The sequence below is a fragment of the Metapseudomonas resinovorans genome (assembly GCF_002003485.1).
GTDB lineage: Bacteria > Pseudomonadota > Gammaproteobacteria > Pseudomonadales > Pseudomonadaceae > Metapseudomonas > Metapseudomonas resinovorans_D.
Genome location: NZ_BDMA01000023.1, coordinates 112,439 through 170,109, shown reverse-complemented (window position 1 = coordinate 170,109; position 57,671 = coordinate 112,439). Strand labels below are relative to the sequence as shown.

Below are 57,671 nucleotides of genomic sequence, written 5' to 3'. Positions count from 1 at the left end.
GCCAGGGCAATCTCTCAGGATTGGCCCGCTGCGGTGACGACCTGGTGGCGGTTTCCGATCGGTCGGACAGCCAGCTTTACCGACTCAAACCCATAGGTGGCGTACTCCAGGCCGAAGCCGAGACCTTCCATGCGCCGCCACCCCCACAGAGCAGCCTGCCCTGGGGGGTGCGCGCACGTTCCTGGGCCATCAGCCTGCTGCGGGGCAACGACCTGGATTTCGAAGGCATCAGCTGCGATGCCGCCGGCAATCGCTACCTGGTGAGCGAGGCCAATGCGGCGGTGCTGCAGCTGCCGGTGTCCGGTGAACCCAACTGGCTGCTGCTGCCGGACAATCTGATCCGTCAGGCTCGCGCCAGTGGCATGCTGCTGCACTTCAATGCTCTGCTTGAAGGCATTGCCGTCGATCCCAAGGGCGAGCGCCTCTGGCTGGCCGCTGAACGCGAGCGCCGGGGGCTGATGGTGGTCCACAAGCAGCAGTCCACCTGGAATTGCACCGGCGGTTGCGTGATCTTCAGCGAGGGGGGTACCGAACGTCCGCCGGCACCCATCGGCAGTGAGCAACAGATGCCGCGGGATTTCTCCGACGTCGCCTTCCACGAAGAGAAGCTCTTCACCCTGGAGCGCCTGGCGCATCAGGTTTGCCGGCGCAAGCTGAGCAATGGCGAAGTCGAGCGCTGCTGGTCCTTCGCCGAGGAAGCGCTGGCCGATACCCGCCGATACGGTGTGCCTTTCGGGGTGGCCGAGGGTCTGTGGATAGATGCCGAAGGGGCCTGGATCGGCCTCGACAACGGCGGCAAGGCCCGCGGCGACGGCGAACGGCGTCCCATCGTTTGGCGCTTCACCGCGCCGAAGGGCGGCTGGAGCGCGAAATGACCACGCAGACGCCGGGCAAACGTGTAGGAAGGGTCATGCTGGTGCTCGCCTGGGGCATCGGCCTGATCCTGGCCACGCGTTACTTCGGCGTCTGGGAGGACCTCCAGCACAATCCCAATCGTGCACCCGAGTCGGTGCAGGGCGACGGCTATGTGGAAGTGCGCCTGGCCAGCAGCCGCCAGGGGCATTACCTGCTCGACGGCCGTATCGACGGCCAGGGCGTGACCTTCCTGCTCGATACCGGCGCCACCCAGGTGGCCGTACCGGCTCGGCTGGCTGAACGCCTTGGGCTGAAACCCGGCGCGGCGGTCACCCTGAGCACCGCCAACGGCCGAGTCACCGGCCACCGTACCCAGCTGCAGGACCTGCGCCTGGGAGACATCCGCCTGACCCTGGTGCCGGCGATCATCGTGCCGGGCATGGACGGCGAAGAGGTGCTGCTTGGCATGAGCGCCCTCAAACAACTCGAATTCACCCAGCGCGACGGCACCCTGGTGCTGCGCCAAGTCACTTCTCCGTGAGGCACGCATGAGCGAATCCCTCGATTTGAGCCTGGAAGGCGTTGAGCGCCGCTCCCTGGCCGACTTCACCGAACAGGCCTACCTCAACTATTCCATGTACGTGATCATGGACCGCGCCCTGCCGCATATCGGCGACGGTCTGAAACCCGTACAGCGCCGCATCATCTACGCGATGAGCGAACTGGGACTGGACGCCGATTCCAAGCACAAGAAGTCCGCGCGTACCGTCGGTGACGTGCTCGGCAAGTTCCACCCCCATGGTGACTCCGCCTGCTATGAAGCAATGGTGCTGATGGCCCAGCCCTTCAGCTACCGCTATACGCTGGTCGACGGGCAGGGCAACTGGGGTGCCCCGGACGATCCCAAGTCCTTCGCCGCCATGCGTTACACCGAGGCGCGCCTGTCGCGCTATTCGGAAGTCCTGCTGTCCGAACTGGGCCAGGGCACAGTGGATTGGGTGCCGAACTTCGACGGCACCCTGAATGAGCCAGCGACCCTGCCGGCGCGTTTGCCCAACCTGCTGCTCAACGGCACCACCGGCATTGCCGTGGGCATGGCCACTGACGTACCGCCGCACAACCTGCGGGAAGTCGCCGCCGCCTGCGTGCGCCTGTTGGACGAGCCGAGCGCAACTGTCGAGCAACTCTGCGAACACATTCTCGGCCCGGACTTCCCCACCGAGGCCGAGGTGATCACGCCCCGTGCCGAACTGCTGAAGATCTACGAGTCCGGTCGTGGCTCGGTGCGCATGCGTGCCGTGTACCGCGTGGAGGACGGCGATATCGTCGTCACCGCGCTGCCGCACCAGGTTTCGGGCTCCAAGGTGCTTGAGCAGATCGCTGGCCAGATGCAGGCCAAGAAGCTGCCGATGGTGGCCGACCTGCGTGACGAATCGGACCACGAGAACCCGACCCGCATCGTCATCATCCCGCGTTCCAACCGAGTGGACGCCGATGAACTCATGCAGCACCTGTTCGCCACCACCGACCTGGAATCCAGCTATCGGGTCAACACCAACGTCATCGGTCTGGACGGCAAGCCCCAGGTCAAGGACCTGCGCACCCTGCTCAGCGAATGGCTGACCTATCGCATCGGCACGGTGCGCCGTCGCCTGCAGTTCCGTCTGGACAAGGTGGAGAAACGCCTGCACCTCTTGGACGGCTTGCTGGTTGCCTTCCTCAACCTGGACGAAGTGATTCACATCATCCGCACCGAAGACCAGCCCAAGCCGGTGCTGATGGCGCGCTTCGAGCTCAGCGAAATCCAGGCGGACTACATCCTCGACACCCGCCTGCGTCAGCTGGCGCGCCTCGAGGAAATGAAGATTCGTGGCGAGCAGGATGAATTGCTGAAAGAGCAGAAGAAGCTGCTGGCCCTGCTGGGTAGCGATGCCAAGCTGAAGAAGCTGGTGCGAGACGAGCTGATCAAGGATGCCGAAACCTACGGCGACGACCGTCGTTCGCCGATAGTTGCCCGTGCCGAGGCTCGCGCCTTGTCGGAAACTGAGCTGATGCCCACTGAGCCGGTGACGGTCGTGTTGTCCGAAAAAGGTTGGGTGCGCTGCGCCAAAGGCCACGATATCGATGCCACCGGCCTGTCCTACAAGGCGGGTGACGGCTTCAAGGCGGCCGCTCCCGGGCGCTCGAACCAATATGCGGTGTTCATCGATTCCACAGGGCGCAGCTACTCGCTGGCGGCCCATTCGCTGCCCTCGGCGCGAGGCCAGGGCGAGCCGCTCACCGGCCGCCTGACGCCGCCTCCGGGTGCCAGCTTCGACTGCGTGATGCTGCCAGAAGATGATGCCACCTACGTCATCGCCTCGGATGCCGGTTACGGCTTCGTGGTAAAAGGTGCCGACCTTCAGGCCAAGAACAAGGCCGGCAAGACCCTGCTCAGCCTGCCCAATGGGGCCAAGGTGGTCGCCCCACGGCCCGTGCAGAGCGTCGAAGAAGACTGGTTGGCAGCGGTGACCACCGAAGGTCGTCTGCTGCTGTTCAAGGTGGCCGACCTGCCCCAGCTGGCCAAGGGCAAGGGCAACAAGATCATCGGTATCCCCGGCGATCGCGTGGCCAGCCGCGAGGAATATCTTACCGACCTGGCGGTGCTGCCGGTCGGTGCAACCTTGGTCCTTCAGGCCGGAAAGCGCACCCTTTCGCTCAAGGCGGATGATCTGGAGCACTACAAGGGCGAGCGTGGACGCCGTGGCAACAAGCTGCCGCGTGGCTTCCAGCGGGTCGATGCACTGCAGGTGGAACCGCTGGCCTGACGCTGACGGCGGCGAATTGACGTGGGGCTATGGAGTCCTGCGTCACATTGACGGATGATATGTCCCCTCGCCATTCCCTGATGATGGCCAAGACGAATGAATTCGACTGCAGGCTGCCCACAAGGCGGCCGTGGGTGAGATTGATGACTTTGCGTTTCCCCGTGGCATTGATGCTGGTGAGCCTGCTTGGGCTTACCGGCTGCGTACATAGCCCCCCTATTCCGATGTTCCAGCTGGACGCGGGCACCCCGGAGGTGCCCTCCAAGAAGGCTGGGATGCAAGTTCTGCTCGGTCCGGTGACCGTGGCCGACTATCTTCAGCGCGAAACCCTCCTGCAGCGCCAGGCCGACGGCACCCTGACCGCCGCACCGGATGGTCGCTGGGCCGGCAGCCTGGCGGCGGATATCGATCAGGTGCTGCTGCGTCAGCTGTCCTGGCGCCTGGACAGCCAACGCCTGGTGCTGGCACCGGGCAATCCTGGCTTCACCCCTGAAGTGCAGGTCCTGCTGACCATCAGCCGACTGGACTCGGGCCCGCAACGCCCGGCTGTACTGGAAGCCCAATGGCGCCTGCTGGATCGTGCCGGCCAGCTGCGTGACAGCCGCCTGGTGCGTCTGGAAGAGGCCCATGCCGGTACCGCTGCTGACCAGGTGCGCGCGCAGAGCAAATTGCTGCAGCAACTGGCCGAGCAACTGGCTGCTGCGGTTAAACCGCTGGAAGGCCAGCCGGTTGTCGTCGAGGCGCCGCGCAAGCCTGCAACTGCGGCCCCGGCCAAGGCCAAGGATCCTCAGCCGCCGAAGATTCCCATGGCGGCTCCGGTGCGCACGGATGTGGAAGTCTTCCGCTTCTGATCGCTGAATTGTGAAAAAGCCCGCTTGATGCGGGCTTTTTCATGCGTGTTCGCCGGGAGTTCTTATTATTCGTCGTCCCCGGGGCTGAAGCCAAGCGGGTAGGGTGCGCCGTGCGCACCAGCGCGGTCTTACGGAGTGTCGAAGCGGATTCCTGAAGTCGGTGCGCACAGCGCACCCTACGCTCCTGGGCGTCGCAGGCAAGAAAAAGCCCGCATCAAGCGGGCTTTTTCGTCTTTCGTGCATTCAATGCGCACGGGCTTCATGCATGCGCGCCAGTTGGCGCTCAAGCAGCGAGGGATAAGGTTCCAGCAGGCGTTCGACGCAGCAGGCACCTTCCGGGCTGGTGATGGAGCGGATACGTGCGCGCTGACGAACCAGTTCGTCGTCGGCGATGGCGCGCTCCACCAGCAGCAGGTTGCGGCTGTGCTGGCTCAGTGCCAGAGCGTTCTGGGTGGTGTCATTGAGCAGGAGATCGCCCTGGCCGAGGTTGGAAAGGTCATCGCCCAGGGTAAGGCCCAGTTGCAGTTGCAGGGTGATGCCGCTGTCGGCGACCTCGATCTGCAGGGCGTGGCCAAGGGCACGCATGAGCTCGCCGCAGCAGAGAGCGTGGGTGAGGTAGTCCTCGCCGCCGTCCTGGCTGTGAAACAGCATCAGGCTGCTGCCGTCGTTCAGGGTCAGCAACTGGCCGTGATAAAGGCGGGCGGCGTGGTCGAGGCAGTCGCGATAGCGTTGCAGCAGGTCCATCAATCGCGTCCGCGGCAGGCGGCGCAACTGATCCTGGGCGCCCAGCTGGATGGCCAGGACGGCACTGTTCTGAGGCTCTTGCTCTGCGATCGGGGCGGGAGCCGGGGTCGGTTCGGCCGCTTCCTCGCGCAGGTCGGAGAAGGGGTCTTCGTCGTCCGGGGTGAACAGCTTGCTCGGCGTTTCGTCTTCGCCATCGAAGCTTTCATCACGCAGGTCGCGGACTTCGAAGTGATCCTGCTCGTCCTGTTCCTCGTCCGGATAGTCTTCGTCGGCCTCGGCGAAGTCCATTTCGGGGATGGGCTCCAGCTCCAGCTCCGGCTCGGGTTCCGGTTTCTCCGGTACGAGGCGGGATTGCAGCTGGCGGGCGAGATCGCCGATTTCGTCCTGGCGTCCGGCCCCCGGGGCGGGGTCGTCGGGGTCGCGCAGCCATACGCGCAGTTGCAGCAGCGGCGTGGAGATATGGCGGCCGAGGCGCAGGCTCAAGGACAGGGTCAACGCCAGCAGGATCAGGCTGAGCAGCCCCATACTCTGCAGGCTGATGGTCATGGGCTGCTGGAACTGGTCCATGTCCAGGCTCAGGCGCAGGTGGCCGGCAATCACTTCCTGGAAGGTGATGGGTGTGGAATACAAGCCCTCGGTCTCGCCCAGCAGGCCCTGCTTTGGACGCGAACCGGCTTCGGCGAGGATGCGGTTGTCCACGCTGTAGATGGCAGCGTGGGCCACCAGCGGATTCTTCACCAGGTTGTTGAGCAGCACGTTGAGGCTGAGGATGTCGTTGGACACCAGCAGCTCCGTGGCCGACGCGGCGGTCTGCGCCGTCAGGCTCTGGCCCAGGGCGTCGGCCTGCTGCTGCATGGCCTGCTTGAACTGCATGCCCATGACCCAGGCGTAGATCACCAGTGCCAGCGCCACCAGGAGTAGGCTGTGGCTGGCGATGCGCAGGGCGATCGGCACGCGGCGCTGGCGCAGGGCGTGGAAGATCAGCAGGAAGAAATTGTCGGGTTTGACAGGCGTGGGCCGGTTCACAGAGCGCGGCTCTTCTCGGACGAAATTGTGGCGCAGTATAGCGAGCGCCCCTTGCAGGGCAAAGCGCCGAGCATGCTGCGAGTGCTGCGAAAGTGGGTAGAATGTGCGCCTTTTCATGCGTTGAGTGAGGTGCGCCTTGCGCGAAATTGTCCTGATCAACATCACTGGCGAGGACCGCCCCGGCCTGACCGCGGCCATTACCGGTGCTCTGGCCCAGGGCGGCGTGAATATCCTGGACATCGGCCAGGCGGTAATTCACGACACCTTGTCGTTCGGCATCCTGGTGGAAATCCCGGATAACGCCGGGGCCTCCGCCGTGCTGAAGGACGTGCTGTTCACCGCCTACAAGCTGGACCAGCAGGTGCGTTTCACCCCTGTTCCCGAAGCGGATTACCAGCAGTGGGTCGATGGCCAGGGCAAGAGCCGCTACATCGTCACCTTGCTGACCCGCAAGGTGACCGCCGAGCAGCTGCAGCGGGTGAGCTCGATTACCGCCAAGTACGGCCTCAACATCGATCACATCGACCGTCTGTCGGGACGCATGCCGCTGGATACGCCAGCTGACCAAGGCAAGGGCTGCATCGAGTTCTCCGTTCGCGGCGAACCGGCGGACCCCGTGGCCCTGCGCGCCGAATTCCTCAGCGTGGCCCAGGAGCTGAACGTCGACATCGCCTTCCAGCGCGACTCCTTGTTCCGCCGCAACCGCCGCCTGGCAGTGTTCGACATGGATTCGACCCTGATCGAAGCCGAGGTGATCGACGAGCTCGCCAAGGCCGCTGGCGTGGGCGAGCAGGTCGCCGAGATTACCGAGCGTGCCATGCGTGGCGAGCTGGACTTCCGCGCCAGCTTCAAGGAACGCCTGGGGCTGCTCAAGGGACTGTCCGAGGATGTGCTGGAAGAAATAGGCGCATCCCTGCGATTGACCGAAGGGGCAGAAACCCTGTTCGCCGAGCTCAAGCGCTTGGGCTACAAGACTGCGATCCTCTCCGGTGGCTTCAGCTACTTCGCCAAGCAACTGCAGGCAAAGCTGGGCATTGACTATGTATTCGCCAACGAGCTGGAGATCGTCGACGGCAAGCTGACCGGCGTGGCCATCGAGCCTATCGTCGACGCCCAGCGCAAGGCCGATCTGCTGCGCGAGCTGGCGCAGAAGGAAGGCTTGCGTCTGGAACAGACGATCGCCGTCGGCGATGGCGCCAACGACCTGCCGATGCTGGGGCTGGCGGGGCTGGGCGTGGCCTTCCGTGCCAAGCCGCTGGTCAAGCAATCGGCCAAACAGGCCATCTCCACCCTCGGCCTGGACGGCATCCTTTATCTGCTCGGTTTCCGCGACCGCGACGGCAAGGACTGATCGTCGAGCCGGACATGAAAAAGCCGCCTTCGGGCGGCTTTTTCGTTGCTGGCGGGTTACTCGTCTCCGGACGAGAAGTCGTAGTCCATCGCCTGGCTGGGCCCTTGCAGGTAATAGCCCTGGATGTAGTTGACGCCGGCCTGCCAGAGGGTCGCCAGCACGCTGGCAGTCTCGACGAAGGGCACGATGGTCAGCTTGGCCTGGGCATGCAGGCTGGCCAGCAGGGTCTTGAGGACCTCCTGGTTCTCCGCGCGGCTGAGGTCCTGGGTGAAGGAGCCGTCCACTTTCACGAAGTCGATGGAGAGATGCTTGAGGGTGTTGAACGGGTTGAGGGCACAGCCGAACTGGCTGAGCGCCACCTGGCAGTGCAGCTCGGCGAGACCTTGGGTCAGCGCCTTGGCCTGTTTCAGGTAGGCGATGGCATCCGGTTCGCTGAACTGGAAGATCAGCGCGTCGGACGGCAGTCGCGCCGCTTTCAGTGCCACGCTGAGCCAGGGCAGCAGGGTCTGGTCCTGCAGGCTGGCGCCCGAGAGATGGACGAAGAGCCGCGTGTTGTGACCCTTTGTGCGGTGTTCGGCGAGCAACTTGATGGAATTGAGGATCACCCAGCGGTCGATCTTCTCGGCGAGTCCGGCGTCCTTCGCCGCGTCGAGGAAGTCAACCGGCGGCACTTCCGCGCCTTGCGGGTTGAGCAGGCGCAGCAGCACTTCATAGTGCTCGAAACTGTCGCCGCGCAGGCTGATGATCGGCTGGAACAGCAGGCGGAAGCTGTTGTTCTCCAGGGCCTGCTGGACCATGGCCACGAGGCTGCCCCGGTTGGCCGCCGCCGCGAGTTCGTCGGCAGGGTTGTAAAGCTTGAGGCCGTTGGCGTCGTCCAGCTCGTCGGCACAGCGGTGGGCGCGGTCCACCACGTCCTGGGCCTTGGGCGTGGTTTCACTGAGGCCGGCGACACCGATGCACAGATTGAGCTGCACGGTACGGCTGCTGACGTCGAACAGATGGATGTCGATCTTCTTCAGCAGGCCCTGCAGTCCTTCTGCGGCCTGTTCCGGCGTGATTCCCTGCTGCAGGACGCTGAAGACGTCGTCGCCGTAACGGGCGAGTTGCGCATCGCCGGCGAAGTGGGCGCGCAGCAGGTTGGCGAGATCCGTGAGCAGCAGGTCGACGCCGGCGATGCCGATTTCGGCCAGCAGGCTGGAATAACGTGCGACGCGGATGTACGCGAGGCTCGATGGCTGACTCGCCTTGACCGCGCGTTCGGCAGCGGCGTCGAGCATCTCGTTGAAGTGGGAGCGGTTGAACAGGCCGGTGACCAGGTCCTGGCTGCTGATCTCGCGAAGTTTCTCTTCCAGTTCGGTGTTGTCGGTTTCGGCGCGGATCACCACCTGGATACACGGCTCGCCATCGTAGGTGGCGGGGGAGAAGTTCATGCGTGCCTGGAAGCTCTGGCCGTCGACCTTGCAGCCGCTGCAGGTGAGCTCGCCACTGCCTTCGCCTTCGCGGTAGTTCTTCAGGAAGTCCTTGAATCCGGCCTGGTCGGCGCCCGCGATCAGGTCGATCATCGGCATGCCTTCGAGTTCGTCGCCGTCGTCGTAGCCGAACATCTCCACGTAGGCGCGGTTGGCATAGATGTGCATGCCGTCGTGCACGTAGGCGATGGCGTCGACCGAGCTGTCCAGCAGCAACTGGCAGCGTTTCTCCGCTTCCCGCAGGCTGACCTCGGCTGCGCGACGGGCGCGGCGTTGCTCGAGGTTGGCCAGCTCGCGGTTGGCCACCAGCACCAGCCGTTCATCCTCGCCTTGGGGCAGGGCGTCCTGCGCACCCAGGGCCAGGGCCTCGGTGATGAGGTCGGAGTCGTTGTCCTGAACCAGCTGGATGAAGGGGATGTCCTTGGACTGGCGTCGAATGCTGCCGAGGGCTTCGCCGGGGCTCAGGTGCTCGCTGCTTGGCGCGGCTATCAGGAGGTCCCAGCTCTGCTGCAGAACTTCATTGAGATCGTCGGCGGAAACGATGCGATGGACTCGCGTCGCGCGACCGGAGTTGCGGAACAGGCTGACCAGGCGCTCGGCTTCGTTCTGCGAGTCTTCCAGGATCAGCAGACGGATCGTTTTCTTTTCGATGGCCATGGCCTGTGCTTAGCGCCGAACGAGCGCGAATAGGCGACGAATGGTGGTGAGTCCGGAATCTACAGTGACTTCCATAGTGAGTCAAAATCTTCCTCGCCACCCTGTGGCTGGGTTCCCGAACCGGTAGCCGGTTTCCCTTGTGGAGGTGTCGGCTGCTCGAAAGTCCGGTACTCGAATTGGTTGAAACTGCCCGTACTGGTGAGGCGCCGGGTCAGGACGGCACGGTGCTCGTCGCCATGCAGATTGATCTGCACCTTGTTGCCTTCCTGGAAGGGTAGTCGCGGAGTGATCAGGGTGGCGGGGCGGGAAATGGCGCCGATGGCCGGGAGCAGCAGGGCGCGCAGGTAGTGACTGTTCTGCTCGCCCTTGCGCAGCAGTAGCACGCCACAGGATTGCGCCTGGGGTGCCACCAGCTCGATGCCCATCTGCGTGCCACCACCGCGTACCTGGCGAATCCAGCGTACGGCGGCGATGCTCCAGCCCTGGCCGGGTGCGTCCTGCACACCGAGCAGTTCGCCGGCCTGCAACTGGCTGGGAACTTCCTTCGGCCAGCTCAGGCAGTAGCCGCCCGGGCTGTGGTTGACCACGGCGACATTGAACGTCGGATAGCTTTCCGGTGCGCTACTGGCCTGGGGTGGCGGGGCGCCGCTCTCAGCCGCGGGCTTGGAGTACTCGATTTCTTCCAGCGGCATGCCTGGCTGCCAGCCTTGCGCGGGCTGGGCGTCGAAAGCGTTGGCCCAGATATCTTTGGCGGTTTGTTTGGTGACCGTATCGAACACCGCCTGGCCGATCTCTTCCTGCAGCTTGAGCACTTCGCTGAAGGGGCGGCTGCCAGCGAGGAAGAAATGCAGCGCGCTCATGCCGATGCACAGGGTCAGGCTGCCCTGGCCAGGATTGCGCTGGAAGGTGCGTTCGGAAATGTCGCCCCACGCCGAACTCACATGCTGCAGGAGGTCGAGGGTCAGGCCCTCGGCCATCGGCAGACGCGACTGGCCGCGCTGCTCGGCCGGTAGCAGCAGGTATTCCTTGATGGCATCCACCAGCGGCAGCGGATCGAGGCCCAGCAGGGTCCGCGGCTCGACTTCCTGGAACAGCGACTTGTAGCGCGGCGGCCCATCGAGTTGCGGCGCCACGGCGAAGAGGCTGGAGGGCAGTTCCGCCGGCTGCAGGCGTACTAGCGCGCTCCAGGGCTCGAGGATTTCAGCCAGGCGGGCAATACCGATCTGGCGCATCTGATTGCAGCGGGCGCAACCCAGCAGCAGGGCGACCAGGTAGGTCTGCTCGACGCTCAGCCCAGCGGTATGGCGGGCGAGCGGGTCGCGCACGGTCACGCGATGGAGCTGACGGCTTTGGGCCAGTTGGTAGAGCTGGTGCAGTTCCAGCCAGAGACCTTCGGGAACCGGGCAATAGAGCTGGCTGGAGCGGATGAGGGGGCCGTTCAGGCTGTGCACTGCGCGCTGCAGGGCGATGGCGAGGAACTGGGCGCGTTCGCGGTCGCGGGTCGGGCGAGGCGACTCCTGCACGATGATCAGTTTGTAACCGATCGCCAGATGGTTCTGCAGGGCCTGGCAGAGGTTGGCGACCTTGCGCGGACGCTCATCCAGGACGATCGACTGGCCGAGGAAGTGGCGTTCCAGGTGCTGGCAGACGAAGTGCACCTCAGGGCGCATCAGTTCCAGCAGTTGCAGGCGGTTTTCGGTCGGAGTGACGAATTGGTTGAGCTCCACCAGTGCCTGATAAAGCTGGCGAGCGGTCTCGCCGAGATTGGCCTTGGGCAGGTGGGAAATCCAGCGTTTCAGCTCACGAGGGGTGGCATCGCAGAAGGACAGGCTCTGTTTGCTAGGCGCGGGTACGCGCAACAGCAGGTGAGGGCTCTGGTGCTCCATCCGGATCGGTTTCTCCGAATTCTCGTACGGGGGAAAAGGTTGAATCTCGGCACTTTATCAGCATCTTTACCCGGTCGCAGCCTATCCATGGCCGGGCTGTAGAGGCGTTGGCAGATTCCTGTGGACCTGTGCCGCATTCTTGATCCGACCCCGGCCGAACCTGGCGGTTCGACCGGGACGAGCGCCAGGTCAGGCGCTCTTCGGGGTGGCCAGGAGTTGGCCCATGCGTACCTGGCTGCCGGGCCAGGCGCTCTCGGCCCAATTCACCTGATCCGGCCCGAACAGGACGATCGCGGTGGAGCCCAGCTTGAAGCGGCCGATCTCATCACCCTTCTCTAGCGTGATGGGTGCGCGCGCGCTTTCGTCGTAGCTGAAGGTTTTCAGTTCGCGCTTGGGCGGCGTGACCAGGCCGGCCCAGGTCGTTTCGATCGAGGCGACGATCATCGCGCCCACCAGCACCACGGCCATCGGGCCGCGTTCAGTGTCGAAGATGCACACGACACGCTCGTTGCGGGCGAACAGTTCGGGCACGTTTTCGGCGGTGCTTTGGTTCACCGAGAACAGACGGCCAGGCACATAGACCATTTCCCGCAGCGTTCCACCCAGGGGCGCATGTACGCGGTGGTAGTCCTTGGGCGACAGGTACACCGTGGCGAACTCGCCGCCCATGAAGGGCGCAGCACGATCAGCGTCGCCGCCCAGCAGTTCGAGCACGCTGAAGCTGTGCCCCTTGGCCTGGAAGCAGCGGCCGTGCTCGATCGGGCCGATCTGGCTGATGGCGCCGTCGGCCGGGCAGAGGATGGCGCCGGGAGTTTCGTCCAGCGGGCGGGCGCCAGGCTTCAGCGCACGGGTGAAGAAGTCGTTGAAGTGCTGGTAGGCGGTGAGGTCCTCGACCAGCGCTTCGCCCATGTTCACCTGGTAGCGCTTGGCGAACCAGGCGGTGAAGGCATTCTTGAACCAGGGCACGCGGCACTCGGCGATGCAGCCGGCCAGGCGCGAAATCAGGTTATGCGGCAGCAGGTACTGGCTGATGATGAAGAGGCGTTCTTTCATTGGTTTTCCTTGATGGGGGGCTTCAGAGCTCGACCGGGGTGTCCGGATGGTTGCCCCACTCGGACCACGAGCCGGCGTAGCCTTTCACGCGCGGGTAGCCCAGGGCCTTGGCGACCAGGTAGGTGAAGCCCGAGCGGTGGTGCGTCTGGCAATGGGTGACGATTTCCTTGTCCGGGGTAATGCCCAGGGACTGGAGGATCTCGGCCATATCGGTGCGAATTCGCATGGCGCGTGCCGGATCCATGCCGGCGGTCCACTCGAAGTTGACCGCGCCAGGGATATGCCCGCCCTTGGCGGCCAGCACCTTGGTGCCGTTGTATTCGCCGGGGCCACGGGCGTCCCAGATGGCCAGGTCGGCGGCGCCGAGGCGGCTCTGGATGTACTCGCGAGTGGCGGTGGGCTCGTCATGCAAGGTCAGGGGGATCGGGCCGCCGACCGCAGCCGGAACGCCATCGCTGGTTTCCCGGCCTTCGGCCAGCCAGGCATGCAGGCCGCCATCCAGGTAGTGATAACGCTGGTGGCCGATGACATCGAGCAGCCAGATGAAGCGGCCGGCCCAGCCGCCGCCTTCATCGTCGTAGACCACATAGGTAGCATCGGCGCGGTGGCCCAGTTCGCCGAACAGCGCCTCGAGGTCAGCCTTGGCCGGCAGCAGGCCCGGCGCCGGCGGCTGGCCCAGTTGGGTGCGCTTCGGGTCGACGAAGCGGGCCCCGGGGATGTGGCCGGCGGCATAGCGGGCGGCGCTGGTGAGGTCGACCAGGATTAATTCACCAGCACCCAGCAGGGGCGCCAGTGCGGCGGGTTCGATCACCAGCGGCAGGTTGGAGAAGGCGGACATGGAGGCCTCCATGAATGGGCAAAGTGACAGATTGTATAGGAAAGCCTAGCGACCGCGGCTGGCGAAGCTGACGAGGGCGCGCTCGATGCACTGCGCGGTCTTGGCGAAGGCGCGCAGGCTGAGTTCGGCGAAGGGGGCTCCGTCCTGGTCGGCCACCACCAGCATGGCCACCCGGCCATTCACGGCGATAGAGCGCAGCAGGATGTGGTGGCCCGGGAACAGGCTTTTCAGCTGGCCGGGTAACAGCGCGGAGAATTGCGCCATGTTGTCAGGCCCCAGGCGCAACTGAGCGGGTTGCGCCAGCAAGCGCCGGAGCAGCTGACTCTGGCTGGGGTCCAACTGCAGGCCGTTGGCTTCTTTCGGCAACCCCGTCTGGTGCTGGGCGAGCAAGCGGCTGTGATTGCGATCAGCCAGCAACAGCAGGACGCGGCGCATGCCACCGCTTTGCAGGGCGTCCCGGGCGCATGCGGAGAGTTGCACGACGTTGGTGAAGGGGCTGGGTTCGCGGAGCAGTTCACCGCAGAACCGGCGCCAGTCTTCCAGCGCTGCGCTGTTGGGCGGCGGTGCGGCGGCCGGTTCGCGTTTCAGGCGATGCTGGTTCCAGGGCCAGAGCAGGGCTTCGGCGGGGTGCCAGAGGTCGCCACGGGCATGCAGGCGTCCGCTTTGCGCTGCGTGTTGGTGGACCTGCTGTTGCAGTTCGGCGAGCGGCACCTTCATGAACAAGCCGGTGAGACGCTGCCAGCGCAGACTGTGCCCGTCGCCCCAGCCAGCATGGGCGGATATCGCCAGGCCGTTGGCCAGCAGGACCGTGTTGCCCGGCTGGGTCAGCCAGCGAGCCAGGGTTGGGTTGCTGTCCAGTTGCTGCTGCTGCTGGTGCAGCGGATGCTCATTGTCGCGGGCGATGTGCAGGGCCTGCACCAGCAGGCGGCGATCTTCGCTCAGCAGGCGATAGCCCTGGATGATCCAGTCAGGCAGTTTCCAGTGCGTGGCCAGCGCTTGGCAGAGCCGCAGCAGCGGCACGCCGAGCAACTCGCGCTCGACCTTGCGGGCTGGCTCGCCTTCGCCCAGCACGCGTTTCTCCCAGATAGCGAGGAGTTCCGGGTGGCTGGCCAGCAACGGCCAAAGTGGAGAAAGGAACAGCAGGCTGCACCAGTGGATTTCCTGCCAGAGGCGGGCCAGGCGGGCAGCGAACAGTCCATTGGCCTGCTGGGCGGCGTGCTGGCTGATCAATTGCAGTTGTCGCAGGCCGTGGGGGATATCTTCTTCCGGCACGGCCGGCAAGCGGCCGAGCAGCACTTCCGCGCGTTTCAGGCCGATTCGGCTCAGGGCGACTTCGAGGCTTTCCGCTGGGCTGCTCAGCATATTGCCGCTGGCGTTGGCTTCTCGCAGCAGGCTGAGGGCGAGTGCGGGGCTGTTCTGGGTGAGATCGGCGATATCGCGCAGGGAGCGGCGGTTGTCGCCCAGGGCCCGGCGGACTTTCTCATGGGCGGCGGCGGGAACGGGCAGGCGAACCCCATCGAGGTGCTTGATCCAGCCTTCGAGGCTGCGTGGCATGGGCTTTGCGGTTGACATAGGGGGCCGCCAATCTGGCTTTTCGCCTGAACAGGCTATAGTCTGGCGCATATCTTCCGATAATTAGAAGGGGCTCTTTTCATAACCCTTTCTACTGACTCTTCAAGCTCCCTTCCTATGGCAAAAATCATCGGCATCATCGTCGTATTCGCCAGCGTGCTCGGTGGATACATCCTTTCCCACGGCAAGATCGCCGCGCTGATCCAGCCCTTCGAGGTAATGATCATCGGTGGTGCTGCGCTGGGTGCCTTCCTGCAGGCCAACCCCGGCAGCACGACAATGATCGTGTTCAAGAAGTCGCTGAAGATGTTCGGCTCCCGCTTCACTCACGGGTTCTACCTGGAAGTGCTGCGCCTGCTCTACGAAATCCTCAACAAGAGCCGTCGCGAAGGGATGATGGCCATCGAGGCCGACATCGAGGACGCTCCCGCCAGTCCGATCTTCAGCAAGTATCCCGGCATCCTCAAGGATGAGCGGATGACCGCCTACATCTGCGACTACTTGCGCATCATGTCCTCCGGCAACATGGCGCCCCACGAACTGGAAGGCCTGTTCGACATGGAGCTGGCCAGCCTCAAGGAGGAGCTGGAGCACCCGGCCCACGCGGTCAACCGCATCGCCGACGGCCTGCCCGGTTTCGGTATCGTCGCGGCGGTACTCGGCATCGTGGTCACCATGGCCATGTTGGGCGAGGCCGAGCAGGCAGCGCTGGGCCAGCACGTGGGTGCGGCGCTGGTGGGTACCTTCCTCGGTATTCTTGCGGCTTACGGCTTTTTCGGTCCGCTGGCGGTGTCCCTGGAGCATGACGCTCGTGAGGAATTGAACGTGTTCGAGTCCATCAAGGCCTGCCTGGTAGCCTCGGCTTCCGGCATGCCGCCGTCCCTGGCGGTGGAGTTCGGCCGCAAGACGCTGTTCCCGGCCCACCGCCCGAGCTTCAGCGAGCTGGAGCAGGCCGTACGTGGTAGCTGAAGGCTGAGTCATGGAGAACAATCAGCCGATCATCGTCAAGCGCGTCAAACGCTACGCCGCCGGGCACCACGGCGGCGCATGGAAGATTGCCTTCGCCGACTTCGCCACGGCGATGATGGCCTTCTTCCTTGTGCTGTGGCTGATGTCTTCGGCCACTCCCGAGCAGAAGAAGGCCATTTCCGGCTACTTCAAGGACCCCATCGGCTTTACCGAGAGCGCCAGCCCCTATGTCATCGACCTGGGTGGTACGCCAACGCCTGCACCTGATCGCACGCTCAATCCGGAGTTGAAGGACGCCCCCGACTCCCAGGATTCGGCGATCGATTCCACAGAAAAGGCACCGGTGGATGCCAGTCAGGTGGAAACCCTGGCCGACCAGATCGAGCGGGAACGCCTGGAATTGCTGCTGCAGGAATTGCAGAACAAGGTCGAAGAGAACCCCGAGCTGCGCAAGTTCAAGGACCAGATCCTCTTCGAGATCACCCAGGACGGCCTGCGTATCCAGATCATGGACGCGGCCAATCGGCCCATGTTCGACCTCGGCAGCGCGCGCCTGCAGCCGTACTTCGAAGACATCCTGCTGATCCTCGCCGAGACCATCAAGGCGGTGCCGAATAAGATCAGCATCAGCGGGCATACCGACGCCAAGCCCTATGCGGGTGATGGCGAGTTCGGCAACTGGGAGCTTTCCGCCGGTCGCGCCAATGCCGCGCGCCGGACCCTGATCGCCGGTGGTTATCCGGACGAGCAGGTGGCGCGGGTGGTGGGTTATGCGTCGTCGGCGTTGTTCGACCGCAAGGACCCGTTCAACCCGGTCAACCGCCGTATCGACATCATCGTCCTGACCAAGAAGGCCCAGCGTGCCATCGAGGGTGAGCAGGGCGATGCAGCCAAGCCTGAAGAACCGCCGGTGCAGCCCGAGCCACCCGCCAGCGGAGGCGCGCCGGAAGCGCCCGCGAACGAGCCGGCAGTGCCCACCCAGCCGCGTGAGCTGCGGGAGAAGCTGAATATCTTCGAGGATGGCGTGCTGAAGATGGACGAGCCCAAGGGGCAGTGATCCATCCGAGAAACTAAAAGGCCACGCAATGCGTGGCCTTTTTTATTGCGGGTCGGCTGCTGGCTCAGTACTCGTCCGTTGGCAGGCTGGAAAGGATGTGCCGGTAACTGGCCATTCGCTGCGGATGCACGCGGCCGTCTTCCAGGGCCTTCAGCAGGGCGCATCCAGGTTCGCGGTCGTGCTTGCAATCGCGGAAACGGCAGGTCCCGAGCAGCTCATTGAACTCGACGAAGCCGGCCTCGACATCGCCCCGGCTGACATGCCCCAGGCCGAACTCGCGGATACCGGGGGAGTCGATCAGCTCGCCGCCGCCCGGGAAGTGGAACAGGCGCGCCGTCGTGGTGGTGTGGGTGCCCTTGCCGGTGAGTTCGGAAAGCGCGCCTACGCGTGTGTCCACCCCCGGCAACAGGCTGTTGACCAACGACGACTTGCCCACGCCGGACTGGCCGACGAACACGCTGATGTGGCCGTCGAGCCGGGCCATCAGGTCTTCCATGCCGCCGCCTTCGCGCGCCGATACTTCCAGGAGTGGGTAGCCCAGCTGGCGATACACGCCGAGCAGGTCGTCGAGCATGGCGGCGTTTTCGTCATCCACCAGATCGGCCTTGTTCAGCAGCAGCAGCGGGTGGATGCCAGCGTGCTCGGCAGCGATCAGGTAACGGTCGATCAGGTTGGCGTGCGGATGCGGGAGCGGGGCGAAGACGATGACGATCTGGTCGACGTTGGCCGCCACCGGCTTGAGCACGCCTCGCATGTCCGGACGACACAGCTCGGAGCTGCGGGGCAGTTGGGCGACGATCACGCCGCTGCCCTGGTTGCCATGGCGCCAGACGACGCGATCGCCGGTGACCAGTGGTGGCAAGTTGGCGCGCAAGTGGCAGCGCACCACTTCGCCGGTCTGCTCGCCGTCCAGGGCTTCGACCTCCACCTGGACGCCGAAGTGGGCGATTACCAGGCCCGTCTGCTCGGGGCCGAGGTCGCCACCCTCGAGCTCTTCGAGTGCGCGCGACTCCCGCTTGGCTGCGCGGGCGGCGCGCTCCTCCTGAATCTTCTCGATGCGCCAGCTCTGCCGGCGGGTAAGTTGGCGTTTGGCCATGGTGGTTCCGCTTGGAAAAAACCGGGCGAGTTTAGCACGCAGCCCGTAGCAGCAGGCTCTAAGCTAGAATGCGCGCTTCGCCTTGGAGACCGAACATGCAGAATGCCCTGAACCTGATCTGGATCGATCTGGAAATGACCGGCCTGAACCCGGATACGGACGTCATCATCGAAATGGCCACCATCGTGACTGACAGCGAGCTGAACGTCCTGGCCGAAGGTCCGACCATTGCGATCCATCAGAGCGATGAGATGCTTGCCGGCATGGATGAGTGGAACACCCGTCAGCATGGCCAGAGCGGTCTGACCCAGCGCGTACGCGAGAGCCGTATCAGCATGGCGGAAGCCGAGGCGCAGACTCTGACTTTCCTCGAACAATGGGTGCCCAAGGGCAAGTCGCCGATCTGCGGCAACAGCATCTGCCAGGATCGCCGCTTCCTCTATCGGCACATGCCGCAGCTGGAAGCCTACTTCCACTACCGCAACCTGGACGTTTCCACCGTCAAGGAACTGGCCGCGCGCTGGTCGCCAAAAGTGCGTGACGGGGTGAAAAAGAGCAGCACCCACCTGGCATTGGACGACATCCGCGACTCGATCGCGGAGCTGCAGCACTACCGCGAGCATTTCTTCAAGATCTGATTCAGGCCCCGCTTGCCCCATGTCGGGCAAGCGCCCACTCCACATGCTCGCGAACCAGCGCCGAGGGATGCTCGCGGCGCAGGTTGAGCGCCTCCAGTACCGGGATGCTCGAAGGAGCATTGCCCAGCCCCACTGCCAGATTGCGTAGCCAGCGCTCATAGCCGGCGCGGCGCAGGGGCGAGCCTTCGGTGCGACTCAGGAATTCTTCCTCGCTCCAGCGGAACAGCTCCGCCAGTTCGGCATTGTCCAGGCCATGGCGAGGCTGGAAATCGCCCTCGCCCGACGGGCGGGCGAAACGGTTCCACGGGCAGACCATCTGGCAGTCGTCGCAGCCGAATACCCGATTGCCGATCAGCGGGCGCAGGTCTTCGGGAATGCTGCCTTTGTATTCGATGGTCAGGTAGGAGATGCAGCGCCGCGCGTCCAGCTGATAGGGGCCTGCGAACGCGGCGGTCGGGCAGATATCCATGCAGGCCGAGCAACGGCCGCAATGTTCGCTGCCGTGCGGTGCGTCGACCGGTAGCGGGGCATCGACGAACAGCTCGCCGAGGAAGAAATAGCTGCCGGCTTTGCGATTGAGAACCAGGGTGTTCTTGCCGATCCAGCCCAGGCCGGCCTTCTCCGCGATGGCTTTCTCCAGTACCGGTGCGCTGTCGACAAAAGCACGGTAGCTGAACGGACCTATCGCCTTCTCGATGCGTTCGGCCAGGTGCTGAAGGCGTTTGCGGATCAGCTTGTGATAGTCGCGGCCCAAGGCGTAGCGCGAGACATAGGCCTTTTCCGGCTGGCCCAGCACCTTGGCCATGCGCGTGTCGCCCGGCAGGTAATCCATGCGCAGGGAAATCACACGCAAGGTGCCAGGCACCAGTTCGTCAGGGTGGGAGCGCTTGCTGCCATGCGCGGCCATATAGTCCATCTCGCCCTGGTAGCCGGCGTCCAGCCATCGCTGCAAATGGTTTTCGTGTTCGCCGAGTTCCACATCGGTGATGCCCACCTGCTGAAAGCCCAGCTCTCGGCCCCATTCCTTGATGGATTGGGCGAGGGAGGCGAGATCTTGCGTGGAAAGGGTCATGCTGGAGCGGGAAACCGGTGGCGAGGTGGATATAATTCTGCCAGACCTTGCAGCCGTAACCGAATCCGATGCTTTCCTCTCGCGACGACCTGCCACTTTCACTCCATTGCGCCGCCCAGGTGCGGGACCTCGATGCCCGTCTGATTGCGGCGGGTACCCCGGGTTTCGAGCTGATGCAGCGCGCCGCCCATGCGACCTGGCGTGCCTTGCGTCGACGCTGGCCGGAGGCAGGCAGCCTCAGCGTGCTGGCCGGGCGTGGCAATAATGCCGGCGATGGTTATCTGGTCGCTGCTCTGGCCTTGCGTGCCGGCTGGCGGGTGAAGGTCCTGGCTGTGGGCGCTGCCGATGCGTTGGTTGGCGATGCCGCATTGGCACGGGACGAAGCCGTTGCCGCCGGTATCGCCATCCAGCCCTGGAGCGAATGCGCGGTACTCGAAGGCGTAATAGTCGATGCGCTGCTGGGTACCGGCCTTGCTGGCGCAGTGCGAGAACCCTACGCGCAGGCCATCCGCCTGCTCAATGCCAGCGGCCTGCCGGTGCTGGCTGTGGATATTCCGTCCGGCCTCTGTGCCGATACCGGTCGTGTGCTGGGTGTTGCGGTGCGCGCGGATCTGACGGTGACCTTTATCGGGCTCAAGCTCGGCCTTCTCACGGCGGATGCGCCAAACCAGGTCGGCGAACTGGTGTTCGATGATTTGCAGGCCGATACCGCTCTGGTCGCTGCAACGCCCCGTGTCGCCGAGCGCATGGCTGTGGGCAGTCTGCAACGCCTGGCGCCGCGGCCGCGTACCGCTCACAAGGGGCAGTTCGGGCACCTGCTGGTCGTGGGCGGTGATCGCGGACTGGGCGGAGCGGCACTGCTGTCGGCGGAGAGCGCACTGCGCAGCGGCGCCGGGCTCGTATCCCTGGCGACCCGGCCGGAGCATGTTGCAGCCGCCCTGGCGAGGCGTCCGGAAGTGATGTGCGCCGGGATCAGCTCTGCCAATCAGTTGCTGGCCTTGGCCGAAAAGGCTGATGTGCTGGTGGTGGGGCCCGGGCTGGGGCAGGGCGCCTGGGGTCGCAGCTTGCTCAGCGTCGTGGTCGGCCTGGAGGCTTCCCAGGTCTGGGACGCCGATGCGCTCAATATGCTGGCGAACGATCTGGCCCAACTGCCTGCGGGTTCAGTGATCACGCCGCATCCGGGGGAGGCTGCACGCTTGCTCGGTATTCCGACCGACGAGGTACAGGCTGATCGGCCACGCGCGGCCCTCGCGCTGGCGCAGAAATTCAATGCTGTCGTCCTGCTGAAAGGCGCTGGCAGTCTGGTGGCGGCCCCTGATGGCCGTCTCGCACTTTGTGATCGTGGTCATCCGGTAATGGCCGGGGCAGGGCTTGGCGATGTGCTCGCCGGGCTGATCGGCGCCCTGCTGGCGCAGGGAATGGACGGCTATGCCGCCACCTGTCTTGCGGTCTGGCTGCATGCCAATGCGGGCGAGAATCTGGCCCGGGCCGGCCGGGGGCTGGCGGCCTGTGATCTGATTCCGACCATTCGTCAGTTGCTCGAGGAGTTTGCACCGTGCCTGAAGTGATTCTGTATGCCGAAGGCGAGGACGCCATGATGGCCCTCGGTGCCCGTCTGGCGACCCTGACCGAAGGGCACGGCATTCTCTATCTGCACGGGGACCTGGGGGCGGGCAAGACCACGCTATCTCGCGGCCTCCTGCGGGGGTTGGGTCATGCCGGGGCGGTGAAAAGTCCCACCTTCACCCTGGTCGAGCCTTATGAAATAGCTGACAAGCGCGCCTTCCATTTCGATCTATATCGTCTGGCCGACCCGGAAGAACTGGAATTTCTGGGTATCCGCGACTACTTCGAAGGCGACGCCTTGTGCCTGATCGAGTGGCCCCAGCGGGGCGCCGGCATTTTGCCAAAGGCCGACCTGGACATTAACATTACGCCGCAAGCGGGCGGCCGTTCGCTGCGTTTTTCGCCACATACCAAGCGTGGCGAAGCATGGTGTGCCGCCCTGGCCTTGGGAGCATGAAAACAAAGATGGGGTGGGGTATGCGCTCGCGCGCACTGTTTGCCGGGATTGGGGTTCTGCTCGCGGCGTTCGCCGCTGATGTCCTGGCTGCCGCGGAGGTCCGCGGGGTGCGGCTTTGGCGCGCGCCTGACAATACCCGTCTGGTCTTCGATCTGTCAGGACCGGTGCAGCATTCCGTATTCACCCTGACGGCGCCCAATCGCATCGTCATCGATATCAATGGCGCGCAGCTGGCTACCAAGCTGGAGCAGTTGTCCCTCAGCAATACGCCGATCACCAGTGTTCGCTCCGCCCAGCGCACTCCCAGCGATCTGCGGGTGGTGATCGATGTATCTTCCACCGTGACGCCGAAAAGCTTCTTCCTGGCGCCCAACCAACAGTACGGCAACCGCCTGGTGGTGGACCTGTTCGATCAGGAAGCCGCCGCCAACGAGGCCAGCGCGCCTCAGGTGGCCACTGCGCCGACTACGCCGCAACCACCAGTGACACCCACCCAGCCTGCACCCAGCAAGCTACCGCCGGCGCCTGGTGGCAAGCGCGATATCGTGGTCGCCATCGACGCCGGCCACGGTGGCGAGGACCCCGGTGCGCTTGGGCCCAAGGGCCAGCATGAGAAGAACGTGACCCTGGCCATCGCCAAGGAACTGCAGCGGCAGATCAGCCAGGAGAAGGGCTTCCGCGCCGAGCTGGTGCGTACCGGCGACTATTTCATCCCGTTGCGCAAACGCACCGAGATCGCCCGCAAGAAAGGCGCCGACCTTTTCGTTTCCATTCATGCCGACGCCGCGCCCAGTCGCAGTGCCTTCGGTGCCTCGGTATTCGCCCTGTCGGACCGCGGCGCCACGTCGGAAACCGCGCGCTGGCTGGCCGATAACGAAAACCGCTCCGACCTGATCGGCGGCGACGGCAGTGTCAGCCTCGACGACAAGGACCGGATGCTCGCCGGCGTGCTGCTCGACCTGTCGATGACGGCAACCATGTCCTCGAGCCTGAATGTCGGGCAGAAGGTGCTTTCCAACGTCGGCCAGGTCACTTCGCTGCACAAGCGGCGGGTGGAGCAGGCGGGGTTCATGGTGCTGAAATCGCCGGACATTCCCTCGATCCTCGTGGAAACCGGGTTCATCTCCAATCACAACGAATCCCAGAAGCTGGCATCGCCGAGCCACCAGCAGGCCTTGGCGCGCTCGATCAAGACCGGCGTGAAGCAATTCTTCCAGCAGAACCCGCCGCCCGGTACCTACGTCGCCTGGCTGCGTGATCAGGGCAAGATCGCCATTGGACCGCGCGAGCACATCGTCACGTCTGGCGAGAGCCTGGCGCTGATCGCCCAGCGCTACGAAGTGAGCGTGGCGACACTGCGCAAGGCCAACTCGCTGTCCAACGACAACGTCAAGGTCGGTCAAGTCCTGAACATCCCTGCCGCGACCCTGGCGGCACAGCCATGAGCGAACTGCCGCGCATCCAGCTGCTGAGTCCGCGGCTGGCGAACCAGATTGCCGCCGGTGAGGTGGTCGAACGTCCCGCCTCCGTCATCAAGGAGCTTCTGGAAAACAGCCTGGATGCTGGCGCCCGCCGTATCGACGTGGAAGTCGAGCAGGGTGGCGTCAAGCTGTTGCGGGTTCGCGACGACGGCGGCGGTATTCCCCCGGACGACCTGCCCCTGGCACTGGCGCGCCACGCCACCAGCAAGATTCGCGACCTGGAAGACCTGGAGCGGGTGATGAGCCTGGGCTTCCGCGGTGAAGCACTGGCGTCGATCAGTTCCGTTGCACGGCTGACCATGACTTCGCGAACCCCTGATGCCGACCAGGCCTGGCAGGTGGAAACCGAAGGGCGCGACATGGAGGCGCGGGTCCAGCCCGCCGCGCATCCGGTGGGCACGTCGGTGGAGGTTCGCGACCTGTTCTTCAATACCCCGGCGCGGCGCAAGTTCCTGCGTGCCGAGAAAACAGAGTTCGACCACCTGCAGGAAGTCATCAAGCGCCTGGCCCTGGCGCGCTTCGATGTGGCCTTCCATTTGCGGCACAACGGCAAGACCATCTTCGCGCTCCACGAGGCGCGCGATGCCATCGCCCGAGCTCGTCGAGTCGCAACGGTATGCGGTCCCGCTTTCCTGGAGCAGGCGTTGCCCATCGAGGTCGAGCGCAATGGCCTGCATCTCTGGGGCTGGGTGGGCCTGCCCACCTTCTCCCGTAGTCAGGCCGATCTGCAGTACTTCTATGTGAATGGCCGCATGGTGCGCGACAAGCTGGTGGCCCACGCTGTGCGCCAGGCCTACCGGGATGTCCTCTACAACGGCCGGCATCCCACTTTCGTTCTGTTCTTCGAGGTCGATCCTGCAGTGGTCGACGTCAATGTGCACCCGACCAAGCACGAAGTGCGCTTCCGCGATAGCCGCATGGTTCATGACTTCCTCTACGGCACCCTGCACCGCGCCCTGGGTGAAGTGCGTCCAGAGGACCAGCTCGCTGCGCCTGCTGCTACCGACGCGGTTGTCCGGCCGAGTGGTCTTGCCGCGGGTGAATTCGGGCCCCAGGGCGAAATGAGTCTGGCGGCCAGCGTCCTGGAGCGCCCGTCGTCCCAGCCGGCCTGGAATTCGCCTGCTGGTGGCTACCAGGTGCCGCGTCCGCAACCAGCCGTGCCGATTGCGGAGGCTCAGGGTGCCTATCGCGAGTTCTTTGCGCCGTTGTCGACGGCTTCTGCACCGGCTGCGCTGCCAGAGTCCCAGGGTGATGTGCCGCCGCTGGGCTACGCCCTGGCGCAGCTCAAGGGCATCTACATCCTTGCGGAGAACGCCCAGGGGCTGGTGCTGGTGGATATGCATGCGGCCCATGAACGCATTACTTATGAGCGCTTGAAGGTGGCCATGGCCAGCGAAGGGCTCAAGGGGCAGCCGCTCCTGGTGCCGGAATCCATTGCAGTCAGCCAGCGCGAGGCGGATTGCGCCGAGGAGCATGGCGAGTGGTTCCGCCGTCTTGGCTTCGAGTTGCAGCGCCTGGGTCCGGAAACGCTGGCCATCCGCCAAATCCCGGCCCTGCTGAAGCAGGCAGAGGCATCCCAGTTGGTGCGTGATGTGCTTTCTGATCTGCTGGAATATGGCACGAGCGACCGTATCCAGGCGCACCTCAACGAGCTCTTGGGCACCATGGCCTGTCACGGTGCTGTGCGTGCTAATCGTCGCCTGACCCAGCCGGAAATGAATGCCTTGCTGCGCGACATGGAACACACGGAGCGCAGCGGCCAATGCAACCACGGGCGTCCGACCTGGACCCAATTGGGCATGGATGACCTGGATAAACTGTTCCTTCGTGGTCGCTGAACATGGCTGAAAGGCTGCCGCCGGCAATCTTCCTCATGGGCCCCACGGCCGCCGGCAAGACCGATCTCGCGCTGGAACTGGCGAGAACCCTGCCTTGCGAGCTGATCAGCGTCGATTCGGCGTTGATCTATCGCGGCATGGATATCGGTACCGCCAAGCCGGATAAGGCCACCCTGGCCGAGTTTCCCCATCGCCTTATTGATATCCGCGATCCGGCCGAGAGTTATTCGGCGGCCGAATTCCGCGCGGATGCCCTGGCTGCGATGGCAGAAATCACCGCGAAGGGGCGGATTCCACTGCTGGTGGGCGGCACCATGCTTTATTACAAGGCGTTACTGGAGGGGTTGGCCGATATGCCCAGCGCCGATCCCGATGTGCGTGCCGAACTGGAAGCTCGGGCGGCCCGAGAGGGCTGGGATGCGCTGCATCGGGAGTTGACGTCGATCGATCCGGAGTCCGCGGCGCGCATCCATCCCAACGATCCGCAGCGTCTGACAAGGGCGCTTGAAGTCTACAAGGTCAGCGGGCTCACCATGACCGCCCACCGACAGCGGCAAGCTGCCCAAAATACGGCCGGGAACGCGCCAGGAACGGCGTATTTGCCGTATACTGTCGCGCACTTGGCTATTGCGCCGGCCCAGCGTCAGGTGTTGCACGAAAGAATTGCGCAACGTTTTCGTCTGATGCTGGAACAGGGATTCATCGAAGAGGTCGAAGCGCTGCGTTGCAGAAGCGACTTGCATGCAGGGTTACCGTCAATCAGGGCGGTTGGCTATCGCCAGGCATGGGATTACCTGGATGGCGTGCTGACCCGGAACGAGATGGAAGAGCGCGGCATCATCGCCACCCGCCAACTCGCCAAGCGACAGTTCACCTGGTTGCGTAGTTGGTCCGATCTGTACTGGTTGGACAGTCTGGCTTGCGACAATCTGCCGCGTACCTTGAAATACCTGAAGTCGGTCTCCATATTGAACTGAGACCTCACCGGTTACCGTCTATCCTTGGGGGTAGGGCGGGACCAGTCATCTTTCTTGTCATTTGAAAACTAAAAATTTTTCCCTAAAGGAGTGCGGCACATGTCAAAAGGGCATTCGCTACAAGACCCTTACCTGAATACCCTGCGTAAGGAACGCGTACCGGTTTCCATCTATCTGGTGAACGGCATCAAGCTGCAGGGCCAGATCGAATCCTTTGACCAGTTCGTGATTCTGCTGAAGAACACTGTCAGCCAGATGGTCTACAAACACGCCATTTCCACTGTGGTACCGAGCCGTCCCGTACGTCTGCCCAGCGCTTCCGAGCAAGAGCAGGCTGAGCCGGGTAACGCCTGATAGGAGACTGCTTTGTTTTTCGAACGCCCTGGTGGTGGTGAACGAGCCATTCTGGTTCATCTGGAAGGCCAAGATCCCGAGGCGCGCGAAGACCCGCAGGAGTTCCTGGAGCTTGCTCGTTCGGCCGGTGCGGATACAGTGGCATTCGTCTCTGTTTCCCGTCACCAGCCAACGGCGAAGTATCTGATCGGCAGCGGCAAGGTCGATGAGTTGCATGACCTGGTCAGGGCCGAGAAGGCCGAGCTGGTCATCTTCAATCACACCCTCACACCCAGTCAGGAGCGCAACCTCGAGCGCGCTTTTGAATGCCGGGTGCTCGACCGTACCGGTCTGATTCTCGATATCTTCGCCCAGCGTGCCCGTACCCATGAAGGCAAGCTGCAAGTCGAATTGGCCCAGCTTGACCATATGAGCACGCGTCTGGTGCGTGGCTGGACTCACCTTGAACGGCAGAAAGGCGGTATCGGCCTGCGCGGTCCCGGTGAGACCCAGCTGGAAACCGACCGTCGTTTGCTGCGTGTGCGCATTCGCCAGATCAAACAACGCCTTGAAAAGGTCCGTAGCCAGCGCGAGCAGGCCCGTCGTGGGCGCAAGCGTGCGGATATCCCCTCGGTGTCCCTGGTCGGCTACACGAACGCTGGCAAGTCCACGCTGTTCAATTCGCTGACCACTGCTGAGGTTTACGCCGCTGACCAGTTGTTCGCCACCCTCGACCCGACCCTGCGCCGGCTCGAGCTGGATGACCTCGGGCCGATTGTCCTGGCCGACACGGTGGGATTCATTCGCCACCTGCCGCACAAGCTGGTCGAAGCCTTCCGGGCTACCCTTGAAGAATCGTCCAACTCCGATCTACTGCTGCATGTGATCGATGCTCACGAGCCCGAACGCATGGCGCAGATCGAGCAGGTGCTGGCGGTGCTGGGTGAGATCGGTGCCGAAGGCCTGCCTATGCTGGAGGTCTACAACAAGGTCGACCTGCTGGCGAACGTCGAGCCGCATATTCAGCGCGACGAAGACGGCAAGCCCGAGCGGGTCTGGCTGTCGGCACGTGATGGCAGCGGTCTCGAGTTGCTGGAACAGGCTGTGGCCGAACTGCTGGGTGATGACCTCTTCGTAGGTACCCTGCGCCTGCCACAGCGTTTTGGTCGGTTGCGGGCACAGTTCTTTGCCTTGGGTGCGGTACAGACCGAGGAGCACAACGAAGCTGGGGATGCGCTACTAGCGGTGCGTCTGCCGCGCGTTGAGCTGAATCGACTGGTCAGCCGAGAAGGCTGGCAGCCGAGCGAGTTTCTCGAGCAACACACTTTGCAATAAAGCCCGCTGAGGTGATTTTGCGGCGGGCCGCGGGCTTGGGTAGCATGGGCGGGCGCGCCGTGGGCGCGTCTTTGCTTTATCAGTATGGAGAGCGCTATGGCTTGGAACGAGCCGGGTGGCAACTCGAATAACCAGGACCCCTGGGGTGGGCGCCGTGGCGGCGACCGCAAAGGGCCACCGGACCTGGACGAGGCCTTCCGCAAGCTGCAGGACAGCCTGAACGGATTGTTCGGCAGCGGCAAGAAACGTGGCAGCGGCGACGAAGGTGGCGGCAGATCGGGCGGTTTCGGCCTGCTTGGCATCGGCCTGGCCCTGCTTGCCGTGGTCTGGCTGTACAGCGCGGTTTATGTGGTGGACGAGCAGGAGCAGGCTGTGGTGCTGCGCTTCGGCAAGTACTACGAGACTGTCGGCCCTGGCCTGAACATCTACTTCCCGCCGATCGATCGCAAGTTCCAGGAGAACGTCACCCGCGAGCGCGCTTACAGCAAGCAGGGGCAGATGCTCACCGAGGACGAGAACATCGTCGAAGTACCGCTCACCGTCCAGTACAAGATCAGCAACCTCCAGGACTTCGTGCTAAACGTCGACCAGCCTGAGGTCAGCCTGCAGCATGCCACTGAGAGTGCCCTGCGCCATGTGGTTGGTTCCACCGAGATGGACCAGGTGCTGACCGAAGGTCGTGAGCTGATGGCCAGCGAAATCAAGGAGCGCCTGCAGCGCTTCCTCGACACCTATCGCACCGGTATCACCGTCACTCAGGTCAACGTGCAGAGTGCGGCCGCGCCGCGCGAAGTGCAGGAAGCCTTCGATGACGTGATCCGTGCGCGAGAGGATGAACAGCGCGCCAAAAACCAGGCCGAGGCCTATGCCAACGCTGTGGTGCCCGAGGCCCGTGGTCAGGCCCAGCGCATCATCGAGGATGCCAACGGTTACCGCGATGAAGTCGTGGCCCGCGCCGAAGGTGAGGCTGACCGCTTCATCAAGCTGCTCACTGAGTACCACAAGGCTCCGGAAGTCACTCGCCAGCGCCTGTACCTCGAAACCATGCAGGACGTGCTGGCCAATACCAGCAAAGTGCTGGTTTCCGGCAAGGATGGGCAAAGCAACTTGCTCTACCTGCCGCTGGACAAAATGATCGACAACCGAGGTGCCAGTCAGGCTCCGGTTGCCCCGGCAGCGTCGGCCGCCGCGAGCGGCAGTGATCTCGGTTCGCGTGTCGCCACTGACTTGCAGCAGCGCAATTCGCGTTCCAGGGAGAGTCGCTGATGAGCAATAAATCGCTGTTTGCCCTGATTGGCGGCGTGGTGGTGGCCCTGCTCCTATGGAGCAGCCTGTACATCGTGTCGCAGACCGAAAAGGCCGTGCTGCTGCAGTTTGGCCGCATCGTCGAGGCGAATGTCCAGCCCGGTCTGCACTTCAAGATTCCGTACGTCAACCAGGTGCGCAAGTTTGATGCGCGTCTGCTGACCCTGGACTCGCCGACACAGCGCTTCCTCACCCTTGAGAAGAAGGCGGTGATGGTGGATGCCTACGCCAAATGGCGAGTGGCTGATGCCGAGCGTTTCTACACCGCCACGTCCGGCATGAAGCAAATTGCCGACGAGCGCTTGTCCCGCCGCCTGGAGGCAGGCCTGCGCGACCAGTTCGGTAAACGCACGCTGCATGAAGTGGTATCTGGTGAGCGTGATGCGCTGATGGCTGACATCACCTCCGCCCTCAATCGCATGGCCAGCAAGGAGTTGGGCATCGAGGTTGTGGACGTGCGGGTGAAGGCCATCGACCTGCCCAAGGAAGTCAACCGCAGCGTATTCGAGCGGATGAGTACCGAGCGGGAGCGCGAGGCTCGCGAGCACCGTGCCAAGGGTTCGGAGCTGGCTGAAGGTATCCGTGCAGACGCCGACCGTCAGCGTCGTGTCCTGCTGGCCGAAGCCTATCGCGAAGCCGAGGAAACCCGCGGTGATGGCGATGCCAAGGCCGCTGCGATCTACGCCAAGGCATACGGGCAGGACCAGGAGTTCTACGCTTTCCACCGCAGCCTCCAGGCTTACCGTGAAAGCTTCGCCAACAAGAGCGACGTGATGGTGCTGGATCCCAATAGCGATTTCTTCCGCTATTTGGACAAGGCCGCACGCTGACACACGTCTCCCGGCGGACGCTCATCGTCCGCCGGGGTGACCGTCAGGGAAAACGTGTTATTATGGGTCAGCCGGGAAATCCCGGCTTTTTTGCGTCCGCGGGAATCATGTGGCAGGAACTCGGCATTGCGTTTTGTCTGATGCTGGTGCTGGAAGGCATCCTGCCCTTCCTCTATCCGCGCCGTTGGCGCGCCGCGGTGCTTGGGGTGGCAGAGTTCAAGGACCGCCATCTCCGCCTTATGGGCCTGTCCAGCATGTTGCTGGGGACCGGCCTCCTTTATCTGCTTCACTGATGGCTTGCCGCCCGGTTGAGAGGGGATTGGCGAAATGGCAACGGTAGATCGCTGGCTGCTGCCAGACGGTATCGAAGAAGTACTGCCGCCCGAAGCGGCACGCATCGAGGCAGCCCGCCGCCAGGTGCTGGACCTGTTCCAGCGTTGGGGCTACGACTTCGTGGTCACTCCGCACATCGAATATCTCGAGTCCCTGCTGACCGGTGCCGGTCAGGACCTCGACCTGCGCACCTTTAAGGTGACCGACCCGCAGTCGGGCCATCTGATGGGATTCCGCGCAGACATCACGCCACAGGTTGCGCGCATCGACGCTCATACCCTGCGCCGCGAAGGTCCGAATCGCCTGTGCTATGCCGGCAGCGTGCTGCATGCGAAGCCGCGAGCGCTCTCCACTTCGCGCAGCCCGATCCAGCTGGGTGCTGAGCTATACGGCGACGCCAGTCCGGCGAGCGACGTGGAAGTCATCAGCCTGATGCTGGAGATGCTCGAGCTGGCTGCTGTGCCGGACGTGCATATGGATCTCGGCCATGTCGGAATCTATCGCGGTTTGGCCAAGGCAGCGGGTTTGTCCGGCGAGGTTGAGCGCAGCCTGTTCGACGCCTTGCAGCGCAAGGCAGTGGACGAGGTGGCTGAACTCACCGAAGACCTGCCCCGCGAGCTGGCCTCCATGCTCCGCTCCCTGGCTGAGCTCTGCGGTGGGCGTGAGGTTTTGGACCTGGCCCAGGGCGTTCTGATGGATGCCCCGGAGGACGTTCACCGCGCGCTGGATGAGCTGATTGCCATCGCCGATGCGCTGGAACTGCGCTATCCAGAGTTGCCGCTGTACTTCGATCTGGGTGAGCTGCGCGGTTACCACTATCACACCGGGGTCGTCTTTGCCGCCTTCGTGCCGGGCGTTGGGCAGTCCATTGCCCAGGGCGGTCGCTACGACGACATCGGCGCCGACTTCGGTCGGGCCCGTCCCGCTACCGGTTTCTCCACCGACCTGAAAACCCTGGTGACCCTGGGCAGCATGTCGTTGGAGCAAGAGGTTTCCGGTATCTGGGCACCGGATAGCCATGACCCGTACCTGTGGTACGAGGTCAAGCGCCTTCGCGCTGAGGGTCAGCGTGTGGTGCAGGCCCTGCCGGGCCAGGAAGTGGCAAGCGCGCAGGAAGCCGGCTGTGACCGTCAGCTCGTTCTGGGCGGTGGGCGCTGGCAGGTGGCGGCGCTTTCCTAGGACGTGGTTTCAAGGCCGGTGCTGAACTGCCGGCCGCTAACGATTTTCCGTGTTTTCCGCCGGCGGCTGCCGGCTTCGAGCTTCTGCGAAGAGGACAAGTGTTATGGGTAAGAATGTCGTAGTCCTGGGCACCCAGTGGGGTGATGAGGGTAAGGGCAAGATCGTCGATCTGCTGACCGACCAGGCTGCCGCCGTAGTGCGTTACCAGGGCGGCCACAACGCCGGTCACACCCTGGTGATCGACGGCGAGAAGACCGTGCTGCACCTGATCCCGTCCGGCATCCTGCGCGAAAATGTCGAGTGCCTGATCGGCAACGGCGTGGTGGTAGCGCCCGATGCGCTGATGCGCGAAATCACCAAGCTGGAAGAGAAGGGTGTGCCGGTGCGTGAGCGCCTGCGCATCAGCCCGGCTTGCACCCTGATCCTGCCGTACCACGTGGCCCTGGACCAGGCTCGTGAGAAGGCCCGCGGCGACGCCAAGATCGGCACCACCGGTCGTGGCATCGGCCCGGCCTACGAAGACAAGGTCGCTCGTCGCGGCCTGCGTATCGGCGACCTGTTCCACCGCGAGCGCTTTGCCGCCAAGCTGGGCGAGTTGCTGGACTACCACAACTTCGTTCTGCAGCACTATTACAAGGAGCCGGCGGTCGACTTCCAGAAGACCCTGGATGAGGCTCTGGCCTACGCCGAGCTGCTCAAGCCGATGATGCTCGACGTCGCTGCGCGCCTGCACCAGCTGCGCAAGCAAGGCGCCTACATCATGTTCGAAGGCGCGCAAGGCTCGCTGCTGGACATCGACCACGGCACCTATCCGTACGTCACCAGCTCCAATACCACCGCTGGCGGTACCGCCACCGGCTCTGGCTTCGGTCCGCTGTACCTGGACTACATCCTCGGTATCACCAAGGCCTACACCACTCGTGTGGGTTCCGGCCCGTTCCCGACCGAGCTGTTCGACGAAACCGGCGCCTTCCTCGCCAAGCGTGGTCATGAGTTCGGCTCCACCACTGGTCGCGCCCGTCGCTGCGGCTGGTTCGATGCCGTGATCCTGCGTCGCGCCATCGAAATCAACAGCATCTCGGGCCTATGCCTGACCAAGCTGGACGTGCTCGACGGCCTGGAAACCATCCGTATCTGCACCGGCTACAAGGACCAGAACGGCGAGATTCTGATCGATGCGCCGACCGATGCCGACAGCTACATCGGCCTGCAGCCGGTTTACGAGGAAATGCCGGGCTGGAGCGAATCCACCGTCGGCGCCAAGAGCCTGGAAGAACTGCCGGCCAACGCCCGCGCTTACATCAAGCGCGTGGAAGAGCTGGTGGGTGCGCCCATCGATATCATCTCTACCGGTCCTGACCGTAACGAGACGATCGTCCTGCGTCACCCCTACGCCTGAGTCTCCTGACTCCCCCGAAGGGCCGCCATGTGCGGCCCTTCGTCGTTTCCGTGACCGCGAATGTCGCGCTACCGGTCGGCACGTACCTTGCTGGCACTTTATAAATCCGGGTTGTCGCCGTTATAGCGGTAACGGTCGTAAAGGAGCCACAAGTCGTGTCAGCCATCCTGTCTTTGTTGCAAAGCCGTTTGCTTCGTCCGGTCTTCATTGCGCTGGGCATTGCCCTCCTGGTGCAGGTGCTGGTCGCGGTTGCTCTTACGCGGGGCACCGTGAACTCGCTGGTGGAAGAGCTGGGCGTGCGCCTGGGTGGCGACACCCAGCGCCTGGCGGGCGATCTCGAGCAGGCCGGGCAGGAAGTTTCCGGTAGTTTGAGTGCCCTCTCCACCAAGACCCGCGAGCGCTTGGGGGTGGCTCTGGGTGAGCGTCTCCAGCAGGAGCAGGGGCAGTTGCGTCAAACGTTGGAGCAGAGCCTCAAGGAGTCGGCCAACGACCTGGCCCAATTGCTGGCGGCCGTAGCGCCACGGGCCATGTGGGACAACGATGTGCCTACCCTTTCCGAGTTCGCCCGTCGTGCCCAGCGCAATCCCAATGTGCTTTTCGTTGTCTACGACGATGCCAATGGTCAGCACCTGACGCGTTACCTCAATCGCGAGAACCCGCAGATCAAGGCGCTACTGGCCAAGGGGCAGGGTGATCGCGCCCTGGACAAGGTTCTGAATGCAGCGGCCAACGATCCCTCTGTCTACCTGGTGGACGCGCCCATCAGTCCCAATGGCGTGGAGATTGGCAAGGTGCGCATGGGGGTCTCGACCGCCGCAGTGGAGGAGCAGTTGAAGGCGCTGGACCAGCGATTCTCCGCGCTGATCGCCAGTGGCGGCGAGCTGGTGAGCGAAAGCCTCTCTGGCGCCGCCAATGAGAGCAGTGCGGTCCTGACTGCTCGCCTGCAGTCGGCCCGAGAAGCTGCTGGCAGCATGAGTGTGGGTACCCGTCAGGCGGTAGAGTCGGCGGCGGCTGAACTGCGCTGGCGCATCGGTCTGGGATTGGCGTTGGTCGGTCTCGGCGTCCTGCTGGTGCTGGCTGTGGTGCTCGGGCGCCGCGTGGTGGTGCGCCTGCGTCTGCTGATCAACGCCCTGAACGACCTGGCTGCGGGCGAAGGCGATCTGACGCGTCGCGTCAAACTCGACAGTCGTGATGAGGTCGGCGAAATGGCCACTGCGGTAAACCGCTTCGTCGACAAGTTGCAGCCCATCGTCCGTGAAGCGGGGGATGTGGCGCAGCGCACCGGCGTGGAAATCCGGGCGCTTTCCGAGCGCAGCCAATCCGCCGAGGCCGCGGCACACCGCCAGCGCAGTGAGGTGGAAGGCAGCCTGAGTGCGCTGGCCGGCATGGCGGCGGAAGCCCAGGCTGAAAGCCAGGCGATGCAGGATGCCTTACGTCAGGTGGGCGAGATTCGTCAGGCGGCACAGGACAATGCCGCCATCGCACGCAAGGTGGGCGGCCTGATCGAGAACCTGGAGGCGCGGGTCCAGAACGGTTCCGAAGTGATCGAGCGACTGGCGCGGCAGAGTCAGCAGATAGAAATGGTGCTGTCAGTGATTCATGGCATTGCCGAGCAGACCAACCTGCTGGCGTTGAACGCAGCCATCGAGGCGGCGAGAGCGGGGGAGAGCGGGCGTGGTTTTGCCGTCGTCGCCGATGAGGTGCGGGCGCTGGCCAGCAAGACCCAGCAGTCCACTGGCGATATCCAGGAGCACATCGTGGCCCTGCAGACCGGTGCGCGTGAGGCCGTGTCGGCGATTTCCCAAGCGCGCGAGCGTGCGGTGGAGGGGCTGGAGGCGCTGCGTGACAGCGAGCGCCTGCAGCAGAGCGTCCAGCAGGCCGTGGAACAGGTGCATGGTGCGGTGCAAGCGGCCGCTCGTGCGGCGGAGCATCAGGCGACGGGGGCCGACGGTGTGCGTGGCCGGGTCGATGTGATCCATATCGAGGCTAGCCGAGCTGCCGAGGCGGTAGCGGCGACTGCCAGCAGCGGGCGCGTGCTCGCCGGCCTGGCTGATCAGTTGAAGGCCAGCCTGGGGCAGTTCAAGGCGTAAAGGGATCAAGGAAGAGGGCGGGCGCAGGCTCGCCTCTTTATCGGGTGGCTGTCGCGGAATCGCCGGAAGCCAGAAAGCACAAAGCCGAGCAGAGCTCGGCTTTGTTGAAGAGTGGTGCCCAGGAGAAGACTCGAACTTCCACGGTGTTGCCACCGCTAGGACCTGAACCTAGTGCGTCTACCAATTCCGCCACCTGGGCACTTCAGGATGCGATGATTGCTCATTCACTTCCTTCACAACGTCTCAGCGACGCTGTGGGCGCGAACTATACGAGCCGACTTTTGTGTTGTAAACCCCTGAGCGCGAAAAAAATTATTCTTCGGACTAAGCTGACCGACAATCGGAATTCGCGCTTCAATAAGACACATGGCAAATACCTCTATGGATAAAAAGGTGATCACCCCCTAATGGCCGATTGGCAGAACCTCGACCCCGAGGCCGCTCGCGAGGCGGAAAAATACGAGAACCCCATCCCCAGCCGCGAATTGATCCTGCAGCGCCTCGACGAACGTGGCGCCCCGGCCAGTCGGGAGCAGTTGGTGGAGGAGTTCGGCTTGACCACCGACGAGCAGCTCGAAGCCCTGCGTCGTCGGCTTCGCGCCATGGAGCGCGATGGCCAGCTTATCTATACACGTCGCGGGACCTATGCACCGGTGGACAAGCTCGACCTGATCTGTGGCCGCATCAGTGGTCACCGCGATGGCTTCGGCTTCCTTATTCCTGACGACGCTTCCGAAGACCTCTTCCTCAGCCCCGCGCAGATGCGTCTGGTGTTCGATGGCGACCGCGCGTTGGCGCGGGTTTCCGGCGTCGATCGCCGTGGCCGTCGCGAAGGTGCCCTGGTGGAAGTGATCGCGCGCGCCCACGAAACCCTGGTCGGCCGCTTTTTTGAGGAAAGCGGCATTGCCCGAGTAGTCGCCGACAATCCGAAGATCCAGCAGGAAGTCCTGGTGCCCCAGGGCAAGCAGGGTGCGGCCAAGCACGGCCAGTTCGTGCAGGTGAAGATCGAGCAGTGGCCGAGCAACTTCCGATTGGCCCAGGGCGAAGTGATCGAAGTGCTGGGCGAATACATGGCGCCGGGCATGGAGATCGAAGTCGCCCTGCGCAGCTACGACATTCCGCACGAATGGCCGGCCGCTGTGATCAAGGAAGCGGCCAAGCTGAAGCCCGAGGTGGCTGAGAAGGACAAGGAAAAGCGCATCGACCTGCGCGACTTGCCCCTGGTCACCATCGACGGCGAAGACGCCCGCGACTTCGACGACGCCGTTTATGCCGAGGCCCGCAAGGGTGGCGGCTGGCGCCTGGTCGTCGCCATCGCCGACGTTTCCCACTATGTAAAGGTGGGCTCGGCGCTGGATGAAGAAGCGAGCAATCGTGGTAACTCGGTGTACTTCCCGGAAAAGGTCATTCCGATGTTGCCCGAGGTGCTTTCCAATGGCCTCTGCTCCCTGAACCCCCTGGTGGATCGCCTGGCAATGGTCTGCGATATGACCATTTCCCGCGCCGGCAAGCTGACCGGGTACGAGTTCTACGAGGCGGTCATTCATTCCCATGCGCGGCTTACCTATACGAAGGTCAGCCAGTTCCTGGAAACCCCGGATTCCGCCGAAGCCGAACAGTTCGCCGGGCAGCTGCCGCATCTGGTCAATCCGCTTCAGCAACTCTACAAGCTCTACAAGGTCCTGCTGGCGCAGCGCCAGGTGCGTGGAGCCATCGACTTCGAGACCCAGGAAACCCGCATCGTCTTCAGCGCCGACCGCAAGATCTCCGAAATCCTGCCGACCCAGCGCAATGACGCCCACAAGCTGATCGAGGAATGCATGCTGTGCGCCAACGTGGCCACCGCGCGCTTCCTCATGCAGCACGAGATTCCGGCGCTCTACCGTGTCCACGACGGTCCGCCGAGCGAGCGTCTGGATAAGTTGCGACAGTTCCTTGCCGAGCTGGGGCTGTCCCTGAATCGCGGCAAGAACGAGCCGACGCCGAGTGACTACCAGGCGCTGCTCGAGCAGATTCGCGAGCGTCCGGACTTTCACCTGATCCAGACAGTGATGCTGCGCTCCCTCAGTCAGGCCGTGTACAGCCCGGACAACGAGGGGCACTTCGGCCTCAATTACGACGCTTACACCCACTTCACATCGCCCATCCGGCGCTATCCGGACCTGCTGGTGCATCGCGCCATTCGCAGCCTGATCCGCTCCAAGCGCGAAAGCGCCCATGTACAGCGGGCCGGCGCGGCGAGCATGCCCAAGGCGCGCATCTACCCGTACGACGAAGCGCGCCTGGTCCAGCTCGGTGAGCAGTGCTCGATGACCGAGCGGCGTGCTGACGAAGCGACCCGCGATGTCACCAACTGGCTCAAGTGCGAGTACATGCGTGATCGCGTGGGCGAGACCTTCCCTGGTGTGATATCGGCAGTGACCGGCTTCGGCATCTTCGTCGAGCTGATCGACATCTATGTCGAAGGCCTGGTGCACGTGACCGCATTGCCGGGCGACTATTACCACTTCGATCCCATCCACCATCGCCTCTCTGGCGAGCGCTCTGGCCGCAGTTTCCGCCTGGGCGACGAGGTGGAAGTGGTGGTCGCGCGGGTCGATCTGGACGAGCGCAAGATCGATTTCGAGCTCTCCGACAACGTCCTCACCGCACCGGTCGGTCGCAAGAATCGCGGCACCGACAAGTCCGCTCCGGTCAAAGGCAAGGCCAAGGCTGCCGAGCCCAAGGTCGGCAAGGGCCGCAGTCGGGGTGCCAAGGGCGCTGCCCGCCACGCCCAGCGAGATACTTCAACCCTCCAGCAGGAGCCGCGGGCAGCCGTGGCGCCGCGTCGCCACCGCGCTGGCAAGGTCCAGGCGTTGCCAGCAGTGCCACCGGAAATGCTCGCCCAGGCAGAAGACATGCTTGGCAATACCGATGTGGACAAGAGTAGGGCCATGAAACAGGCGCTGCTCAGCGAGGCCCGTCAGGGGGCCAAGGCCAGCAAAGGTACGCGCCCGGCCCAGAAAACGCTGGAAAAACCGGCTAACGATGCCGCCAGGACAGGCTCCAAGCCGCCGAAGAAAAAATCCAAGGCGGCGAAGGCCAAGTCCACCGGCAAACCCACGAAACACCGCAAAGGTCCGCCAAAACCCAAGGCGCCTGGTAGCAAGGTCCAGAAATGAGTCAGTTGGAAAAGGTCTACGGCGTACATGCCGTGGAGGCGCTGCTGCGCCATCACCCCAAACGCGTCAAGCAGCTCTGGCTGGCGGAAAGTCGACATGATCCGCGGGTCCAGGTCCTTCTCGACCTGGCGGGGCAGCATCGCATCGCGGTTGGCCACAAGGATCGCCACGAGCTGGATGAGTGGGCCGAAGGTGTCCACCAGGGCGTGGTAGCCGAGGTCAGTCCCAGCCAGGTCTGGGGCGAGAACATGCTCGACGAGCTGCTTGAGCGCAGCCCGGGCGCGCCCTTGCTGCTCGCTCTGGACGGCGTCACCGATCCGCACAACCTCGGTGCCTGCCTGCGCACCGCCGATGCCGCCGGCGTGCTGGCCGTGATCGTGCCAAAGGACAAGTCCGCCACCCTCAATGCCACCGTGCGCAAGGTTGCCTGCGGCGCGGCGGAAGTCATGCCGCTGGTGGCGGTGACCAACCTGTCGCGTACCCTGGAGAAGCTGCAGAAGAAGGGCTTGTGGGTAGTCGGCACTGCCGGTGAGGCGGAGCAGGAAGTCTATGAACAGGACATGACCGGCCCGACCGTGCTGGTCATGGGCGCGGAAGGCAAGGGCATGCGCCGCCTGACTCGCGAGCATTGCGATTACCTGGTCAAGCTGCCCATGTCCGGCAGCGTCAGCAGTCTCAACGTCTCCGTGGCCACCGGCGTCTGCCTGTTCGAGGCAGTGCGCCAGCGCCGCAGTCGCCCCTGAGGCCTGCCTGCCCCGGATAGCTTTCCTGCTGTCCGGGGCTGTTCAAAGTTTCACCAATTCATCTTGCGCGGCATTCGACCCTTCTCTAGAATGTCGCCCCTTGCCGTGGGGGCAGGCTCGCGCACGTCCCCGACCCGGCAAGCCCAAACGAGATATTCACTCCTTGCCTGACCACTATGTTGGCAGGCTACAACCCGTAAGGAGCATTTATGCGTCATTACGAAATCATCTTCCTGGTTCACCCGGACCAGAGCGAGCAGGTTGGCGGCATGGTTGAGCGCTACACCAAGCTCATCGAAGAAGACGGTGGCAAGATTCACCGCCTGGAAGACTGGGGCCGTCGTCAGCTGGCCTACGCCATCAACAACGTTCACAAGGCTCACTACGTGATGCTGAACGTTGAGTGCAGCGGCAAAGCCCTCGCCGAGCTGGAAGACAACTTCCGCTACAACGACGCCGTCATCCGTAACCTGGTCATCCGTCGCGACGAAGCCATCACTGGCCAGTCCGAGATGCTCAAGGCCGAGGAAAACCGCAACGAGCGCCGTGAGCGCCGTGAGCGCGTTGAGACTGACGCTGTCGCCGAAGGCGAAGACAGCGACAACGCTGACGAGTAATCCACGGATCTATTGAGGAGCCAAGTTCATGGCACGTTTCTTCCGTCGTCGTAAGTTCTGCCGTTTCACCGCTGAAGGCGTGAAAGAGATCGACTTCAAGGATCTCAACACCCTGAAGGCATACGTCTCCGAAACCGGCAAGATCGTTCCGAGCCGTATCACCGGCACCAAAGCCAAGTATCAGCGTCAGCTGGCTACCGCTATCAAGCGCGCCCGCTACCTGGCCCTGCTGCCCTACACCGACAGCCACGGCCGTTGATCTCGGTCGGTCGACCTAAGTAAGGGATAGATCGCAATGCGCGCTCTGGCGGAATTCATCATGCGCGGCCGTATGCAGGCCACCCTCGTGGTGGCGGGTGCAGCGGCTTTGCCCCTGATGTTCTGGCTGAGCGCAGCCGCAGGTTGCCTGGTGCTGCTGCGGCGTGGTGTGAACGATGCTCTCGGCATCATTGCCTGGGCCCTGCTGCCAGCTCTTGGCTGGTGGTATTTCGGCGAGCCGCGCACCTTGATGGTGCTGGTCGGTGCGCTGGGATTGGCTCTGGTACTGCGTTCCAGCGTGTCCTGGACGCGGGTGCTGATGATCAGCGTGGCGCTTGGTCTGTTGTACGGCCTGGTGCTGGGCGCGGTGTTCCGCGAACCCATTGCCGCCATGGCGGGTGAGCTGCAGAAGCTCATGCCGCAGGTGATGGGTGGCGTCTATTCGCAATTGGCGGATGACGAGCGAGCGCGTCTGGGAGCCATGGTCGCGCCGGTCCTGACCGGCCTGATCGCTGCGCTGCTGCAGCTGGTCAGCGTGCTGAGCCTGACGCTCGGCCGCTACTGGCAGGCAGCCCTGTACAACCCCGGTGGTTTCGGCAGCGAGTTCCGCGCGCTGAAACTGCCGCCGGCACTGGCCTTCGGCCTGCTGGCCGCCATGCTGCTGGGTCCGAACCTGGGCCTGGAGCTGGCGATGCTGACACCGATCTGCAGCGTGCCGCTGGCTTTCGCCGGCCTGGCCCTGGTGCACGGTCTGGCGAAGCAGGGTGGGCTGGCCGGTTTCTGGCTGGTCGGTTTGTACGTGTCGCTGTTGCTGTTCATGCAGTTGATCTATCCGTTGCTGGTGGTTTTGGCCATCGTCGACAGTCTGATTGATTTTCGCGGTCGCAAGGCGCGCAAGAATGGCGCCGGTCCCGCGAACGGTGAAGGTTAAAAGTTAAGAGGTAAGACCCAAATGGAAGTCATCCTGCTGGAAAAAATCGCCAACCTGGGCAACCTGGGCGACAAGGTGAACGTAAAGTCCGGCTACGGCCGTAACTTCCTGCTGCCGAAAGGCAAGGCCACCGCTGCTACCGCTGCGAACGTTGCTGCGTTCGAAGCCCGCCGCGCTGAGCTGGAAAAGCAGGCTGCCGATAAGAAGGCTGCTGCCGAAACCCGCGCTGCCCAGCTGTCCGAACTGGAAGTGACCATCACTGCCAGCGCCGGCGACGAAGGCAAGCTGTTCGGTTCCATCGGCACCCACGACATCGCTGACGCCCTGACCGCCGCTGGCGTTCCGGTTGCCAAGGCCGAAGTCCGCCTGCCGAACGGCACCATTCGTCAAGTTGGCGAATACGACGTTGCTCTGCACCTGCACACCGACGTTGAAGCTGCGGTCAAGCTGATCGTGGTTGCCGGCTAAGCAAGCCGTCGAGGTGAGCTTGCACTCAGGTGCGGGCTCGCTAACATCGGGCACGTCATTGCGAAAGCGGTGACGTGCCCGATGTCTTTCCAGTCCGAGAATTTTCCGAGCCCATGAACGAAATCACCGCCCCGGAACAGTTCGACCTGCAAACCGCCGCCCTGAAGGTGCCGCCGCACTCAATCGAGGCCGAGCAGGCTGTCCTCGGGGGCCTGATGCTGGACAACAATGCCTGGGAGCGCGTGCTCGACCAGGTGTCCGACGGCGACTTCTATCGTCACGATCATCGGCTGATCTTCCGCGCCATCTTCAAGCTGGCCGAACGCAACATGCCGTTCGACGTGGTCACCCTGTCCGAACAGCTGGACAAGGAAGGCCAATTGTCCCAGGTCGGTGGCCTGGCCTACCTCGGCGAACTGGCGAAGAACACCCCGTCGGTGGCCAACATCAAGGCCTATGCCCAGATCATTCGCGAGCGCGCCACGCTGCGCCAACTGATCGGCATCAGCACTGAAATCGCCGACAGCGCCTATGCGCCCCAGGGGCGGACCGGTGAAGAGATCCTCGACGAAGCCGAGCGCCTGATCTTCCAGATCGCCGAGGCACGTCCGAAGACCGGCGGCCCGGTGGGCATCAATGACATCCTGGTCAAGGCCATCGACCGCATCGACGAGCTGTTCAACAACGGCGATGCCATCACCGGCCTGTCCACCGGTTTCAACGACCTCGACAACCTGACCAGTGGCCTGCAGCCGGCCGACATGATCATCGTCGCTGGCCGTCCGTCCATGGGTAAGACCACCTTCGCCATGAACCTGGTGGAAAACGCCCTGATGCGCAGCGACAAGGCGATCCTGGTGTACTCCCTGGAGATGCCCTCCGAATCCATCGTGATTCGTATGCTCGCGTCCCTCGGTCGCATCGACCAGACCAAGGTCCGCGCCGGCCGCCTGGACGACGACGATTGGCCGCGCCTGACTTCTGCGGTCAACCTGCTTAATGATCGCAAGCTGTTCATCGATGACACCGCCGGCATCTCGCCTTCCGAGATGCGCGCCCGTACCCGCCGCCTGGCGCGCGAGCACGGAGAGATCGGCCTGATCATGGTCGACTACCTGCAGCTGATGCAGATTCCCGGTTCCAGCGGCGATAGCCGGGTGAACGAGATCTCCGAGATTTCGCGCTCGCTCAAGGCCCTGGCCAAGGAGTTCAACTGCCCGGTGATCGCCCTGTCCCAGCTGAACCGGGGTCTTGAACAGCGTCCGAACAAACGCCCGATCAACTCCGACCTTCGCGAATCCGGGGCGATCGAGCAGGACGCCGACATCATCCTGTTCGTGTACCGCGACGAGGTGTACCACCCCGAGACCGAGTTCAAGGGCGTGGCCGAAATCATCATCGGCAAGCAGCGTAACGGTCCGCTGGGCACCGCGCGGCTGGCCTTCCTCGGCAAGTACTCGCGTTTCGAGAACCTCGCGCCCGGCGCGTATCAGTTCGACGACGAATAAGCTGCAGGTCAATGAATGCGGGCGTCCAGGCGGTATGATGGGCGCCCGTTTTCGTTCATGAGCCTGTCTCAATGCGCCCGCTGATCGCTGCCGTCGACCTTTCCGCCATCCGCCACAACTATGCCCTCGCCAAGCGCTGTGCGCCGGGGCGCCAGGCCTTTGCGGTGGTCAAGGCGAATGCCTATGGCCACGGCGTGCGTGAAGTGGTCGCCAGTCTGCGTGGCGAGGCCGATGGCTTTGCCGTTGCCTGCCTGGAAGAGGCCGCCGAAGTGCGCGCGCTGGACGACGAGGCGCGTGTACTGCTGCTGGAAGGCTGCTTCGAGCCGGCCGAGTATCATCTCGCCGCCCAACTCGGGCTGGACTTGGTGGTGCAAGGGCCGGAGCAGGCTGAGGCACTGCTGGCCGCTGCCATCGGCCGCCCTGTGAATGTCTGGCTCAAGCTGGATTCCGGCATGCACCGCCTCGGCTTCACCGCGGACGCCCTGCGTCACTGGCATGCACGCCTGCGCACCGCGGCCCAGGTGGCGGAACTCAACCTGATCAGCCATTTCGCCTGTGCCGACCTGCGTGGCCATACGCTCAACGAGGTCCAGCTGGAAGCCTTTCTCGACCTGCTGGATCTCGACTTCGACCAGCGCAGCCTGGCCAACTCCGCCGCCATTCTCACCATGCCCGCATCCCATATGGATTGGCTGCGCCCCGGCATCATGCTCTACGGTGCCACGCCGCTGGCTGATCTCAGTGCGGCCGAATTGGGCCTGAAGCCCGCCATGAGCCTCAGCGCCCAGCTGATTGGGGTGCGCGAGATCGAGATCGGGGAGACCGTGGGTTATGGCGCGACCTGGGAAGCCACGCGGCCGTCGCGCATCGGCACGGTCAGCTGCGGCTATGCCGACGGTTATCCGCGTCACGCTCCCAGTGGCACCCCGGTGGTGGTCAACGGCCGTCGCGTGCCGCTGGTGGGCCGGGTGTCCATGGACATGCTGGCGGTAGACCTCAGCGAGATGCCCGAGGCGCGTGTCGGTGACCCCGTAGAGCTCTGGGGCGCGCAGCTGCCGGTGGACGAACTGGCCCAGGCCTGCGGCACCATCGGCTACGAGCTGCTGACCAAGGTCACCGCACGCGTACCGCGCCGCTACCTGGCCTGATCCCGCCTTTTTGTGGGCGAATTCATTTGAATTTGGGAAACCACGCCTTGAAGACGTGGTCATGCGTCACCGTGATTCGAATCCCCGTGAAGCCGATCCGGTAGGGTGCGCCGTGCGCACCGGCGGTTTGAGGTGGCGTCGAAGCTGATCCTGAAGTCGGTGCGCACAGCGCACCCTACGCTCGAGACCGAACTAAATCGCCCTCTTCCAGGGGGCTACCCAAGTCCACGCTCTACGAACGTGGATTTAAAATCGCGAAAAAGCCGCGAGGCGGTTCCGCTACAGCAATCCGCTGGGCGTCTTCAGTACGTCCAGTTGCAGGCTGGTCTCGGAAGACAGCTCGCCATCCTCACCGAACAGCACCATGCCTGAGCGGCCGCGGGCCTTGACCTTGTAAAGCGCCCGGTCGGCTGTCTGGTAAAGCCCGGCGAAATGCCGGGCATGGCGCGGGTAGAGCGCGATGCCGATGCTGATGCTCACCGACAGTTTCTCCGCGCCGTAGCACATCGGCGCCGCCAGCTCCTCCAGGAGGCGCCGGGCCAGTTTGCAGGCCTCGGCCTCGGCATCCGGCCCGCCGATCAGCACGGCGAACTCGTCGCCGCCCAGGCGCGCTACCGCGTCTCCGCCACGGACATGCTCGCGCAGGCGCCGGCTGATGGTGCGCAGCATCTCGTCACCAGCGTCATGGCCGAAGCGGTCATTGATCGGTTTGAAGTGGTCCAGGTCGATCAGCATCAGTGCGAGTTGCTCTTCGTGGCGCTTGGCGTTGGCCAGTGCCGACTCGGTGCGCTCGATCAGGTAGCGGCGGTTCGGCAGGTCGGTCAGGGCATCGTGGAAGGCGGCATGTTCCAGGGCGCGTTCACGATCACTGAGGCGCTGGTTGGCGGCGGCCAGTTCCGCGGTGCGGGTGGTGACCGCAGCCTGCAATTCATCGGCGCTGGCCTGCATCTGCGCCAGCCGCGCGGCCTTCTCGCGGTCGGCCTGTTCGAGTGCAGCAGCACGATCCTGCTTGAGCATCTGGATGCGATAGGCCAGGGCGAAGGAGAACAGGATCGACTCGGTCGCGACGGCAACCGGGAACATGTAGGCGGTGAAGTTGATCGGCTGGATCAAGCCGGCGGCGCGCATCACCAGTATGGCGGTGCTGACCAGCACGGTGCCGTAGCCGACCAGGTAGAAGCGCGCCGGAATGAAGCCCTGGCGCCAACGGACCACGGCGCTGATCAGGGCCGTGGGCACGGTCACGATGGGCGTGATGGCGATCAGCAGGGCGCCTTCGGCGCGATAACCGAAGACATTGATCACGATGGCGAGGGCATAGAGCACGCAGGCCACATTGAACAGCCGGTCGGCCCAGCGCAGGCCCCGGCGCGTATAGAGCAGCTCCTGGGTGAAGCGCATCACGAAGATGCCCCACAGGGAGGGCAGGGTGATGCGGTCCAGCCAGATCGGCACCGCGCGGTCCGGCCAGAAGTACTGGAACCCGTGGCCGGTCATGCTGAGGATGAACACCAGCGCGGAGGCCGTGGCCAGCACATACCAGAGGTAGGCCTTGTCGCGCAGCGCCGCGAGGATGAACAGGTTGTAGAGGAACAGCGCCAGGATCACCCCGTAGACCAGTCCGAAGCCGAGGTTTTCAGTGGACTTCAGTTCCTTCAGGTCATCCGCCTGCCAGATCTTGAGCGGGAAGGAGTTGCCGGCTGGATCGTAGCTGCGGAAGTACAGGGTCAGGGGCTGGGCATCGATTTCCGGGAGCTTGAACAGCATGCGGCGGTAGGAGTAGTCGCGGGTCTCGGCGAAGGGCAGGACCTCGCTGGATTCGCGCTGGCTCCAGCCGCCGCGGCCGTCCGGTAGGAACAGGCTGACCCGGTACACAGTAATGCCGGAGTTCTCCAGCCACCATTGCTGGGGGGCGTCGCTGCTGCGGCTGAGCTGCACCCGCACCCACCACACGCTGCGGCTCTGGCCGACGGTGGCTCGACCATTGGCCGGCACGAAGCGCTGCTGCACGTCCGGCTTGGCCATGTCCTGGATATCCAGCGTGCCGTCTGGGTCTTCCAGCAGGTCGATCGCACCATTGAGCGTCGCGCCGCTGCTCTGGGGCGTCAGTTCGAAGGCCGCCTGCACTGGCAAGCCGAGGCCCAGCCAGCAGAGGAGCAAGAGGAGGGAAAGGATCGGACGTCGCACCGCACACGCTCCTTGTAAGTTATTTACTACTGCGGCTTGGCGGTTTGTAGGTCGGCAGGAGTATAGCTAGCCGAAAAATCTGTGATCACTTTGTACGCGATTTCCTACAGCCTTGCATTCGGGCCTTGAAGAAACCCAGCGTCAGCGTCGGATTTGCTCAAAATTTGTGCTATATTCCGCGCCCCGTAAAAAAGCCCGCTGGTCAAAAAATATGCAAGCTGCGAAGCCGCTGTTCGACTATCCGAAGTACTGGGCCGAGTGTTTCGGTCCCGCACCCTTCCTGCCGATGAGCCGGGAAGAGATGGATCAGCTCGGCTGGGATTCCTGCGACATCATCATCGTGACCGGCGACGCCTACGTCGACCATCCGTCCTTCGGCATGGCCATCATCGGCCGCCTGCTGGAAGCCCAGGGTTTCCGCGTGGGCATCATTGCCCAGCCGGACTGGCGCTCGAAGGACGACTTCATGAAGCTCGGCGAGCCGAACCTGTTCTTCGGTGTGGCAGCGGGCAACATGGACTCCATGATCAACCGCTACACCGCGGACAAGAAGATCCGTTCCGACGACGCCTATACCCCCGGCGGCCTGGCCGGCAAGCGGCCCGACCGTGCCAGCCTGGTGTACAGCCAGCGCTGCAAGGAAGCCTTCAGCCATGTCCCGGTGATTCTCGGCGGCATCGAGGCCTCCCTGCGCCGCATCGCCCACTACGACTACTGGCAGGACAAGGTGCGCCGCTCCATCCTCATGGACGCCACCGCCGACATCCTGCTGTACGGCAATGCCGAGCGTGCCGTCGTCGAGATCGCCCAGCGCCTGTCCTGGGGCGAGTCCATCGACGGCATCACCGATGTGCGTGGCACTGCCTTCATTCGCCGCGACACCCCAGCGGACTGGTTCGAGATCGACTCCACCCGCATTGACCGCCCGGGCCATGTCGACAAGATCATCAACCCCTACGTCAACACCCAGGACACCGCCGCCTGCGCCATCGAGCAGGAAAAAGGCCCGGTCGACGATCCGGAAGAGGCCAAGGTGGTGCAGCTGCTGCCCAACCCGCGCCTGACCCGCGACAAGACCGTGATCCGCCTGCCGTCCTTCGAGAAGGTGCGCAATGACCCGGTGCTCTATGCCCACGCCAACCGCGTGCTGCACCTGGAGACCAACCCCGGCAACGCCCGCGCGCTGGTTCAGCGCCATGGCGATGTGGACGTGTGGTTCAACGCGCCGCCGATCCCGATGACCACCGAAGAGATGGACTACGTCTTCGGCATGCCCTACGCCCGCGTCCCGCACCCCGCGTACGGCAAGGAAAAGATCCCGGCCTACGAGATGATTCGCTTCTCGGTGAACATCATGCGTGGCTGCTTCGGCGGCTGCACCTTCTGCTCCATCACCGAGCACGAAGGCCGGATCATCCAGAACCGCTCGCATGATTCGATCATTCGTGAGATCGAAGAGATGCGCGACAAGGTTCCGGGCTTCACTGGCGTGGTCTCGGACCTCGGCGGGCCGACCGCGAACATGTACCGGATCGCCTGCAAGGACCCGGAAATCGAGAAGCACTGCCGCAAGCCGTCCTGCGTGTTCCCGGGCATCTGCGAAAACCTCAACACCGACCACAGTTCTCTGATCGAGCTGTATCGCAAGGCGCGCGCCCTGCCGGGGGTGAAGAAGATCCTCATCGCCTCGGGCCTGCGCTATGACCTCGCGGTGGAGTCGCCGGAATACGTCAAGGAACTGGTCACCCACCATGTTGGCGGTTACCTGAAGATCGCTCCGGAGCACACCGAGCGTGGTCCGCTGGACAAGATGATGAAGCCGGGGATCGGCTCCTACGACCGCTTCAAGCAGATGTTCGAGAAGTTCTCGAAGGAAGCGGGCAAGGAGCAGTACCTGATCCCGTACTTCATCGCTGCCCACCCCGGCACCACGGACGAGGACATGATGAACCTCGCCCTCTGGCTCAAGCGCAACGGCTTCCGCGCGGACCAGGTGCAGGCCTTCTACCCGTCTCCCATGGCCAGCGCCACCGCCATGTACCACTCGGGCAAGAACCCCCTGCGCAAGGTCACCTACAAGAGCGACGGGGTGACGATCGTCAAGAGCGAGGAACAGCGCCGTCTGCACAAGGCTTTCCTGCGCTACCACGATCCGAAGGGCTGGCCGATGCTGCGCGCCGCACTGGAACGCATGGGCCGCGCCGATCTGATTGGCAACGGCAAGCACCACCTGATTCCGACCTACCAGCCGGAAACTGGCGAGTACCAGAGCGCCCGCCGCAAGAACTCCACCCCGGCCGGCAGCAAGAAAGTCGGCAAGGTGCTTACCCAGCACACCGGCCTGCCACCCCGCGCCAGCGACGGCAGCAATCCTTGGGACAAGCGCGAGCAGGCCAAGGCCGCCGCCTTTGCCCGCAAGCAGGCCGAGAACAAGGCCGCTGCATCGGAGAAAGGTGGGAAGAAGAAGCCCGCCAAGCGGCCAGTCGCGCCGCGTTGATGAAAACGCCAGCCTTCGGGCTGGCGTTTTCGTATCCGCGCCCCTTGTAGGAGCGAGCTCTGCTCGCGAACAACCGTGCCGAAGGCTCGCTCCTACGCTGTCGTCTGTCGGCTTCTTCCTACAAGATAGCGATTGGTACTATAGTGCTAAAATCTAAAAAAGCACCTGGTACTGCCCCATGCGCCCCTTCACTCTCCTGGCCCTTGCCCTCCTGCTCGCCGGCTGCGGCGACCAGGTCGATTCCCCCGTCACGCACGCCGACTTCCAGAAGGACTTGCAGGCCCGCCTGATCAAGGCCAAGCCCGGTTCCGTCATCGAAATCCCCGCCGGCAAATGGCAACTGGATCGCGGCCTCAGCCTCAAGGTCAGCGGCGTGACCCTCAAGGGTGCCGGCATGGACAAGACCATCCTCAGCTTCAAGGGCCAGAAGGCGGGCGCCGAAGGGCTGCTGGTGGACGCCTCGGATTTCACCATCGAAGACCTCGCCCTTGAGGACAGCAAGGGCGATGCCCTCAAGGTGGTGGGGGGCAAGAACATCATCATCCGCAATATACGGACCGAGTGGACCAATGGCCCGGCCACTGAGAATGGCGCCTACGGTATCTACCCGGTGCAGACCGAAAACACCTTGATCGAAGGCGCAGTGGCCATCGGCGCGTCGGATGCCGGCATCTACGTCGGCCAGTCCCGCAACGTGGTGGTGCGCAATAGCCGCGCCGAACGCAACGTCGCCGGCATCGAGATCGAGAACACCATCGGCGCCGACGTCTATGACAACGTCGCCACTGGCAACACCGGCGGCATCCTCGTGTTCAACATGCCCAACCTGCAGCAGCCGGGGCACGGCACACGCATCTACCGCAACAAGGTGGAGGGCAACAACCACGACAACTTCGGCCACAAGGGCACGCCAGTGGCCAGCGTGCCCGCCGGTTCCGGCGTGGTGATCAACTCCAACGACGATGTGGAAATCTTCGATAACGACATCGGCAATCACCGCACCGCCAACGTCATCGTCAGCAGCTACTTCAGCACCGGCTACAGCGACCTCTCCACCACCAGCGACTTCGACCCCTACCCGGAACGCATCGCCATCCGTGGCAATCGTTTCGGGCCCGGCGGCGACAGCCCTGACCACCTCGAACTGAAAGCCCTCAGGGTCGCCAAATTCGGCCTCAATGGCCGCCTGCCAGACATTCTCTGGGACGGCTACGTGAACCCGGCGAAGGTGGTAGACGGCACGCTGCCGGCCGAGTTGGGCATCTGCGTCGACAACGGCGCGGCAACCCTGGTCAACGTCGACGGCCCCAACAACTTCAAGAACATCAGCACCGATATGGCTAATCACCGCTGTACGCTGCCACCGCTGCCGGAAGTCGTCCTGGCAGCGGCGGGACAGGGGGCATGAGGGCAGCGCTGTGTCTGCTGCTTCTGCTGCTGTCCGGCTGTGGCCAGCAGCAGGAGCCGCTCTACCTGCCCGAGGGCGAGAACTACCCGGAAAAGCTCAGTGGCTGGGGCATGCTGCAGCGGGTCGGTGGCTACCTGCAGCCCGCGACGGAAGCGCTGGTTTATGACCTGAATACCCCGCTGTTCAGCGACTACGCCCACAAGCTGCGCACCCTGTGGATGCCGGCAGGGCAGGCCGCACGCTACGACGAGGAGCGCTTCGACTTTCCTGTCGGCACCGTGCTGACCAAGACCTTCTATTACCCGAAGGACGAACAGGGCCGGTTGTTGAAGAACACTACGGATGACCGCGATCCGGCCAAGGGGCTTGCTCTGGCCAAGGTGCAATTGGTGGAAACCCGTGTGCTGTTGCGTCAGCAGCAGGGTTGGGTAGCACTGCCGTACGTGTGGGACGAGGCGCAGGGGGACGCGACTCTGGAATGGGCCGGTGCCAGCGCAGCGCTGCAACTGCACGACGAGCAGGGCGGCTCATTGCAGGTGGAGTACCAGGTGCCCGACGCCAACCAGTGCGCCGGTTGTCATGAGGAGAGCCGTGGAGAAGGGCTGCACCCCCTGGGGCCGAAGGCACGTCATCTGAATCGCGACCTGACCTATCCGGAGGCTGTGGAAAACCAACTGCAACACTGGCTGCGCCTGGGTTTGCTCCAGGGGCTGCCAGCGGCGGGCGGCATTCCGCGCCATGCCCTGGCCAGCGCACCCCGTGAAGGGGAGGACCTGGAGCAACAGGCGCGCAGCTACCTCGATATCAACTGCGCCCACTGCCATAACCCCAAGGGACCGGCGCGCACCTCCGGCCTCTACCTCGATCCTGCTACGCCGTTGGGCATTCCCTACGGCCTGTGCAAGCAGCCTGTGGCTGCGGGCAAGGGCTCAGGCGACCGCCTGGTGGACATCCACCCCGGCCAGCCGGATGCCTCTGTGCTGATCTACCGCGTCCAGAGCACCGACCCCAGCGTGATGATGCCCGAGCTGGGGCGCTCCACTGCACACCGTGAAGGGGTGGAGCTGCTGACGCGCTGGATCGCCGGTTTGCCCGGAGGGTGCTAGTGCACTTGTAGGGGCGAATTCATTCGCCAAGCAGGCCGAAGGTCTGCCCGCCTTTGTTGAAGGAGGCCGCTTCGCGTCCTTTGGCGAATGAATTCGCCCCTACAGAGGTCATCGCCGTTGATAGGCAGTTATACCCAATCGGCCTAACCGGCCGGATGCGAATTCCCTTCTTCTTCATCTTCGACCGCTAGGCTTCAATTTCACCTGCTGGTCCGCCGCGAACCATTTTTGTGCGGCCGGGCCATCTGGGTGCGAAGGTGGCTCTTTTCCGGTGCTTGGAAGGGCCTAAATTGGTGGTTCGGGGGCTGGCACAAGTCTTGCGCAACTCCCGCTATCGCCCAGGCTCGCAGGAGGCACGCCGTGTCGATTCATGTCGCACTGCATCACGTCACCCACTATCGCTACGATCGTGAGGTCAATCTCGGCCCGCAAGTCATCCGCTTGCGGCCGGCGCCCCACAGCCGCTCGCGCATCCTCGGCTATTCGCTGAAGGTTTCGCCGGGCAAACACTTCATCAACTGGCAGCAGGACCCCCAGGGCAACTACCTGGCGCGCTTGGTGTTCCCGGAGAAAACGCGTGAACTGAAGGTGGAAGTGGACCTGGTCGCCGAAATGGCGGTGTTCAATCCGTTCGACTTCTTCCTCGAGCCTTATGCCGAGCAGTTTCCCTTCAGCTACACGAGCGATGACCAACGTGAGCTGGCGCCGTACCTCAGCCGCCTTCCCGCCGGCCCGCTATTCGCGGATTACCTGTCGCGCATCGACCTGACTCCCAAGAGAAGCGTCGACTTCCTGGTGGCGCTCAACCAGCAGCTGTCGCGGGACATCCGCTACCTGATCCGCATGGAGCCGGGCGTGCAGACGCCGGAGGAAAGCCTGGAGAAGGCTTGCGGTTCGTGCCGCGACTCGGCCTGGCTGCTAGTGCAGCTGCTGCGCCACCTAGGCCTGGCCGCACGCTTCGTCTCCGGCTACCTGATCCAGCTCACCGCTGACCAGAAATCCCTCGACGGCCCAAGCGGCACGGAGGTCGACTTCACCGACCTGCACGCCTGGTGTGAGGTTTACCTGCCAGGTGCCGGCTGGGTCGGTCTGGACCCCACCTCGGGCCTGTTCGCCGGTGAAGGCCACATTCCGCTGGCCTGCAGCCCGGAACCGACCTCGGCGGCGCCCATCAGCGGCGGAGTGGAAGAGTGCGAGTGCGAGTTCTCCCACGACATGCGCATCGAACGGGTCTGGGAAGCCCCCCGGGTGACCAAGCCCTACAGCGATGAACAGTGGCAGGCGATCCGCGAGCTCGGCTCGCGCATTGACGCCGATCTCCTCGCCGGCGACGTGCGCCTGACCATGGGCGGCGAGCCCACCTTCATCGCTATCGACTACCCCGATGATCCGGAGTGGAACACCGCTGCGCTGGGCGCCAACAAACGCCGTCTGGCCGCCGACCTGTTCCATCGTCTGCGCAGCCACTATGCGCCCAGCGGCCTGATGCACTTCGGCCAGGGCAAGTGGTACCCCGGTGAGCAACTGCCGCGCTGGTCGTTGATCTGCTACTGGCGCAAGGACGGCGAGCCCATCTGGCAGGACCCGGCCCTCTACGCCAACGAAAGTCGCACCTATGGCGCCGACGCCCCTCTGGCGGCTCGCTTCCTCAGTCGGCTGGCCGATCGGCTGGGTGTGACGGGCGACCATCAGTTCCCGGCGTTCGAGGACTGGTACTACTACCTCTGGCGCGAGCGGAAGCTGCCCGTCAACGTGACTCCGGAAGATGCCCGCCTGGCCGACCCGATGGAGCGTGAGCGCCTACGCCGGGTATTCGACCGTGGACTGGGTGAAGTCGTGGGGCAGGTGCTGCCGCTGGCGCGCAGCGCCGCCGGAGATGCCTGGGAAAGTGGCCACTGGTTCCTGCGCGACGAACATTGCCGGCTGCTGCCCGGCGATTCCGCCATGGGCTATCGCCTGCCGCTGGATTCACAGCCCTGGGTCAACGATGCGGACTATCCCTACGTCAACCCGGCCGACCCCAGCCAGCAGTTCCCGCCGCTGCGCCGCGCCGCGCTGATCCGCCAGCAATTGCGCGATGGAGGTCCCGCGGCCCATGGCGATGCCCGTGAACCGCGCGTGCACCAGTCCGCCGCCGGCATCATCCGCACCGCCCTCTGCGCCGAACCCCGCGAAGGCCGGCTCTACCTGTTCATGCCGCCGCTTTCCGAGCTGGAGTCCTACCTGGAACTGGTGGCCGCTATCGAGGCCACGGCCGGTGAGCTGGACTGTCCGGTGCTGCTGGAAGGCTACGAGCCGCCCAGTGACCCGCGCCTGACCAATTTCCGCGTCACCCCCGATCCGGGCGTGATCGAAGTGAACATTCACCCTTCGGCCAACTGGGACGAACTGGTAGAACGCACCGAATTCCTCTACGAGGCGGCGCGGCAGAGCCGGTTGTCCAGCGAGAAGTTCATGGTCGACGGTCGCCACGTCGGCACCGGTGGCGGCAACCACTTCGTGCTGGGGGGCGCCACCCCGGCGGATTCGCCCTTCCTGCGCCGTCCGGACCTGCTGCGCAGCCTGATCAGCTACTGGCACAACCACCCATCGCTGTCCTACCTGTTCTCCGGCCTGTTTATCGGCCCGACCTCGCAGGCGCCGCGCGTGGACGAGGCGCGCAACGACGCCCTCTACGAGTTGGAGATCGCCTTTGCACAGATGCCCCAGCCGGGCGCCGACTGTCCGCCCTGGCTGGTGGATCGGCTGCTGCGCAACTTGCTGGTGGATGTCTCCGGCAATACGCACCGCGCCGAGTTCTGTATCGACAAGCTCTACTCGCCGGACAGCAGCAGTGGGCGCCTCGGCCTGCTGGAACTGCGTGCCTTCGAAATGCCGCCCCATGCGCGCATGAGCCTGGCCCAGCAGCTGCTGCTGCGCGGCATGGTCGCGCGCTTCTGGAACGAGCCCTACCAGCCGCCGAAGCTGGTGCGCTGGGGCACCGAGCTGCATGACCGCTTCCTGCTGCCGCACTTCGTCCAGCAGGATTTCGACGACGTGGTCCACGAGTTCAACGCTGCCGGCTATCCGCTGCGCAGCGAATGGTTCGCCCCGCACTTCGAATTCCGCTTCCCCAAATACGGCGACTACCAGGTCAAAGGGATCGACCTTGAGCTGCGCCAGGCCCTGGAGCCCTGGCATGTGCTGGGAGAGGAAGGTTCCGCTGGCAGCACCGTGCGTTATGTGGACTCGTCACTGGAGCGGGTGCAGGTCAAGGTCAACGGCATGGCCCCGGATCGCTACGTGCTGACCTGCAATGGCGAACCCGTGCCACTGCAGTCCACGGGCCGGGGCGGCGAGTTCATCGCCGGCGTGCGCTACCGCGCGTGGCAACCGGCTGCTTGCCTGCAGCCCACCATCGGCGTGCAGGTGCCCCTGGTGTTCGACCTGGTGGATACCTGGATGCAGCGCTCCCTGGGCGGCTGTCAGTACCATGTCGCCCATCCCGGCGGGCGCAGCTACGACAGTTTCCCGGTAAACGCCTACGAGGCCGAAAGCCGCCGCCTGGCGCGCTTCTTCCGTCACGGGCATACGCCGGGCAAGCTGCTGGTCGGCAAGCCGGTGGTCGACGACGAACTGCCCATGACCCTGGATTTGCGTCGCCGCTAGCTTGGGCAAGTGCGCCCGGCCGACGATACAGCGGCCGGGCATCGCGCTGTCCGCTAAAGTTTCCCTGCCGCCCAACTGCCGAGCCCCCCGATGTCCGAGCTGCTAGCCAACTATCCGCTGACCGCCACGGCCTACCACGAATTGCTGGATGACGAGGGCCAGGTGCGTCCCCACTGGCAGCGTTTGTTCCAGCAGCTCGAGCGCAGCAGCCCGGCGCAGATTCGGCAGCGCCAGGATCTGCTGGCGCGGCAGATCCAGGAGAACGGCGTCACCTACAACGTCTACGCCGATCCCAAGGGCACCGACCGCCCCTGGGAGTTGGATTTGCTGCCCAACCTGCTCTCGGCCGAGGAATGGCAGCCCATCGCCGCAGGCGTGGCCCAGCGGGCGCGTGTGCTCAATGCGGTATTGGCCGACCTCTATGGCGAGCAGCAGCTGCTGGCCGAAGGCTTGTTGCCCAGCGAACTGGTCTACGGCCATCCCAACTTCCTCTGGCCTTGCCAGGGCGTGCAGCCACCCGGTGGCATCTTCCTGCACAGCTACGCGGTGGATCTCGCCCGTGATGCCGATGGGCGCTGGCATGTGCTGGCCGATCGCACCCAGGCGCCGTCCGGTGCCGGCTACGCCCTGGAGAACCGGCAGATCGTGTCCCGCGCACTGCCGGAGCTCTATCGCGACCTGCGGGTGCAGTACCTCGCCGGCTACTTCCGCACCCTGCAGGAAACCCTGATCCGCCAGGCGCCCAGCGATGGCGAGACGCCGCTGGTGGTGCTGCTCACCCCCGGGCGTTTCAACGAAACCTATTTCGAGCATCTGTACCTGGCTCGCCAGCTCGGTTTTCCGCTGGTGGAAGGCCACGACCTGACGGTGCGCGACGCCACCCTCTACCTCAAGACCCTGGGTGGCCTGAAGCGCGTCCATGCCGTACTGCGCCGCCTCGACGACGACTACTGCGATCCACTGGAGCTGCGCACCGACTCGGCGCTGGGCGTACCCGGCCTGCTGGATGCGGTACGCCAGGGACGGGTCCTGGTGGCTAATGCCCTGGGCAGTGGCGTGCTGGAATCGCCAGGGCTGCTGGGCTTCCTGCCGAAAGTCAGCCAGCGGCTGCTCGGCGAGGACCTGCTGCTGCCCACCGTCGGCACCTGGTGGTGCGGCCAGGGGCAGGTGCTGAGCAAGGCTCCGGACGGCCTGGCCGGGCTGGTGATCAAACCGGCCTTCCCCAGCCAGAGCTTCGAACCGCTGTTCGGCCATGCGCTTGAAGACGGTGCGCTGCTGACGCTGCGCAAGCGTCTGCAGGCCCATCCTCACGCCTATGTCGCCCAGCGCCTGGCGCAGCTTTCCCAGGCGCCGGTGTGGCTCGGCGACGAAGCAGGCGGCGAGTTGCATTCGCGGGCCATCGGCATGCGCGTGTTCGCTGTGGCAGGGGCAGACGGCAGCTACTGGGTGATGCCGGGCGGCCTGACGCGGGTGGCCTCGGAGGCCGATGCCGAGGTGGTATCCATGCAGCGCGGCGGCGCCAGCAAGGACACCTGGGTGCTGGCCGACCTGCCGGTGGTGGGCGAGCCGCTGCGGCCCCGCACCATCGGCGCGCGCGACCTGATCCGCCAGGACCCCTATCTGCCCTCCCGGGTTGTGGAAAACCTCTATTGGTTCGGTCGCTACGGCGAGCGCTGCGACGATGGTGCGCGGCTGCTGCGGGTGGTGCTGTCGCGCTATGTGGACGCCGACGGTGACGAGCAGGCGTTACGCTCGGCGCTGCAACTGGCCGGTGCCATCGGCCTCGTGCCCGTCGGCAAGGAACCCCTGGAGCAGCGCCTGTTGGCGGCCCTGCTGGACGACGAATGGCCGAGCAGCGTCAGCGCGAACCTGCGTCGCCTGCACTGGGCGGCGGCCCAGGTGCGCGGCCGGCTGTCGCGGGAGAACTGGCACGCGGTGCTGGAGCTGCATCGCGAGGCACAGGCCCTGGACCCGCAACGTACCGATCTCGGCGAGGCGATGGAATTCCTCAATCGCCTGCTGATGTCCCTGGCGGCTCTGTCCGGCTTCGCCCTGGACGACATGACCCGCGACGATGGCTGGCGCTTCCTGATGATCGGTCGTCGCATCGAGCGGGTGCAGTTCTATGCCGACGCCATTGCCGGCTTCCTCGAAGGGGGCGATTCCTGGGACCAGGGCGCCTTGGAGTGGTTGCTGGAGCTGGGCAACAGCACCATCACCTACCGTTCGCGCTACCTGGCCTCGCCGCAGTTGATCCCGGTACTCGACCTGCTCCTGCTGCATGACCAGAACCCCCACGCCCTGCGCTTCCAGCTGCAAGCCCTGGAGCGTTCCCTCGGGCGCCTGCATCAGGAGTTCGGCGCGCCCCAGGAGCTGGTGCTGAGCGGGTTGATCGGGCGCCTGCTCGCCTTCGACCTGGCCACCCTGGAAGACCCACTGTTCGGCAGCGACAGCCTGGCCGAGGTGCTGGCCGGACTGGCCGGACTGCTGCGGGATATCGCACAGAACGTCGGACAGGTCTCCGATCGTCTCGGATTGCGCTATTTTGCCCACGTCGACGACGTCAGCCAGCAAACGGTATCGACCTGATGCACGCGCAAGCCCAATCCATCGCCCCTGTGCAGAGCGCCCGCTACCAGGTGTTCCACGACACCCACTACCGCTATTCGGCGCCGGTGTCGCTCTCCCAGCAACTGGTGCATCTCTGGCCGCGAGACTGCTCCTGGCAGCTGTGCGGTGGGCAGCAGTTGCTGATCAATCCCGAACCGACGTTGCGCCAGGATCTCACTGACGTCTTCGGCAACCCGCTGACGCGCCTGGCCTTCGAACGCCCCCATGATGAGCTGCAGGTCAACGCCCGCCTGCAGATCGAAGTTCTGCCCCATGCGCCGCTGGACCTCGCCGCCTCACCGGCCTGGGAACAGGTG

The 57,671-nt window shown here is 64.1% G+C and carries 44 protein-coding genes and 1 tRNA gene (2 of these 45 running past the window's edge); 35 read left to right on the top strand and 10 right to left on the bottom strand.

Translation table 11 applies throughout. The annotated features are described in order from the left end of the window. From MnOB_RS08415 to MnOB_RS08400, 4 genes are all read left to right on the top strand, one after another. A protein-coding gene (locus MnOB_RS08415) for an esterase-like activity of phytase family protein (protein ID WP_077523773.1) crosses the window boundary here: on the top strand, positions 1-875 show its 3' portion. It extends 109 nt beyond the left edge of the window; 875 of the gene's 984 nt are visible here — the last part of the coding sequence; its start codon lies beyond the left edge, outside the window; the stop codon is at positions 873-875. Next, positions 872-1,396 carry a retropepsin-like aspartic protease family protein gene (locus tag MnOB_RS08410; protein ID WP_077523772.1) on the top strand — a complete coding sequence of 175 codons (525 nt, stop codon included), beginning with the start codon at positions 872-874 and terminating at the stop codon, positions 1,394-1,396. Before MnOB_RS08415 ends, MnOB_RS08410 begins: the two co-directional genes overlap by 4 nt. 7 nt (positions 1,397-1,403) lie before the next feature. Continuing rightward, positions 1,404-3,662 (top strand): DNA topoisomerase IV subunit A, encoded by a 2,259-nt coding sequence (gene parC / locus MnOB_RS08405; protein WP_077523771.1) that lies wholly within the window; start codon positions 1,404-1,406, stop codon positions 3,660-3,662. Between the two features lie 140 nt (positions 3,663-3,802). After that, positions 3,803-4,513: a PqiC family protein gene (locus MnOB_RS08400; protein ID WP_199824498.1), complete on the top strand. Its 711-nt coding sequence runs from the start codon at positions 3,803-3,805 to the stop codon at positions 4,511-4,513. A gap of 243 nt (positions 4,514-4,756) precedes the next feature. Here the strand turns inward: MnOB_RS08400 and MnOB_RS08395 are convergent, their stop codons facing one another. Next, on the bottom strand, positions 4,757-6,283 hold the full coding sequence (locus tag MnOB_RS08395) for an AhpA/YtjB family protein (protein ID WP_077523769.1): 1,527 nt from the start codon (positions 6,281-6,283) through the stop codon (positions 4,757-4,759). 136 nt (positions 6,284-6,419) lie between these two features. On the opposite strand from MnOB_RS08395, the gene serB reads away from it, so the two are divergent. After that, complete coding sequence (gene serB, locus MnOB_RS08390) at positions 6,420-7,634, top strand: phosphoserine phosphatase SerB (protein ID WP_077523768.1); 1,215 nt, start codon at positions 6,420-6,422, stop codon at positions 7,632-7,634. 56 nt (positions 7,635-7,690) lie between these two features. Here serB and MnOB_RS08385 read toward each other — a convergent pair whose 3' ends face one another. The 5 genes from MnOB_RS08385 to MnOB_RS08365 all read right to left on the bottom strand — a co-directional run bounded on the left by MnOB_RS08385 (position 7,691) and on the right by MnOB_RS08365 (position 15,109). After that, entirely contained in the window at positions 7,691-9,760 is a 2,070-nt protein-coding gene (locus MnOB_RS08385; protein WP_077523767.1) for an EAL domain-containing response regulator, read from the bottom strand. Between the two features lie 59 nt (positions 9,761-9,819). Further along, positions 9,820-11,646 (bottom strand): molecular chaperone, encoded by a 1,827-nt coding sequence (locus MnOB_RS08380; protein WP_077523766.1) that lies wholly within the window; start codon positions 11,644-11,646, stop codon positions 9,820-9,822. A 189-nt stretch (positions 11,647-11,835) separates the two neighbouring features. Then, the gene (gene asd, locus MnOB_RS08375) at positions 11,836-12,699 is read right to left on the bottom strand and encodes an archaetidylserine decarboxylase (protein ID WP_077523765.1); all 864 of its coding nucleotides are present in this window, start codon (positions 12,697-12,699) and stop codon (positions 11,836-11,838) included. 22 nt (positions 12,700-12,721) lie between these two features. Continuing rightward, positions 12,722-13,537, bottom strand: coding sequence for a thiosulfate sulfurtransferase (gene rhdA / locus MnOB_RS08370; protein ID WP_077523764.1), 816 nt, complete (start codon positions 13,535-13,537; stop codon positions 12,722-12,724). Positions 13,538-13,582: 45 nt separating this feature from the next. Beyond that, on the bottom strand, positions 13,583-15,109 hold the full coding sequence (locus MnOB_RS08365; RefSeq protein ID WP_077523763.1) for an HDOD domain-containing protein: 1,527 nt from the start codon (positions 15,107-15,109) through the stop codon (positions 13,583-13,585). 117 nt (positions 15,110-15,226) lie between these two features. On the opposite strand from MnOB_RS08365, the gene motA reads away from it, so the two are divergent. Both motA and motB read left to right on the top strand, forming a co-directional pair. Next, on the top strand, positions 15,227-16,078 hold the full coding sequence (gene motA / locus MnOB_RS08360; protein ID WP_077523762.1) for a flagellar motor stator protein MotA: 852 nt from the start codon (positions 15,227-15,229) through the stop codon (positions 16,076-16,078). A gap of 10 nt (positions 16,079-16,088) precedes the next feature. Further along, complete coding sequence (motB, locus tag MnOB_RS08355; protein WP_077523761.1) at positions 16,089-17,135, top strand: flagellar motor protein MotB; 1,047 nt, start codon at positions 16,089-16,091, stop codon at positions 17,133-17,135. 64 nt (positions 17,136-17,199) lie between these two features. Here motB and rsgA read toward each other — a convergent pair whose 3' ends face one another. Next, positions 17,200-18,231 (bottom strand): small ribosomal subunit biogenesis GTPase RsgA, encoded by a 1,032-nt coding sequence (rsgA, locus tag MnOB_RS08350; protein ID WP_077523760.1) that lies wholly within the window; start codon positions 18,229-18,231, stop codon positions 17,200-17,202. Between the two features lie 95 nt (positions 18,232-18,326). Here rsgA and orn point away from each other — a divergent pair, with 95 nt between their 5' ends. Then, a complete protein-coding gene (gene orn, locus MnOB_RS08345) occupies positions 18,327-18,869 on the top strand; it encodes an oligoribonuclease (protein WP_077523759.1) in 543 nt (180 codons plus the stop codon). Between the two features lies 1 nt (position 18,870). On the opposite strand, the gene queG is transcribed toward orn, so the two are convergent. Beyond that, complete coding sequence (gene queG, locus MnOB_RS08340) at positions 18,871-19,941, bottom strand: tRNA epoxyqueuosine(34) reductase QueG (RefSeq protein WP_077523758.1); 1,071 nt, start codon at positions 19,939-19,941, stop codon at positions 18,871-18,873. Positions 19,942-20,009: 68 nt separating this feature from the next. On the opposite strand from queG, the gene MnOB_RS08335 reads away from it, so the two are divergent. The 13 genes from MnOB_RS08335 (at position 20,010) to MnOB_RS29795 (ending at position 35,064) form a co-directional block, all read left to right on the top strand. Beyond that, the gene (locus MnOB_RS08335) at positions 20,010-21,509 is read left to right on the top strand and encodes an NAD(P)H-hydrate dehydratase (protein ID WP_077523757.1); all 1,500 of its coding nucleotides are present in this window, start codon (positions 20,010-20,012) and stop codon (positions 21,507-21,509) included. Next, positions 21,497-21,964 carry a tRNA (adenosine(37)-N6)-threonylcarbamoyltransferase complex ATPase subunit type 1 TsaE gene (tsaE, locus tag MnOB_RS08330; protein WP_077523756.1) on the top strand — a complete coding sequence of 156 codons (468 nt, stop codon included), beginning with the start codon at positions 21,497-21,499 and terminating at the stop codon, positions 21,962-21,964. Before MnOB_RS08335 ends, tsaE begins: the two co-directional genes overlap by 13 nt. An 8-nt stretch (positions 21,965-21,972) precedes the next feature. Further along, the gene (locus tag MnOB_RS08325; protein ID WP_107504045.1) at positions 21,973-23,409 is read left to right on the top strand and encodes an N-acetylmuramoyl-L-alanine amidase; all 1,437 of its coding nucleotides are present in this window, start codon (positions 21,973-21,975) and stop codon (positions 23,407-23,409) included. Beyond that, positions 23,406-25,283 carry a DNA mismatch repair endonuclease MutL gene (mutL, locus tag MnOB_RS08320; protein WP_077523754.1) on the top strand — a complete coding sequence of 626 codons (1,878 nt, stop codon included), beginning with the start codon at positions 23,406-23,408 and terminating at the stop codon, positions 25,281-25,283. Before MnOB_RS08325 ends, mutL begins: the two co-directional genes overlap by 4 nt. Before the next feature lie 2 nt (positions 25,284-25,285). Beyond that, positions 25,286-26,260 (top strand): tRNA (adenosine(37)-N6)-dimethylallyltransferase MiaA, encoded by a 975-nt coding sequence (gene miaA / locus MnOB_RS08315; protein ID WP_077523753.1) that lies wholly within the window; start codon positions 25,286-25,288, stop codon positions 26,258-26,260. Positions 26,261-26,359: 99 nt separating this feature from the next. Then, positions 26,360-26,614 carry an RNA chaperone Hfq gene (gene hfq, locus MnOB_RS08310; protein ID WP_077523752.1) on the top strand — a complete coding sequence of 85 codons (255 nt, stop codon included), beginning with the start codon at positions 26,360-26,362 and terminating at the stop codon, positions 26,612-26,614. A gap of 12 nt (positions 26,615-26,626) precedes the next feature. After that, positions 26,627-27,928, top strand: coding sequence for a ribosome rescue GTPase HflX (gene hflX, locus MnOB_RS08305; RefSeq protein WP_077523751.1), 1,302 nt, complete (start codon positions 26,627-26,629; stop codon positions 27,926-27,928). A 96-nt stretch (positions 27,929-28,024) separates the two neighbouring features. Continuing rightward, entirely contained in the window at positions 28,025-29,194 is a 1,170-nt protein-coding gene (hflK, locus tag MnOB_RS08300) for an FtsH protease activity modulator HflK (protein WP_077523750.1), read from the top strand. After that, on the top strand, positions 29,194-30,063 hold the full coding sequence (gene hflC, locus MnOB_RS08295; protein WP_077523749.1) for a protease modulator HflC: 870 nt from the start codon (positions 29,194-29,196) through the stop codon (positions 30,061-30,063). The genes hflK and hflC overlap by 1 nt, the downstream gene beginning before the upstream one ends. Positions 30,064-30,170: 107 nt before the next feature. Further along, positions 30,171-30,356 carry a DUF2065 domain-containing protein gene (locus MnOB_RS08290; protein ID WP_077523748.1) on the top strand — a complete coding sequence of 62 codons (186 nt, stop codon included), beginning with the start codon at positions 30,171-30,173 and terminating at the stop codon, positions 30,354-30,356. A 34-nt stretch (positions 30,357-30,390) separates the two neighbouring features. Next, positions 30,391-31,575: an ATP phosphoribosyltransferase regulatory subunit gene (locus MnOB_RS08285; protein WP_077523747.1), complete on the top strand. Its 1,185-nt coding sequence runs from the start codon at positions 30,391-30,393 to the stop codon at positions 31,573-31,575. 103 nt (positions 31,576-31,678) lie between these two features. Then, the gene (locus tag MnOB_RS08280; protein WP_077523746.1) at positions 31,679-32,974 is read left to right on the top strand and encodes an adenylosuccinate synthase; all 1,296 of its coding nucleotides are present in this window, start codon (positions 31,679-31,681) and stop codon (positions 32,972-32,974) included. Positions 32,975-33,129: 155 nt separating this feature from the next. After that, the gene (locus MnOB_RS29795) at positions 33,130-35,064 is read left to right on the top strand and encodes a methyl-accepting chemotaxis protein (protein WP_077523745.1); all 1,935 of its coding nucleotides are present in this window, start codon (positions 33,130-33,132) and stop codon (positions 35,062-35,064) included. 112 nt (positions 35,065-35,176) lie between these two features. Here MnOB_RS29795 and MnOB_RS08270 read toward each other — a convergent pair. Continuing rightward, a tRNA-Leu gene (locus MnOB_RS08270) sits at positions 35,177-35,263 on the bottom strand. 208 nt (positions 35,264-35,471) lie between these two features. Here MnOB_RS08270 and rnr point away from each other — a divergent pair. From rnr to alr, 8 genes are all read left to right on the top strand, one after another. Further along, positions 35,472-38,225 carry a ribonuclease R gene (rnr, locus tag MnOB_RS08265; RefSeq protein WP_077523744.1) on the top strand — a complete coding sequence of 918 codons (2,754 nt, stop codon included), beginning with the start codon at positions 35,472-35,474 and terminating at the stop codon, positions 38,223-38,225. Then, the gene (rlmB, locus tag MnOB_RS08260; protein ID WP_077523743.1) at positions 38,222-38,968 is read left to right on the top strand and encodes a 23S rRNA (guanosine(2251)-2'-O)-methyltransferase RlmB; all 747 of its coding nucleotides are present in this window, start codon (positions 38,222-38,224) and stop codon (positions 38,966-38,968) included. Before rnr ends, rlmB begins: the two co-directional genes overlap by 4 nt. A 209-nt stretch (positions 38,969-39,177) precedes the next feature. After that, positions 39,178-39,585, top strand: a complete 408-nt coding sequence (gene rpsF, locus MnOB_RS08255) for a 30S ribosomal protein S6 (RefSeq protein WP_077523742.1) — start codon at positions 39,178-39,180, stop codon at positions 39,583-39,585. 28 nt (positions 39,586-39,613) lie between these two features. Further along, positions 39,614-39,844 (top strand): 30S ribosomal protein S18, encoded by a 231-nt coding sequence (rpsR, locus tag MnOB_RS08250; RefSeq protein ID WP_016495030.1) that lies wholly within the window; start codon positions 39,614-39,616, stop codon positions 39,842-39,844. Positions 39,845-39,880: 36 nt separating this feature from the next. Continuing rightward, positions 39,881-40,774, top strand: a complete 894-nt coding sequence (locus MnOB_RS08245; protein ID WP_077523741.1) for a YybS family protein — start codon at positions 39,881-39,883, stop codon at positions 40,772-40,774. 21 nt (positions 40,775-40,795) lie between these two features. Further along, a complete protein-coding gene (gene rplI / locus MnOB_RS08240; RefSeq protein ID WP_077523740.1) occupies positions 40,796-41,242 on the top strand; it encodes a 50S ribosomal protein L9 in 447 nt (148 codons plus the stop codon). Positions 41,243-41,355: 113 nt separating this feature from the next. After that, on the top strand, positions 41,356-42,750 hold the full coding sequence (dnaB, locus tag MnOB_RS08235; RefSeq protein ID WP_077523739.1) for a replicative DNA helicase: 1,395 nt from the start codon (positions 41,356-41,358) through the stop codon (positions 42,748-42,750). Between the two features lie 71 nt (positions 42,751-42,821). Beyond that, entirely contained in the window at positions 42,822-43,898 is a 1,077-nt protein-coding gene (gene alr / locus MnOB_RS08230; protein WP_077523738.1) for an alanine racemase, read from the top strand. A gap of 279 nt (positions 43,899-44,177) precedes the next feature. On the opposite strand, the gene MnOB_RS08225 is transcribed toward alr, so the two are convergent. Next, positions 44,178-46,085 (bottom strand): diguanylate cyclase, encoded by a 1,908-nt coding sequence (locus MnOB_RS08225; RefSeq protein ID WP_077523737.1) that lies wholly within the window; start codon positions 46,083-46,085, stop codon positions 44,178-44,180. 211 nt (positions 46,086-46,296) lie between these two features. On the opposite strand from MnOB_RS08225, the gene MnOB_RS08220 reads away from it, so the two are divergent. The 6 genes from MnOB_RS08220 to MnOB_RS08195 all read left to right on the top strand — a co-directional run. Further along, complete coding sequence (locus MnOB_RS08220) at positions 46,297-48,582, top strand: YgiQ family radical SAM protein (RefSeq protein WP_077523736.1); 2,286 nt, start codon at positions 46,297-46,299, stop codon at positions 48,580-48,582. Positions 48,583-48,760: 178 nt separating this feature from the next. Then, the gene (locus tag MnOB_RS08215; RefSeq protein ID WP_077523735.1) at positions 48,761-49,990 is read left to right on the top strand and encodes a parallel beta-helix domain-containing protein; all 1,230 of its coding nucleotides are present in this window, start codon (positions 48,761-48,763) and stop codon (positions 49,988-49,990) included. Then, entirely contained in the window at positions 49,987-51,096 is a 1,110-nt protein-coding gene (locus tag MnOB_RS08210) for an SO2930 family diheme c-type cytochrome (protein WP_077523734.1), read from the top strand. Before MnOB_RS08215 ends, MnOB_RS08210 begins: the two co-directional genes overlap by 4 nt. Before the next feature lie 360 nt (positions 51,097-51,456). Then, the gene (locus tag MnOB_RS08205; RefSeq protein ID WP_077523733.1) at positions 51,457-54,744 is read left to right on the top strand and encodes a transglutaminase family protein; all 3,288 of its coding nucleotides are present in this window, start codon (positions 51,457-51,459) and stop codon (positions 54,742-54,744) included. A 90-nt stretch (positions 54,745-54,834) separates the two neighbouring features. Further along, complete coding sequence (locus MnOB_RS08200; protein ID WP_077523732.1) at positions 54,835-57,333, top strand: circularly permuted type 2 ATP-grasp protein; 2,499 nt, start codon at positions 54,835-54,837, stop codon at positions 57,331-57,333. After that, positions 57,333-57,671 carry the 5' end (the start) of a transglutaminase family protein gene (locus MnOB_RS08195; RefSeq protein ID WP_077523731.1) on the top strand. Its footprint extends 597 nt past the window's final position, so 339 of the gene's 936 nt are visible here — the first part of the coding sequence; it begins with the start codon at positions 57,333-57,335; its stop codon lies beyond the right edge, outside the window. Before MnOB_RS08200 ends, MnOB_RS08195 begins: the two co-directional genes overlap by 1 nt.

Excerpts from the sequence above, each read along its gene's own strand:
- MnOB_RS08215 (WP_077523735.1), top strand. The coding sequence starts at position 48,761 with ATGCGCCCCTTCACTCTCCTGGCCCTTGCCCTCCTGCTCGCCGGCTGC.
- MnOB_RS08410 (WP_077523772.1), top strand. The coding sequence starts at position 872 with ATGACCACGCAGACGCCGGGCAAACGTGTAGGAAGGGTCATGCTGGTG.
- miaA (WP_077523753.1), top strand. The coding sequence starts at position 25,286 with ATGGCTGAAAGGCTGCCGCCGGCAATCTTCCTCATGGGCCCCACGGCC.
- MnOB_RS08245 (WP_077523741.1), top strand. The coding sequence starts at position 39,881 with ATGCGCGCTCTGGCGGAATTCATCATGCGCGGCCGTATGCAGGCCACC.
- rplI (WP_077523740.1), top strand. The coding sequence starts at position 40,796 with ATGGAAGTCATCCTGCTGGAAAAAATCGCCAACCTGGGCAACCTGGGC.
- hflK (WP_077523750.1), top strand. The coding sequence starts at position 28,025 with ATGGCTTGGAACGAGCCGGGTGGCAACTCGAATAACCAGGACCCCTGG.
- queG (WP_077523758.1), bottom strand. The coding sequence starts at position 19,941 with ATGACCCTTTCCACGCAAGATCTCGCCTCCCTCGCCCAATCCATCAAG.
- MnOB_RS08380 (WP_077523766.1), bottom strand. The coding sequence starts at position 11,646 with ATGGAGCACCAGAGCCCTCACCTGCTGTTGCGCGTACCCGCGCCTAGC.
- parC (WP_077523771.1), top strand. The coding sequence starts at position 1,404 with ATGAGCGAATCCCTCGATTTGAGCCTGGAAGGCGTTGAGCGCCGCTCC.
- hflC (WP_077523749.1), top strand. The coding sequence starts at position 29,194 with ATGAGCAATAAATCGCTGTTTGCCCTGATTGGCGGCGTGGTGGTGGCC.
- motA (WP_077523762.1), top strand. The coding sequence starts at position 15,227 with ATGGCAAAAATCATCGGCATCATCGTCGTATTCGCCAGCGTGCTCGGT.
- MnOB_RS08335 (WP_077523757.1), top strand. The coding sequence starts at position 20,010 with ATGCTTTCCTCTCGCGACGACCTGCCACTTTCACTCCATTGCGCCGCC.
- MnOB_RS08285 (WP_077523747.1), top strand. The coding sequence starts at position 30,391 with ATGGCAACGGTAGATCGCTGGCTGCTGCCAGACGGTATCGAAGAAGTA.
- alr (WP_077523738.1), top strand. The coding sequence starts at position 42,822 with ATGCGCCCGCTGATCGCTGCCGTCGACCTTTCCGCCATCCGCCACAAC.
- rhdA (WP_077523764.1), bottom strand. The coding sequence starts at position 13,537 with ATGTCCGCCTTCTCCAACCTGCCGCTGGTGATCGAACCCGCCGCACTG.
- rnr (WP_077523744.1), top strand. The coding sequence starts at position 35,472 with ATGGCCGATTGGCAGAACCTCGACCCCGAGGCCGCTCGCGAGGCGGAA.
- MnOB_RS08220 (WP_077523736.1), top strand. The coding sequence starts at position 46,297 with ATGCAAGCTGCGAAGCCGCTGTTCGACTATCCGAAGTACTGGGCCGAG.
- rpsR (WP_016495030.1), top strand. The coding sequence starts at position 39,614 with ATGGCACGTTTCTTCCGTCGTCGTAAGTTCTGCCGTTTCACCGCTGAA.
- orn (WP_077523759.1), top strand. The coding sequence starts at position 18,327 with ATGCAGAATGCCCTGAACCTGATCTGGATCGATCTGGAAATGACCGGC.
- MnOB_RS08200 (WP_077523732.1), top strand. The coding sequence starts at position 54,835 with ATGTCCGAGCTGCTAGCCAACTATCCGCTGACCGCCACGGCCTACCAC.
- rpsF (WP_077523742.1), top strand. The coding sequence starts at position 39,178 with ATGCGTCATTACGAAATCATCTTCCTGGTTCACCCGGACCAGAGCGAG.
- MnOB_RS08290 (WP_077523748.1), top strand. The coding sequence starts at position 30,171 with ATGTGGCAGGAACTCGGCATTGCGTTTTGTCTGATGCTGGTGCTGGAA.
- mutL (WP_077523754.1), top strand. The coding sequence starts at position 23,406 with ATGAGCGAACTGCCGCGCATCCAGCTGCTGAGTCCGCGGCTGGCGAAC.
- MnOB_RS08325 (WP_107504045.1), top strand. The coding sequence starts at position 21,973 with ATGGGGTGGGGTATGCGCTCGCGCGCACTGTTTGCCGGGATTGGGGTT.
- MnOB_RS08280 (WP_077523746.1), top strand. The coding sequence starts at position 31,679 with ATGGGTAAGAATGTCGTAGTCCTGGGCACCCAGTGGGGTGATGAGGGT.
- asd (WP_077523765.1), bottom strand. The coding sequence starts at position 12,699 with ATGAAAGAACGCCTCTTCATCATCAGCCAGTACCTGCTGCCGCATAAC.
- MnOB_RS08385 (WP_077523767.1), bottom strand. The coding sequence starts at position 9,760 with ATGGCCATCGAAAAGAAAACGATCCGTCTGCTGATCCTGGAAGACTCG.
- hfq (WP_077523752.1), top strand. The coding sequence starts at position 26,360 with ATGTCAAAAGGGCATTCGCTACAAGACCCTTACCTGAATACCCTGCGT.
- dnaB (WP_077523739.1), top strand. The coding sequence starts at position 41,356 with ATGAACGAAATCACCGCCCCGGAACAGTTCGACCTGCAAACCGCCGCC.
- MnOB_RS08365 (WP_077523763.1), bottom strand. The coding sequence starts at position 15,109 with ATGTCAACCGCAAAGCCCATGCCACGCAGCCTCGAAGGCTGGATCAAG.
- rlmB (WP_077523743.1), top strand. The coding sequence starts at position 38,222 with ATGAGTCAGTTGGAAAAGGTCTACGGCGTACATGCCGTGGAGGCGCTG.
- rsgA (WP_077523760.1), bottom strand. The coding sequence starts at position 18,231 with ATGGCCAAACGCCAACTTACCCGCCGGCAGAGCTGGCGCATCGAGAAG.
- MnOB_RS08210 (WP_077523734.1), top strand. The coding sequence starts at position 49,987 with ATGAGGGCAGCGCTGTGTCTGCTGCTTCTGCTGCTGTCCGGCTGTGGC.
- motB (WP_077523761.1), top strand. The coding sequence starts at position 16,089 with ATGGAGAACAATCAGCCGATCATCGTCAAGCGCGTCAAACGCTACGCC.